General features: G+C 42.1%; 46 protein-coding genes, 2 tRNA genes, 2 rRNA genes and 2 riboswitches (2 of these 52 running past the window's edge). Of the genes, 47 read left to right on the plus strand and 3 right to left on the minus strand.

The window, feature by feature from the left end:
• The 8 genes from M1J35_RS04130 to tsaD all read left to right on the plus strand — a co-directional run.
• Nucleotides 1-869: ribosomal RNA gene (locus M1J35_RS04130) — 23S ribosomal RNA — on the plus strand (it extends 2,066 nt beyond the left edge of the window).
• Between the two features lie 103 nt (nt 870-972).
• Nucleotides 973-1,089 (plus strand): 5S ribosomal RNA (gene rrf / locus M1J35_RS04135).
• A gap of 79 nt (nt 1,090-1,168) precedes the next feature.
• Nucleotides 1,169-1,242 (plus strand) — tRNA-Met (locus tag M1J35_RS04140).
• Nucleotides 1,243-1,360: 118 nt separating this feature from the next.
• Nucleotides 1,361-1,437 (plus strand) — tRNA-Asp (locus M1J35_RS04145).
• A gap of 167 nt (nt 1,438-1,604) precedes the next feature.
• Nucleotides 1,605-2,060 carry a tRNA (adenosine(37)-N6)-threonylcarbamoyltransferase complex ATPase subunit type 1 TsaE gene (gene tsaE / locus M1J35_RS04150; protein WP_229597239.1) on the plus strand — a complete coding sequence of 152 codons (456 nt, stop codon included), beginning with the start codon at nt 1,605-1,607 and terminating at the stop codon, nt 2,058-2,060.
• Nucleotides 2,057-2,755: a tRNA (adenosine(37)-N6)-threonylcarbamoyltransferase complex dimerization subunit type 1 TsaB gene (gene tsaB / locus M1J35_RS04155; RefSeq protein WP_254652800.1), complete on the plus strand. Its 699-nt coding sequence runs from the start codon at nt 2,057-2,059 to the stop codon at nt 2,753-2,755. The genes tsaE and tsaB overlap by 4 nt, the downstream gene beginning before the upstream one ends.
• The gene (gene rimI, locus M1J35_RS04160) at nt 2,756-3,214 is read left to right on the plus strand and encodes a ribosomal protein S18-alanine N-acetyltransferase (protein ID WP_254652801.1); all 459 of its coding nucleotides are present in this window, start codon (nt 2,756-2,758) and stop codon (nt 3,212-3,214) included.
• Nucleotides 3,211-4,227 (plus strand): tRNA (adenosine(37)-N6)-threonylcarbamoyltransferase complex transferase subunit TsaD, encoded by a 1,017-nt coding sequence (gene tsaD, locus M1J35_RS04165; RefSeq protein WP_224521601.1) that lies wholly within the window; start codon nt 3,211-3,213, stop codon nt 4,225-4,227. The genes rimI and tsaD overlap by 4 nt, the downstream gene beginning before the upstream one ends.
• A gap of 349 nt (nt 4,228-4,576) precedes the next feature.
• Here tsaD and M1J35_RS04170 read toward each other — a convergent pair whose 3' ends face one another.
• Nucleotides 4,577-6,517 (minus strand): ABC-F family ATP-binding cassette domain-containing protein, encoded by a 1,941-nt coding sequence (locus tag M1J35_RS04170; protein WP_254652802.1) that lies wholly within the window; start codon nt 6,515-6,517, stop codon nt 4,577-4,579.
• Nucleotides 6,518-6,707: 190 nt separating this feature from the next.
• Here M1J35_RS04170 and M1J35_RS04175 point away from each other — a divergent pair, with 190 nt between their 5' ends.
• The 3 genes from M1J35_RS04175 to tatC are packed head-to-tail and all read left to right on the plus strand — an operon-like array spanning nt 6,708 to nt 8,393.
• Nucleotides 6,708-7,385, plus strand: coding sequence for a redox-sensing transcriptional repressor Rex (locus M1J35_RS04175; protein ID WP_034766052.1), 678 nt, complete (start codon nt 6,708-6,710; stop codon nt 7,383-7,385).
• Nucleotides 7,386-7,439: 54 nt separating this feature from the next.
• Complete coding sequence (locus M1J35_RS04180) at nt 7,440-7,610, plus strand: twin-arginine translocase TatA/TatE family subunit (protein ID WP_034766054.1); 171 nt, start codon at nt 7,440-7,442, stop codon at nt 7,608-7,610.
• A 15-nt stretch (nt 7,611-7,625) separates the two neighbouring features.
• Entirely contained in the window at nt 7,626-8,393 is a 768-nt protein-coding gene (tatC, locus tag M1J35_RS04185; RefSeq protein WP_061810879.1) for a twin-arginine translocase subunit TatC, read from the plus strand.
• A 15-nt stretch (nt 8,394-8,408) separates the two neighbouring features.
• Here the strand turns inward: tatC and M1J35_RS04190 are convergent, their stop codons facing one another.
• Complete coding sequence (locus tag M1J35_RS04190) at nt 8,409-8,618, minus strand: YdiK family protein (RefSeq protein WP_034766057.1); 210 nt, start codon at nt 8,616-8,618, stop codon at nt 8,409-8,411.
• Nucleotides 8,615-9,358: a CPBP family intramembrane glutamic endopeptidase gene (locus M1J35_RS04195; RefSeq protein WP_034766059.1), complete on the minus strand. Its 744-nt coding sequence runs from the start codon at nt 9,356-9,358 to the stop codon at nt 8,615-8,617. The genes M1J35_RS04190 and M1J35_RS04195 overlap by 4 nt, the downstream gene beginning before the upstream one ends.
• Before the next feature lie 289 nt (nt 9,359-9,647).
• Between M1J35_RS04195 and groES the strand changes: the two genes are divergently transcribed.
• The 36 genes from groES to ptsG form a co-directional block, all read left to right on the plus strand.
• Nucleotides 9,648-9,935: a co-chaperone GroES gene (gene groES, locus M1J35_RS04200; protein WP_034766060.1), complete on the plus strand. Its 288-nt coding sequence runs from the start codon at nt 9,648-9,650 to the stop codon at nt 9,933-9,935.
• A gap of 55 nt (nt 9,936-9,990) precedes the next feature.
• The gene (groL, locus tag M1J35_RS04205) at nt 9,991-11,625 is read left to right on the plus strand and encodes a chaperonin GroEL (protein ID WP_034766062.1); all 1,635 of its coding nucleotides are present in this window, start codon (nt 9,991-9,993) and stop codon (nt 11,623-11,625) included.
• Nucleotides 11,626-11,832: 207 nt separating this feature from the next.
• Nucleotides 11,833-11,985: a hypothetical protein gene (locus tag M1J35_RS04210; RefSeq protein ID WP_224521598.1), complete on the plus strand. Its 153-nt coding sequence runs from the start codon at nt 11,833-11,835 to the stop codon at nt 11,983-11,985.
• A 64-nt stretch (nt 11,986-12,049) separates the two neighbouring features.
• Nucleotides 12,050-13,237, plus strand: a complete 1,188-nt coding sequence (locus M1J35_RS04215) for an alanyl-tRNA editing protein (protein ID WP_254652803.1) — start codon at nt 12,050-12,052, stop codon at nt 13,235-13,237.
• Nucleotides 13,238-13,822: 585 nt separating this feature from the next.
• Nucleotides 13,823-15,142 carry a vWA domain-containing protein gene (locus M1J35_RS04220; protein ID WP_254652804.1) on the plus strand — a complete coding sequence of 440 codons (1,320 nt, stop codon included), beginning with the start codon at nt 13,823-13,825 and terminating at the stop codon, nt 15,140-15,142.
• Between the two features lie 18 nt (nt 15,143-15,160).
• On the plus strand, nt 15,161-15,859 hold the full coding sequence (locus M1J35_RS04225) for a hypothetical protein (protein WP_254652805.1): 699 nt from the start codon (nt 15,161-15,163) through the stop codon (nt 15,857-15,859).
• Between the two features lie 15 nt (nt 15,860-15,874).
• Nucleotides 15,875-16,672 carry a Flp pilus assembly protein CpaB gene (locus tag M1J35_RS04230; RefSeq protein ID WP_254652806.1) on the plus strand — a complete coding sequence of 266 codons (798 nt, stop codon included), beginning with the start codon at nt 15,875-15,877 and terminating at the stop codon, nt 16,670-16,672.
• 77 nt (nt 16,673-16,749) lie between these two features.
• Nucleotides 16,750-17,877: a CpaE/TadZ family protein gene (locus M1J35_RS04235; protein WP_254652807.1), complete on the plus strand. Its 1,128-nt coding sequence runs from the start codon at nt 16,750-16,752 to the stop codon at nt 17,875-17,877.
• A 4-nt stretch (nt 17,878-17,881) separates the two neighbouring features.
• Nucleotides 17,882-19,210 carry a TadA family conjugal transfer-associated ATPase gene (locus tag M1J35_RS04240; protein WP_254652808.1) on the plus strand — a complete coding sequence of 443 codons (1,329 nt, stop codon included), beginning with the start codon at nt 17,882-17,884 and terminating at the stop codon, nt 19,208-19,210.
• Nucleotides 19,207-20,139: a type II secretion system F family protein gene (locus M1J35_RS04245; RefSeq protein WP_254652809.1), complete on the plus strand. Its 933-nt coding sequence runs from the start codon at nt 19,207-19,209 to the stop codon at nt 20,137-20,139. Before M1J35_RS04240 ends, M1J35_RS04245 begins: the two co-directional genes overlap by 4 nt.
• Nucleotides 20,140-20,142: 3 nt before the next feature.
• Nucleotides 20,143-21,081 carry a type II secretion system F family protein gene (locus tag M1J35_RS04250; RefSeq protein ID WP_254652810.1) on the plus strand — a complete coding sequence of 313 codons (939 nt, stop codon included), beginning with the start codon at nt 20,143-20,145 and terminating at the stop codon, nt 21,079-21,081.
• 39 nt (nt 21,082-21,120) lie between these two features.
• Complete coding sequence (locus tag M1J35_RS04255; protein WP_098351036.1) at nt 21,121-21,339, plus strand: hypothetical protein; 219 nt, start codon at nt 21,121-21,123, stop codon at nt 21,337-21,339.
• 21 nt (nt 21,340-21,360) lie between these two features.
• Entirely contained in the window at nt 21,361-21,750 is a 390-nt protein-coding gene (locus M1J35_RS04260) for a TadE/TadG family type IV pilus assembly protein (protein ID WP_098351037.1), read from the plus strand.
• Nucleotides 21,743-22,468 carry a pilus assembly protein TadG-related protein gene (locus tag M1J35_RS04265; RefSeq protein ID WP_254652811.1) on the plus strand — a complete coding sequence of 242 codons (726 nt, stop codon included), beginning with the start codon at nt 21,743-21,745 and terminating at the stop codon, nt 22,466-22,468. Before M1J35_RS04260 ends, M1J35_RS04265 begins: the two co-directional genes overlap by 8 nt.
• 38 nt (nt 22,469-22,506) lie before the next feature.
• On the plus strand, nt 22,507-22,689 hold the full coding sequence (locus M1J35_RS04270; protein WP_254652812.1) for a hypothetical protein: 183 nt from the start codon (nt 22,507-22,509) through the stop codon (nt 22,687-22,689).
• 257 nt (nt 22,690-22,946) lie between these two features.
• Entirely contained in the window at nt 22,947-24,245 is a 1,299-nt protein-coding gene (locus M1J35_RS04275; RefSeq protein ID WP_254652813.1) for a phage tail tape measure protein, read from the plus strand.
• A 9-nt stretch (nt 24,246-24,254) separates the two neighbouring features.
• On the plus strand, nt 24,255-24,536 hold the full coding sequence (locus M1J35_RS04280; protein WP_254652814.1) for a hypothetical protein: 282 nt from the start codon (nt 24,255-24,257) through the stop codon (nt 24,534-24,536).
• 97 nt (nt 24,537-24,633) lie between these two features.
• Nucleotides 24,634-25,047 (plus strand): hypothetical protein, encoded by a 414-nt coding sequence (locus M1J35_RS04285; protein ID WP_254652815.1) that lies wholly within the window; start codon nt 24,634-24,636, stop codon nt 25,045-25,047.
• A 1,038-nt stretch (nt 25,048-26,085) separates the two neighbouring features.
• Entirely contained in the window at nt 26,086-26,208 is a 123-nt protein-coding gene (locus M1J35_RS22670; RefSeq protein WP_256503954.1) for a hypothetical protein, read from the plus strand.
• Between the two features lie 211 nt (nt 26,209-26,419).
• A complete protein-coding gene (locus M1J35_RS04290; RefSeq protein ID WP_254652816.1) occupies nt 26,420-26,866 on the plus strand; it encodes a hypothetical protein in 447 nt (148 codons plus the stop codon).
• A gap of 115 nt (nt 26,867-26,981) precedes the next feature.
• Nucleotides 26,982-27,731 carry a hypothetical protein gene (locus M1J35_RS04295; protein WP_254652817.1) on the plus strand — a complete coding sequence of 250 codons (750 nt, stop codon included), beginning with the start codon at nt 26,982-26,984 and terminating at the stop codon, nt 27,729-27,731.
• Nucleotides 27,732-28,407: 676 nt separating this feature from the next.
• Entirely contained in the window at nt 28,408-29,016 is a 609-nt protein-coding gene (locus tag M1J35_RS04300) for a hypothetical protein (protein WP_254652818.1), read from the plus strand.
• Nucleotides 29,017-29,073: 57 nt separating this feature from the next.
• Nucleotides 29,074-29,664, plus strand: coding sequence for a hypothetical protein (locus tag M1J35_RS04305; protein WP_254652819.1), 591 nt, complete (start codon nt 29,074-29,076; stop codon nt 29,662-29,664).
• Nucleotides 29,665-29,752: 88 nt separating this feature from the next.
• A complete protein-coding gene (locus M1J35_RS04310) occupies nt 29,753-30,559 on the plus strand; it encodes a hypothetical protein (protein ID WP_254652820.1) in 807 nt (268 codons plus the stop codon).
• Nucleotides 30,560-30,571: 12 nt separating this feature from the next.
• Nucleotides 30,572-31,369 carry a hypothetical protein gene (locus tag M1J35_RS04315; protein ID WP_254652821.1) on the plus strand — a complete coding sequence of 266 codons (798 nt, stop codon included), beginning with the start codon at nt 30,572-30,574 and terminating at the stop codon, nt 31,367-31,369.
• Between the two features lie 179 nt (nt 31,370-31,548).
• Entirely contained in the window at nt 31,549-32,934 is a 1,386-nt protein-coding gene (locus M1J35_RS04320) for a vWA domain-containing protein (RefSeq protein WP_254652822.1), read from the plus strand.
• 765 nt (nt 32,935-33,699) lie between these two features.
• A complete protein-coding gene (locus tag M1J35_RS04325; RefSeq protein ID WP_254652823.1) occupies nt 33,700-33,858 on the plus strand; it encodes a hypothetical protein in 159 nt (52 codons plus the stop codon).
• A 181-nt stretch (nt 33,859-34,039) separates the two neighbouring features.
• The gene (locus tag M1J35_RS04330; protein ID WP_254652824.1) at nt 34,040-35,509 is read left to right on the plus strand and encodes a nicotinate phosphoribosyltransferase; all 1,470 of its coding nucleotides are present in this window, start codon (nt 34,040-34,042) and stop codon (nt 35,507-35,509) included.
• Between the two features lie 71 nt (nt 35,510-35,580).
• Entirely contained in the window at nt 35,581-36,408 is an 828-nt protein-coding gene (gene nadE, locus M1J35_RS04335; protein WP_254652825.1) for an ammonia-dependent NAD(+) synthetase, read from the plus strand.
• A 227-nt stretch (nt 36,409-36,635) separates the two neighbouring features.
• Entirely contained in the window at nt 36,636-37,592 is a 957-nt protein-coding gene (locus M1J35_RS04340; protein WP_034766072.1) for an AAA family ATPase, read from the plus strand.
• A 60-nt stretch (nt 37,593-37,652) separates the two neighbouring features.
• Nucleotides 37,653-38,810 carry a DUF58 domain-containing protein gene (locus tag M1J35_RS04345; protein WP_254652826.1) on the plus strand — a complete coding sequence of 386 codons (1,158 nt, stop codon included), beginning with the start codon at nt 37,653-37,655 and terminating at the stop codon, nt 38,808-38,810.
• The gene (locus M1J35_RS04350; protein WP_254652827.1) at nt 38,807-41,011 is read left to right on the plus strand and encodes a DUF4129 domain-containing transglutaminase family protein; all 2,205 of its coding nucleotides are present in this window, start codon (nt 38,807-38,809) and stop codon (nt 41,009-41,011) included. The genes M1J35_RS04345 and M1J35_RS04350 overlap by 4 nt, the downstream gene beginning before the upstream one ends.
• 39 nt (nt 41,012-41,050) lie before the next feature.
• A riboswitch (purine riboswitch) is annotated at nt 41,051-41,152 on the plus strand.
• 129 nt (nt 41,153-41,281) lie between these two features.
• Nucleotides 41,282-42,835, plus strand: a complete 1,554-nt coding sequence (gene guaA / locus M1J35_RS04355; protein WP_034766078.1) for a glutamine-hydrolyzing GMP synthase — start codon at nt 41,282-41,284, stop codon at nt 42,833-42,835.
• 170 nt (nt 42,836-43,005) lie between these two features.
• Nucleotides 43,006-43,107: riboswitch (purine riboswitch) on the plus strand.
• A gap of 109 nt (nt 43,108-43,216) precedes the next feature.
• Nucleotides 43,217-44,551: an NCS2 family permease gene (locus tag M1J35_RS04360; protein WP_034766080.1), complete on the plus strand. Its 1,335-nt coding sequence runs from the start codon at nt 43,217-43,219 to the stop codon at nt 44,549-44,551.
• A 216-nt stretch (nt 44,552-44,767) separates the two neighbouring features.
• On the plus strand, nt 44,768-45,610 hold the full coding sequence (glcT, locus tag M1J35_RS04365) for a glucose PTS transporter transcription antiterminator GlcT (protein ID WP_098438403.1): 843 nt from the start codon (nt 44,768-44,770) through the stop codon (nt 45,608-45,610).
• Between the two features lie 183 nt (nt 45,611-45,793).
• Nucleotides 45,794-47,500, plus strand: partial view of a glucose-specific PTS transporter subunit IIBC gene (gene ptsG / locus M1J35_RS04370; RefSeq protein ID WP_224521591.1) — the 5' portion only. 363 nt of this gene lie beyond the right edge of the window; 1,707 of the gene's 2,070 nt are visible here — the first part of the coding sequence; it begins with the start codon at nt 45,794-45,796; the stop codon falls past the right edge of the window.

Here is a 47,500-nt window from a genome sequence, read left to right on the forward strand (position 1 = left end):
AGATGCAGGTTACCCGCGACAGGACGGAAAGACCCCGTGGAGCTTTACTGTAGCCTGATATTGAATTTTGGTACAGCTTGTACAGGATAGGTAGGAGCCTTGGAAACCGGAGCGCCAGCTTCGGTGGAGGCATCGGTGGGATACTACCCTGGCTGTATTGAAATTCTAACCCGCGCCCCTTATCGGGGTGGGAGACAGTGTCAGGTGGGCAGTTTGACTGGGGCGGTCGCCTCCTAAAGAGTAACGGAGGCGCCCAAAGGTTCCCTCAGAATGGTTGGAAATCATTCGCAGAGTGTAAAGGCACAAGGGAGCTTGACTGCGAGACCTACAAGTCGAGCAGGGACGAAAGTCGGGCTTAGTGATCCGGTGGTTCCGCATGGAAGGGCCATCGCTCAACGGATAAAAGCTACCCCGGGGATAACAGGCTTATCTCCCCCAAGAGTCCACATCGACGGGGAGGTTTGGCACCTCGATGTCGGCTCATCGCATCCTGGGGCTGTAGTCGGTCCCAAGGGTTGGGCTGTTCGCCCATTAAAGCGGTACGCGAGCTGGGTTCAGAACGTCGTGAGACAGTTCGGTCCCTATCCGTCGTGGGCGCAGGAAATTTGAGAGGAGCTGTCCTTAGTACGAGAGGACCGGGATGGACGCACCGCTGGTGTACCAGTTGTCTTGCCAAAGGCATCGCTGGGTAGCTATGTGCGGAAGGGATAAGTGCTGAAAGCATCTAAGCATGAAGCCCCCCTCGAGATGAGATTTCCCATCACGTAAGTGAGTAAGATCCCTAGAAGATGACTAGGTAGATAGGTCAGAGATGGAAGCATGGCGACATGTGGAGTTGACTGATACTAATCGATCGAGGACTTAACCACAAAGAGTCATTATTTTAATGAACAACAATTGGTCGATATTCGGCTTTCTTGACATCAATCCTTTATCTAGTTTTGAAGGAACAATCCTTCAATTGAATATTCGTCTGGTGATAATGGCGAAGAGGTCACACCCGTTCCCATGCCGAACACGGAAGTTAAGCTCTTCAGCGCCGATGGTAGTTGGGGGATCTCCCCCTGTGAGAGTAGGACGTCGCCAGGCGAAACAATTCTTTTTTGTACAATCACTTTATTTGTGAAGGTGCATATAGTAGTATAGAAGATAGTAACATTTTTATCGTCGCGGGGTGGAGCAGTTCGGTAGCTCGTCGGGCTCATAACCCGAAGGTCGCAGGTTCAAATCCTGTCCCCGCAATACCATTTTTGACTTGTTTTATCAAAGGTTATCGCTAATCTTTCATGAGTCACGCATGGATAGTTATTTTCACTATCGTGAAGGTAATGAAAGTTATTTTGCTTACGCAAAAAACTCTGGTCCGGTAGTTCAGTTGGTTAGAATGCCTGCCTGTCACGCAGGAGGTCGCGGGTTCGAGTCCCGTCCGGACCGCCATTTTTGTTCATTCAAACGAAACGTTGTTTCGTTTTTTTTATTGTCTTTTTTCAGAACCTTTACTCTCATACCCCAAAAAGGGTAAACTACATATATACATTCTCCCTTAGGGTAACAAACGATCCTAAGGTTTTTTTATACTCTAAATGATGATTGAGGAGATTAACATGAATCAGTTTGAGATTATGACAAACAGTCCGGAGGAAACAGGCCAATTTGCAGAAAAGCTTGCAGGACTATTAAAGCCTGGTGCTGTGTTGACGCTGGAAGGTGATCTTGGGGCAGGGAAGACAACGTTTACGAAAGGACTTGCCAAGGGTCTTGGTGTCACTAAAACCGTGAACAGTCCCACTTTTACCATTATTAAAGAATATAAGGGGCGCCTGCCTCTTTATCATATGGATGTATACAGGCTGGACGATTCCTTTGAAGATTTGGGATTTGATGAATATTTTGAAGGAGAAGGTGTGACCGTCATAGAGTGGGCTCACTTAATAAAGGATCAGCTTCCAAAAGAATTATTAAGCTTGTCGATTTACCGGGAAGGCGACTCCAAGAGAAGGATTGTGTTGAAGCCGCATGGAAATCGTTATAGTGAATTGTGTAAGGAGATTGTGTCATGACGATATTATCAATAGATACCTCCAATTATCCGTTTGGGGTTGCCTTGATTGAAGAGGATAAAGTAATTGGGGAATACATCACGTATATGAAAAAGAACCACTCTGTGAGAGCCATGCCGGCTGTCGAACGGTTGTTAAAAGACTGTGGGGTAGAGGCAAAGGAATTAACGAAGATTGTTGTGGCGAATGGACCCGGTTCCTATACGGGTGTAAGAATCGGGGTCACATTGGCCAAGACCCTGGCATGGTCATTGAATATCCCTCTTGTCCCTGTATCGAGCCTGGCTACTTTGGCTTCATCCGGACGATATTTTCAAGGGTTTATCGTTCCGTTGTTTGATGCCAGAAGAGGACAGGTATACACAGGACTCTATGAGTTTCAGGGAGATCGATTAGTTTGCGTGGAAGAAGATCGCAACATGATGCTTGACGAATGGGCGACAAAGTTAAAAGAATTAGATAAAGAGTTGTTATTTGTCGGGAATGATGTCTCCATCCATAAGGGCATGATTAAGGAAGTACTTGGAGATCAAGCAAGAATCGCACCATTTGTCAGTCATAATCCCCGCCCTTCTGAACTGGCTTATATTGGACTGGGTTTAAAAGAAATGACGGCACATGAAGTGCTTCCCAACTATATACGGATGGCGGAAGCAGAAGTGAAGTGGCTGGAGGCCCAAAATAAATCTGAATAGATGATAAAGGATCGTTACAATATGGATATACGATTTATGACAGTCGATGATTTAAACGAGGTAATGGAAATTGAAAATCAATCTTTTAGCATTCCCTGGAGCCGGGACGCTTTCTTGAATGAAATTGAGCATAACCACCTGTCCACCTACCTCGTTGCAGAAGATGGAGAGAAGCTTGCGGGTTACTGCGGCGTGTGGCTGGTCGTGGATGAGGCCCATATCACAAATGTAGCCGTGCTCCCTGATTACCGGGGACGTGGTTTGGGGGAAGGTCTTATGCGCAAGATCATGGATATAGCGGTTGAATTTGGCGCTCGCGTAATGACACTCGAAGTCAGGGTTTCAAACATGCCTGCGCAGCACTTATATCGTAAGCTCGGTTTCAAAGACGGTGGGATTCGTAAGAGGTACTACTCGGACAATCAAGAGGATGCTTTAGTAATGTGGGTGAATTTATGAAAAAAGATATAGTAGTATTGGGAATTGAAACAAGTTGTGATGAGACAGCTGTGGCGATTATACGTAATGGAACAGAGATTGTGACGAATATTGTTTCGTCTCAAATTGAAAGTCATAAGCGATTCGGTGGAGTGGTACCTGAGATTGCATCGCGTCATCATGTGGAGCAGGTTACGTATGTACTGGAGGAAGCGCTAGATCAAGCCGGGATGACGATGGAGGATATAGATTGTGTCGCTGTGACGGAAGGACCTGGTTTGGTAGGCGCACTATTAATCGGTGTCAACGCGGCCAAGGCTCTCGCTTTTGCCCACGATAAACCGTTGGTGGGGGTCCATCACATTGCAGGGCATATCTATGCCAATCGCTTAGTGAAAGAGATGAGGTTTCCTCTTCTTTCCCTGGTTGTTTCCGGAGGACATACGGAGCTTGTACTCATGAAAGATCACGGGTCCTTTGAGGTCATCGGAGAAACACGCGATGATGCTGCCGGAGAAGCGTACGACAAGGTAGCGCGGACATTGGGCCTTCCATATCCAGGTGGTCCTCATATTGACAGGCTGGCACATGTTGGGGAAGCAAGTCTTGAGCTGCCACGGGCATGGCTGGAAGAAGGATCTTATGATTTCAGCTTCAGTGGTTTGAAGTCATCGGTTATCAACACGCTTCACAATGCCAAACAAAAGGGCATGACCATTCATCCACAGGATTTGGCCGCGAGCTTTCAAGCAAGTGTCATTGATGTGTTAGTAACGAAAACGGTTAAGGCTGTGAAGGAGTATGAAGTGGAGCAAGTATTACTTGCTGGCGGAGTTGCGGCCAATAAAGGCTTGCGTGCTGCCCTTCAAGAAGCATTTGAGGGAATGGAAGCGGAATTGGTCATTCCTCCCCTATCTCTTTGTACAGATAATGCTGCTATGATTGCAGCCGCAGGAACAGTGTTATTCCAACAAGGAAAAAGGGGAAGCATGGATATGAATGCTCATCCAGGACTTGATATCGAGAATTTCTAAAAGGGAAAGCTTGAACGAAACATCGTTCAAGCTTTTTTTATTGTTTGTTGATATCCTGTGAGTAATGCACAGAATTAGTCAGGGGGGAAGGATTTTAAAGGAACGAACATACGTTTTATCAACAGGTTGTGGACAAATTGTTAGTAACTACTTATTTAGTGTGTATACATTGTGAAAAACATGAGTAATACAGAACCTAAATAATGGTAAATGCTGTGGATAACTCAGGCTGTTTTTGTGGATATTGTGGAAAACTCTTTTGAGTAACGTTTTATAAGTGTTGTAACTGTGGATAATAATGTGGAATAAGAAAGGATTGGGGAGTGATAGTTATCCCCAATCCTGTGGATTACTGCTCTTCTTGAAGGAGTTCTTCCAGTTCTGTCCATTCTTCCAATAAAGAATCAAGCTCTTCTTTCGCTTTTGTTAGTGATTCATTAATCTCCTGTACTTTCTCGTGATCTTGAAAGATGTCAGGGTCGCAGAGGAGATCTTCTTTTTCCTGTATGTTTATTTCAAGTACTTCCATGAGGCCTTCGATTTCTTCGACTCTGCGCTTTCGTTGACGTTCGAGCTTTTTCGCTTCTTTATCAATCTTGTGAGATCGTTTTTGAGTGGGCTCTTGTAATTGTTCACCCTGTTCCGTGCGTTCAAGTGCCGCCAATTCTTCCTGCTGCTGTAATTTTTCTACATAATAATCGTAATCGCCAAGATACTCCGTCGAGCCTTTTTTGGATAATTCAACGACCTTTGTGGCAATTCGGTTGATGAAATACCGGTCGTGTGACACAAAGAGGATGGTTCCGGGATAATCAATCAGGGCATTTTCCAACACTTCTTTGCTATCCAGATCAAGATGGTTAGTCGGCTCATCCAGAATCAGGACGTTTCCTTTTTCCATCATCAGCTTGGAGAGGGCTAACCGTGCTTTTTCTCCACCGCTTAGGGTAGAAACGGTCTTTAGGACATCTTCCCCTGAAAAGAGGAAGTTACCGAGGACCGTCCGGATTTCTTTCTCCATCTTCATCGGATATTCGTCCCATAGTTCATTTAATACGGTCTTGTTCGATGATAGTTCGGCTTGTTCCTGGTCATAGTAACTGATGGAAACATTGGATCCGAATTTAAATGTGCCGTCCAGTGGCTGAAGTTTATTCACCAATGTTTTTAAAAGCGTCGATTTCCCGATTCCGTTCGGTCCAACCAGGGCGATACTGTCCCCTTTTTTGACAGAGAAATCGATATGGGAGGAAATCGTCTCGTTTTTCCCGTAGCCAATGGTAAGGTCCTGGACGTGCAGGACGTCATTCCCGCTTGGCCGGTCAATTTGAAACGCGAAGCTGGCAGACTTCTCATCGCCGAGTGGTCGATCCATCCGATCCATGCGCTCCAGCTTCTTTCGCCGGCTCTGTGCCATTTTCGTGGTAGACGCCCTTGCGATATTCCGTTGGATGAAGTCTTCGAGCTTTGCGACTTCCTGCTGTTGACGCTCGAACATTTTGAGATCTTTCTCATAGTCTTCTGCTTTTTGTTCAAGATATCTGCTGTAGTTCCCGGGGTATTTCTTACTCCTGTTCCGGGAAATTTCATACACTTGATTGACGACGCTGTCTAAAAAGTAGCGATCATGGGAAACGATCAGGACGGCTCCTTCATAGCTTTGAAGATACGTTTCAAGCCATGATAAAGTTTCAATATCCAAGTGGTTGGTCGGCTCATCGAGGATAAGGATGTCAGGCTTGGTCAGAAGAAGCTTACCAAGGGCAAGACGGGTTTTCTGACCACCGCTCAGTGTGGATATCTTGGTTTCGTAATCAAAATCGGCAAAGTTCAATCCGTGAAGGACGGAACGGATATCCGCTTCATACTGATAGCCGCCGGAGTCCTTGAAGAGAACCTGGAGTTGATCGTATTCCTTCAATACCCGTTGATAGACCTCCTCTTGTTCATATACCGAGGGATCGGCCATTTGCTGCTCCAAAAATCGCAATTTTTTTTCCTGCTGTTTCAATTCCTCAAAGACAGTCAGCATCTCAGACCAGATGGAAAGATCCGATTCGAGACCCGTATTTTGGGCAAGATACCCGATGGAGACGCCTTTTGGCTTTGTGATCTCCCCGGAATCGTAGGAAAGGTGTCCTGCTATTATTTTTAGAAGAGTCGACTTCCCCGCACCATTACGGCCGACAAGGGCAACACGATCTCTAGTCTGTATTTCAAGTTTAATATTTGATAGGATATTATCTGCACCGAAGTTTTTTGTTAATTGATTCACTTGTAAAAGAATCATGACGTTTCACCTCTATTTCATAGTGCTAGTGTACCGTATTTGAGAGGGGAACGGCAATAAAACACCTATTAATCTTCGTACACTTAGGATAAAATATAGTGTATGATGGGTAGGAGAGTTTATTAAATCTGTATGCTTTCTATTTTGGAAGCGGTATCAGAGGTTTTGAATAGATGTGGGGGAATACAATATGAACCAGGATACAACGAAAATTCCACAGGCAACGGCCAAGCGCCTTCCGCTATATTATCGATTTATCAAGAATCTGTACTCATCAGGTAAGCAGAGGGTTTCATCGAAGGAATTAAGTGAAGCGGTGAAAGTTGATTCTGCTACGATCCGCAGGGACTTTTCTTATTTTGGTGCATTGGGTAAAAAGGGATACGGCTATAATGTCAATTATCTGTTATCCTTCTTCCGTAAGACACTGGATCAGGATGCCCTTACGAAGGTTGTGCTGATCGGGGTGGGGAATCTTGGTACAGCGTTTCTTCATTATAATTTCATCAAGAATAATAACACGAAGATCGAAATGGCTTTTGAGGTGGATGAAAAGAAGGTCGGGACTCAAATCAGTGATGTACCCGTTTTTCATTTAGATGATTTAGAAGAGAAGCTTGTGGGGCATGATATTGAAGTAGCGATTCTGACGGTGCCGGCATCTTCTGCTCAGAATATCACAGACCGATTGGTTTCTTCGAATATAAAGGGGATACTGAATTTTACCCCGGCTAGATTGACGGTGCCCGACCATATCCGTGTCCATCATATCGACTTGGCGGTGGAGCTTCAGTCACTCGTATACTTCTTGAAGCATTACTCGGAGGATGACACGGAAATGTCACAAGATGGAATCATAACAGAATAGAAAATTCTTCATATTTACGTTATGATAGAATGGTAAAAGAGGAGGTGTCTCATTATGCCAGGTCCAGGTAGCCTCGTATTAATAGCAGTCGTTGCTTTACTTATTTTTGGCCCTAAGAAACTTCCGGAATTAGGAAAAGCGGCAGGAAATACATTGCGTGAATTTAAAAATGCAACAAAAGGCTTAGCAGATGATGAAGACGAAAAAAATAATAGTGCTAAGTAGAGTAGGATGAACGCCATGAGTCAAAGAGACATGACAGTTTATGAACATATAGGAGAATTGCAAAAACGACTCATGTTTGTAGTCGTTTTCTTCTTGTTAGCAGTTGTTGTAAGCTTCTTTCTTGCAGAACCGCTGATCAGGTACTTACAGCATGCCGATGAAGCGAAAGAATTAACCATGAACGCCTTTCGTATCACAGATCCTCTCAAGATTTATATGGAAATGATCATGTTCATTGCTTTGATCATGACATCCCCTATCATTCTCTTTCAAGTCTGGTCTTTTGTGAGCCCTGGTTTATATGAAAGAGAGAGAAAAGTGACGCTGAGTTACATTCCAGTTTCCCTTATCCTTTTCTTAGGTGGATTGTCATTTTCTTATTTTATTTTGTTTCCATATATCGTGAAATTCATGATGGGTTTATCAACGAACCTAAATATAGAACAAGTGATAGGAATAAACGAATACTTTCATTTCTTATTCCAGATTACGATTCCTTTCGGTTTTCTTTTTCAGTTACCCGTAGCCATGCTATTTCTTACACGGTTAGGAATCATCACGCCGATGATGATGGGGAAGATGAGGAAAGCTGCCTACTTTATCTTATTGGTCATCGCGGCCCTTATCACGCCTCCCGACATTGTGTCCCATCTAATGGTGACGGTACCGCTCTTCATACTATATGAAGTCAGCATCTGGATCTCCAAGATCGGATACAAAAAAGTATTGGAGGCGGAGCAGAAGCTTGAAATGGAACAGTTTGAAGACAAAAATAAGGATTGATCATTTGATCAATCCTTATTTTTTGTGCTTTATTTGTTTTTTGATTTTGAAATGCAGCATGACCATCCGTAACCCGGAACCGAAGTCCAGGGTCGCAAGAAAGATCAGCATATACGTGAAAAATCCCCAACCTTCATCATTCTGTACATTTTGTACAGCAAAGTATGTGAAGAGCACACCGAGAAGGAGATAGATCACTCCCGAGAATAATGGTGACCTCCTCATAGAAATAATCCTCCAATAAATCCTTGTATTTTTTCAGCTTCATTCATCATTTTTTCGATATCGTCCTTATAGATAGATTGCATTAGAACGACCGTTGTATTCATGGCCACGTGAGCAAATATTGGCACAAGGATCCGCTTCGTTTTTACATAAAGAAAGGCAAAGGTGAATCCCATTGCTGAATACAGGATCACATGCTCAGGCTCGAAATGGGCAAGAGCGAAAATGACCGAGCTGATTAGAGCGGCAAAGAAGAAATGCATCTTCTCGTAAAGCACGCCGAAAATGATCTTCCTGAATACGATCTCTTCCAGAATGGGTCCGATGATGGCCGCGACCAGCATGGATAACGGCACTTTTTCAATGATGCCGATGATCATCTGAGTATTTTCAGACCCCATCTGAATTCCTAATGCATATTCGACTTGTATCGCAACCGATTGAGCGATGAATGCCATGAAGATTCCGAGTACCGCCCAAACAATCGAACGGCCGGCGCCCATGGGAGCACTCCGTTCGAGACGGGTGCTTGTTTCGCTTTTCCTGAGAATGCCTCCCACAATGAGAAGGGTCAGCGTAAAGCTGATGACAAGCCAATATCCAGGGACAAGGCTTCGTACCGTCTCATCGGGTTTACCGAGGACGTCGACACCGATCTTATATAAAAGGGGTACCCCGACAATGCTTGAAAGCTGCATGACGATATAGGCTATTAAAATAAATCCGAAATGTTTTTTCAACGTTTGATCTCCTTTAGCACCTGTAAGATAACGGTCATGTTACTCCTGTACAATTCTACTAAGAAAAGCGGAACTGTTCAAATCTAAGGGTTTCTTTCAGCCTGGAATATATGGGGAAAGGAGGGCATAGGATAGGAGGGTGTGAAAAAAAGAGAAAAATGACGAAAAAAATTTTAGGCAGGACTCTTGCAAAATGAAAACGAATTAATTAATATAATAGTTGTGTTAGCACTCACAGTGAGCGAGTGCTAATAAATATCATTTACATATTTCAAGGAGGTTGTTTCACTTGTTAAAACCACTAGGTGATCGCGTCGTTATCGAGCTAGTTGAGTCAGAAGAAAAAACAGCAAGCGGTATTGTGCTACCGGATTCCGCAAAGGAAAAGCCACAAGAAGGTAAAGTGATGGCTGTAGGTACTGGTCGCATTCTTGACAACGGTGAGCGCGTTGCTCTTGAGGTAGCTGTCGGCGATCGAATCATTTTCTCTAAATATGCTGGTACAGAAGTGAAATACCAAGGCACAGAATACCTGATCCTTCGTGATAGCGATATTCTGGCTGTAGTTGGCGAATAATTTAAATTCCGTAATAGTAAACCATACATTATTTAAATAAGAGGAGGACTTTATAATGGCTAAAGATATTAAATTCAGCGAAGAAGCACGCCGTTCCATGCTTCGCGGTGTCGATCAATTAGCGAATGCAGTAAAAGTAACTCTTGGACCAAAAGGACGTAACGTGGTACTTGAGAAGAAATTCGGTTCACCACTTATCACAAATGACGGTGTAACCATTGCGAAAGAAATCGAACTAGAAGATGCATTCGAAAACATGGGTGCAAAACTGGTTGCTGAAGTAGCAAGCAAAACAAACGAAATCGCCGGTGACGGTACAACGACTGCAACGGTCCTTGCTCAAGCAATGATCCGTGAAGGTCTTAAAAACGTAACAGCTGGTGCTAACCCTGTTGGCGTTCGCAAAGGAATCGAAAAAGCGGTTCAAGCGGCTATCGAAGAATTAAAAGTGATTTCTAAGCCGATCGAAGGCAAAGATTCCATCGCTCAAGTTGCGGCTATCTCTGCAGCTGACGAAGAAGTCGGTCAACTGATCGCAGAAGCAATGGAGCGCGTTGGAAACGACGGCGTTATCACAATTGAAGAATCTAAAGGGTTCACTACTGAACTTGACGTAGTAGAAGGAATGCAGTTCGACCGCGGATATGCATCTCCATACATGGTCACTGATTCAGATAAAATGGAAGCTGTCTTAGAAAATCCATACATCCTGATCACTGACAAGAAAATCGGAAACATCCAGGAAGTACTTCCTGTTCTTGAGCAAGTTGTACAACAAGGTAAGCCACTATTAATGGTAGCAGAAGATGTTGAAGGTGAAGCTCTTGCAACACTTGTTGTGAACAAACTTCGCGGAACATTCAACGCTGTAGCTGTTAAAGCTCCTGGCTTCGGTGACCGTCGTAAAGCGATGCTTGAAGACTTAGCGGTTCTAACTGGTGGAGAAGTAATCACAGAAGATTTAGGCTTAGACCTTAAATCTGCCAACATCACTCAACTTGGCCGCGCGGCGAAAGTAGTCGTAACGAAAGAAAACACGACTGTCGTAGAAGGCTCTGGAGACCCAGAAAAAATCGCAGCTCGCGTAAACCAAATCCGTGCTCAATTAGAAGAGTCCACTTCTGAGTTCGATAAAGAAAAATTACAAGAGCGCCTTGCTAAGCTTGCAGGTGGAGTAGCAGTAGTCAAAGTTGGAGCTGCAACTGAAACTGAGCTTAAAGAACGTAAACTACGCATCGAAGACGCCCTGAACTCTACTCGTGCAGCAGTAGAAGAAGGTATCGTATCCGGTGGTGGTACAGCACTCGTGAACGTATACAACAAAGTAGCATCAATCGAAGCGGATGCAGATGTAGCAACTGGTATTAACATCGTGCTGCGTGCTCTTGAAGAGCCGATCCGTCAAATCGCTCACAACGCTGGACTCGAAGGTTCTATCATCGTAGAACGTCTGAAGAAGGAAGAAGTAGGTGTCGGATTCAACGCAGCTACTGGTGAGTGGGTCAACATGATCGAAAAAGGTATCGTAGATCCAACCAAAGTAACTCGTTCTGCGCTTCAAAACGCAGCGTCTGTTGCAGCAATGTTCCTGACTACTGAAGCAGTAGTAGCGGACATTCCTGAAGAAGGCGGCGGCATGCCGGATATGAGCGGCATGGGCGGCATGGGTGGAATGGGCGGCATGATGTAATTCATCATCGCCCATTTCCTGGAGCTATCCAGATAAAAGTGGTCATTCCTTATGGAGTGACCACTTTTTTTACGTCCTAAGAGAGTTAAAGAGTTTACAAAATCACCATATAGGTAAAAAGTATGATAAAAACACATCCATACCGAAACGATTTACGTATACTGCGTGTGACTTCTACTTTTTAACTAAACCAAAGCAGGTGATAACATGAACTATACAACGATGGATCTCAGGACGCTGGTAGAACGGATCATTGAAGGGGACGAGCGGGCTAAAGAAGAATTTGAAAGACGATGGGAAATTCCATGGGAACAAGTCGGGACAGTACCAATATCGATCGAGAAGAAGCCAAGGGACTGACGTGGTTCCATCCATCCTTCTTATGATAAAGTATGGATAGAACATTTCAGAAAGAGGGTTACCGATGACAGTCAAACAATACTATCAAGATGCCTATATGAAAAGCTTTCACACATCCATTCAGGATCAGCAACAGGATGAGTCAGGCTGGTACGTCGTATTAGAGCAAACGGCTTTTTATCCGACAGGTGGCGGTCAGCCCCATGATACGGGAACGTTAAAGGATAAGAGGGTTATCAACGTTGAAGAGGTGAACGGAGAAATCCGTCATTACATAGAAGAACCGTTTGAAGACATTTCAGAAGTTATCGAAGGGCAGATCGATTGGGAACGCCGATTCGATCATATGCAGCAACACGCCGGTCAGCATATCCTGTCGGCCGCATTTGCAGAAGCACTGCAATATGAGACGATCAGCTTTCATCTCGGGAAAGAGTTCCTCACCATTGACTTAAACGTCAGTGACATCAGCAACTCAGATGCTTCGAAAGCAGAGGAGCTAGCCAACCGGATCATAAGGGAAGCACGTCCGATCGAGACGAAGTGGGTGACGGAAGCGGAACTGTCCGACTATCCGCTACGGAAACAGCCATCCGTCACAGATGAAATCCGCCTCGTCATCATCCCGGACTTCGACTATAACGGTTGCGGCGGAACCCACCCACGTTCCACGAGCGAAGTCGGAGCCATCAAGATCCTTGATTGGGAAAAGCACAAAGGCCATATCCGCCTGCAATTTATCTGCGGTGACAGGGTCCTCCATCAACTGCACCGGAAGCATGGACTGCTGAAAGAGCTCACAAGTGTACTCCAGGCACCTGAAGAAACGATGGTACCGACAGCCGAGCAGCTGATCGCCAAACAGAAAGAACAGGAAAAAGCACTCGATGGATTGAAAGAAGTCCTGCTTACATATGAAGCGGAAGGATTACTCGGAATCCCAGAAGATGACTATACGCTCATTCAAAAAGCTTACAGTGACCGGCCGATCCAGGAACTTCAGAAAATCGCCCAGCATATCGTCTCTAAGAGAGAGGATGCGATTGTGATGCTGGTCGTGCATAATGATCAAAAGCTTCAGCTCGTAGCGGCGAAGGGGTCGTTACCAACCATTAACCTAAGAGAAGTAGCACAAAAAGTATTCCCGCTCATCAATGGAAAAGGCGGCGGGAAAGAATCGTTTGTTCAAGGCGGTGGAGAAGCGGTTATCACTAAGGAAGAACTCCTTGATCAACTGGCGAACAAATTATAAAGAATAGGAAGAGCCATCCGGCACGACTGGATGGCTTTTTTCAATTATATGGAGGTATTTATCTATATTTGGAAAATTCGTTCAATATAAAAATGACAGGAAGCAGTCACACTTCATTCACAAATGATTCCAATTACCTACCAATTTTAATACTTGTAATAAAACACCTAAAAATTACCACTATAAAATTCAAATACCCTGTTGATAAAAGCGAAGTAAACCTTTCGTAGCTATACAAAATACCTATTTTTACCTTTGGGAAATTTTATAAAATGGTCCAATAATAACAGACAAGATTCGACAAAGACTTTGTCGGATTGACGTTCGCGATGACCAATGATAATTATTATATAGAAAAAAAGTATCAGGATTTTACATTAAAAAGTTTTTAAACATGAAATTCGTGGTAAATAAGAGTTGAGTTAATTCCAAAATATTGAAAAGTGATACATAAGTATCATTTATGGGTGGATTTGACATCTTCTTCAATTTTTATTCGTATATAGGTCTATTGAAAAGGGATTAACTTGATACAAAAATATAATGAAGTTTAGATCATCGACAACAAAGGGGAGAAGCAATCACATGAGGAGACTACTTGTATTATTCTTCAGCTGTTCACTTATTGGTCTAGTGGGGTGTTCAGGAGAAGAAACAACTAAGAAAGACCTTAAAGAAACATCCTCAGAAGAGGTGAACAAGGAAAAAGAAAAAGAAGCGGTGAATTTCCCGGAGGCCCCAACTGAACCTGAAGAAATCGTCAAGCAACCATACGGAGAGAAGATGCAGGACGTTGTGACAAAGGTGGAAAATGGGGCTGAAGCGGACATTGACAAAGTGGAAGATATCATGGAAGACTTCCCTGCTGAGGGGCTTAGTGTAGAGGAAACGTTTAACGGGGTGGTCAATTGGTTTGCCCTGGATTATTCGGATTCCTATCAGACCTTGAAAAATTACGAGCCGGATTTCGGTAAATATGATATTGAAGAAAAGAATCAAAAACGAAAGAATGTCGTCATACTCATTGACTCAAGCGGAAGTATGGCCGCAGAGGTAAGTGGCGGTCAGAAAATGGAACTGGCTAAAGAGGCTGTCAGTAAATTTGCGGCCGGTTTTCCAGAAGACGCTACGATTTCTCTTAGAGTCTATGGGCATAAAGGAACGGGATCAGAAGAAGATAAAAAACTATCATGCTCCAGTGATGAACTTGTTTACGAACCCAATACATATGATCAGTCATCTTTTGAGAAGGCATTGACTCAGTTTAAGCCGAGCGGATGGACACCGTTGGGAGCTTCGTTAAAGTCTTCCTACGAGGACCTTAAACAACAAGCGGGAGATGACACAGAGAACATAGTGTATGTTGTCAGTGACGGGGTCGAAACCTGTGACGGCAATCCGGTTGAAGAAGCGCGCCAATTGGCGGACTCGAATTTGAACATCAAAGTCAATATCATTGGTTTTGATGTCGATGATAAAGGACAAGAACAGTTAAAGTCAGCAGCAGAGGCTGGTAAGGGGCAATACTTTACTGTGGCCAATAAAGTAGAACTCGAGAATTCGCTACAGGAATTGCTGGATAATGCCGTCCAACAAATAGAAGATAATTTCTCTAAAGCAAGTAATGGAATCGAAATTAATAATAGGTCCGTCGAGCTTCAACAACAGGTAGATGACCTGGGAAGAACATTTGATAAGCTTTCTTCAGAAGAACGAACGATTTTTAATAAGGCCATATTATCACTTCAAAAACAGGAGAAAATAGACCGTGATAAAGCGATGGAAATAGAAGATTTAGCTGACGAGAGACTTCAAACTATGGAGGATTTTGCGGAGAAGCTCGAGAATGAGGCGAGAGAGAAAGTGAAAAATAAGAGGGAGAGCTTATTCAAGGCGATGGAATAAAGAGGGAAAGAGGAATGAATGATGTTTATTGTAGTTGATGAATCACTAGGGTTGCCCAAAAATCTATTAACGGAAGTTCATATCCGGCCAACAACTCTCAAAAAAGGAATTTCGTTGTCTTATGCATTAGAAAAAGGAAAGAAAAGTTGGGGGTTTGGTAAACTCCCTTTAACAATGACTACAACAGATGAGATGCTGGAAGAAGTATACGGTTGGTCCATGCAGGATCGGGAAGTTCTATATATTTATGATGAACATACCACACCTGCTGCTTGGGTAAAGAGATTGCAAAACTGGTTCTACCCCAACCAGCACATCTATTTGGTGAATGGTTCCGTTAATCGGGGGTTAGCCCTTCATTTACTTTCAAATAGACCGGAAATACCATCTCTATTAGAAGGAACCCGCACGGAATATGTGATCACCTCCAGTTCTAAGTATCTTGATGGACGGACTTATTTAAAGATGGGGAAAAAGAAACCTAAAAAATATTATCTAATAAAGAATAGGGTTATCGAATCCACTGCTTCTACCGTCGATGAACTTGTAGAAGATATCATGCGAAAACATTCCTCGCAAAACTGGATCATTACATCCAATGGGGAATTCAATCAAAAAGAATTAAAAGGAGAGTACTTTCAGCTTGAGGAAGATGCCCTCCCAATAAGTAGTCATAACATTTATTTATATCCGCTTCAACAAGAAAATATAGAATAATGGAGTGAACAGTCGATGATCGACTCAAAAAGAAAAGCTATCATATTTTTGACATTATCATTTATATTGGCGGTTGTTGCAGCGGGGGTCATCCTCGTTCAAATCAGCCAGGCACAGGAAAGACTTGGAGAAACGGTCAAGGTGGCCGCTGCTGCGGGTGAAATCAAATCTTATCATGAGATCAAATCGTCAGATATTAAATGGATAGAACTACCGAAGAACAGTGCCTATCAATCTTTTATTACAGATGAAAAAAAATTAAAGAATGTTATTTCACTAGTAGATATTAAAGAAGATGATATTCTTACCGGGACTCTCATAAGGGAGAAGGTTAATATTCCTGCTGATGAGCGGGTGGTTTGGCTGAATGCAACAGAGATCGTTTTGATTGATCAAGGTGTTGTGGAAGGAGATCAGGTAGACATCATTGTGTCGAGAGAAATTGATAAGAAATTAGAAACAAAACGATTGTTAAGCAATGTACCAGTCGTACAAATTGAAACCCCTGATGATAAACCCGAAGAAGGTCCAGCTCAAAGAGTAAAGATCTCATTATCCGTAGAGGAAGCGGAAAAGCTCATTCACTACCAGAATTTCGCTAAACAAATCAGGGTGCTTCGAGTCAACCAAGTCGCTGATGATAAAGAGACTACCCAAGGTGTAAGTACTGAAGCAAAAAAAGAAACTGAGGTTAAGAAAGAAGAAAAACCGAAGGAGCAGCAAAAAGAAACCCAAGCAAAAGATGCCAAAAAGGAAGATTCTAAAAGTACAACTCCTGCTGCTGAACAAAAGAAACAGAATAATGGTCAGTGATATGTCTAACTTCTAACTGACTTTATGGCTGAAAAGCAGCTTAATGAAAATATGTGGATCTGGAAGGATGCGACATTGTGAGTAAATTTAATGCCATATTAATTACACAGGATCAAGATTGGAGTGAACGTTTTAAAGGGATTGAGGAAAAGCATCAATTAGAACTGACCGTTACTCCAGAATGGAAAAAAACAATAGGGAACCAACAGCATTACCATTACTATTTTGTGGATGTAGATTCCATTGAATATCCGAATCAGCTACAGTTTACAACTTCCAGTTTCGTGATTGGTCTATCACGAACAGCGGATTTTGATCAAACGAGAGAGTGGTTGATTGCAGGGGCAAAGGATCTGGTGGTTTTCCCAAAGGAACAAAATAGATTAGAAGAGTTAATCCGTGAGAGCAAAGAGCAGATCAAATTTCACAGAGAGACAGAAATCGGATACGGTACGGGAGAGGTTCACGCCTTCTACAGTGCAAAAGGGGGAAGTGGAAAGACGCTATTGGCTGCAATGATGGCTCAGTCATTGAGTGTCCATCATAGCCAAAAGGTGCTATTAGTGGATTTGAACGCACAATTTGGGGCCATCGACAGTTTGTTTGGGTTGCAACCCCCACGTTCTTACTACGACCTAATTCCTGTTATGGATGAAATGGAAATGAGGCATCTGCAGAACATAGCTAGTGTGGAAGAAGAGAATGGTGTCACAATCATTACCGGGCCATCCAACCCGGCTAAAGCCGAAGAAATATCGGATGAATTAATTTCTAAGATAATCAGAGTGGCGAGGTCCCACTATGACTATATTATTCTCGATTTACCTTCTACCATTAATTCCATTACCTTCACAGGATTAAGTGAGGCCACAAAGGTGCACTATATATTGACGCCCGACAGCTTAGGGATGAGATGTTTCAAATATGCAGATGAATTGTTCGAACGCTTTCAAATTGGAATGAACGGTACTCTCTCCATCTTACTGAATAGGTCTCATTCAAAATCTGAACTTCACAAAAAAGATATAGAGAAAATTATAGCCAAGGATGTTAATGGAACAATCTCTTCTGATTATTTCGGAATCCAACCTTATATGAATATGGGTGTAAGTTTCTTCAAGAAAAAGAAAGATAAAGGGGATTCCAAAGCGTCAAAAGATATGAAGAAATATGTCGAAGAAACTATAAATCAAGAAATGAGGTGATGAAATGTCCTGGGTTGAAAAGGCTGCATCTCAACGACCCACAAATACCCAGTGGAATGTGGGGCAAAGTCAAGTCGATGTCTGGGTTAGGCACTATAAAAACAGATTAATCAAAGAAGCAAATTTAGAGAACATCACAACGATGAACCCGGTCGAGCGAAAGAAGACCATCGAGCGGCTCGTCAAGCAAATGATCAATGAAGAGAAGGTTATTATCCCTAATGACCAAACCGAAGAAATTGTTCAGCAGATCATTAACGAATCCGTAGGGTACGGGCCTCTTGAAGAACTATTACGCGATGAATCCATAACAGAAATAATGGTGAATGGTCCATTTGAGGTATTTATCGAAAGAAGAGGTAAGCTCGAAGAAACGAGTATCAGGTTTAAAGATGATGAGCACGTCCGTCATATCATCGACCGAATCATCGCTCCTCTCGGAAGAAGGATTGACGAGAGTTCGCCGATGGTGGATGCCAGGCTCCAAGACGGAAGTCGTGTAAATGCGGTCATCCCCCCGATCAGTATCGACGGGGCATCCATTTCCATCCGGAAATTCAAGAAAGATCCTTTTACACTGGAAGATCTTCAATCCTTCGGCAGTTTTTCAAACGATATGGGTGAATTTCTTCGGGCAGCAGTAAAAGCTAAAACCAATATCCTTGTTTCCGGGGGAACAGGAAGTGGGAAGACTACTTTGTTGAATGTGTTATCCGACTCTATCCCATATGGCGAGAGGGTCGTCACTATTGAGGATATGGCCGAACTTCGTTTTAGCTATGATAACTTAGTGAGATTGGAAGCACGTCCTCCGAATATGGAGGGTAAAGGAGAAATCACAATTCGGCATCTTGTGAAAAATGCTTTAAGGATGAGGCCCGACAGGATCATCGTCGGGGAGGTTCGTGGCTCAGAAGCAATTGACATGTTACAAGCGATGAATACTGGGCATGAAGGGTCTCTAACAACGGTGCATGCCAACACACCAAAAGATGCATTGGGACGATTGGAAGCTATGGTCATCATGTCTGGTCTTCCTTTGACAGTTGATGTCATTCGCGGTTACTTTGTCGGTGCGCTTGATTTGATTGTGCAAACATCGCGTTTCTCGGATGGGAAGAGAAGAATTGTGAACATCTCAGAACTGGTTGAAGAAGATGGAGAAATTATTGCAAAAGACATCTTTAGATTCAATCGAACAGCAACAAGAGCTGATGGCACAATTGAAGGTGAATTTGTAGCAACGGGATATATACCAAACATTTATAAACGATTCGTTTCATACGGTGTAGATTTTGATAAATCCCTCTTAACAGAAGGTGCTCTTACATGAACATGGCATGGATCACCTTAACAGCCAGCATGTTCACCTTCGCCATATCTGTCTTCTATTTCATCTCTCATAGAAGCATGAAGGATACAAGGAAGAGAGTAGATTCATGGTTCGAGAGTGAAGAACTCAATGAAAGACGGAGCTTCGTCTTCCTCATTGGTGATAAATTCGATGGTTCTGAGCTATCCGAAGAGCTGGAGAAGAAGCTCGTGCAGGGAAGTATCCCTCTGAAGCCTTCTGAGTATATGGGGCTTTATCTCTTAGCAATCGGTGCTTTGACCCTATTAAACTATTTTCTATTTGGTTTATACCTATTGATGGCCTTGCTGTTTTCTTATCTCATGGTCTTATTTGGATCCAAACTTCTCCTCAACTCGAGGAAAAATAAAAGAACAGAGACCTTTAATAAACAGCTGCCTGAAATTTGCCGGATGATGAGTAACGGTATAAAGGCAGGGCAGACCATACCTCAAGCCATTGAAATGGTGAGCAGGGATATTAAAGAACCAAGCGCTGCGGAGTTCCGAAAAATGGATCATCAGCTAAAGCTGGGAGACAGCCTGGAACTGGTCATGAATGAATTTCGGGAACGGATCGCAAGTAATGACATTAATATATTTGTCAGCACGATTCTGATCCAACAGAGAGTAGGGGGGAATCTTGCAGAAGTTCTTTCAACTATGGCGGAGACGTTGGAAGAAAGAAGCAGGGTTCACAAAGAAATTGCCACTGTTACAGCTGAAAGTAAGTCGATTGCTTATATTCTGGTGGTAATGCCATTTTTGATGGCTTTAATGATGAATCTTTTTATTAAGGGATTTTTAAATGTACTTTTTACCCCATTTGGATTACTGCTCTTTGCCATCTTTACCGTAATTGTTATGTTTGCTTTCGTATTAATAAAACGTCTGACGCATATAAGGGTGTAGAAAATGAGACTAGTTGGATTTTTTTCAATCGTGATGATTTCATTGATTTTAATCATGCTTTTTATAGGATTTGTTTATTTATTCCTTTATATCGCTAAGAGGGAAAACCTCCTATTGGAACAAGGGTATAACCCAAAGAAGAAAAGGAAAAAAGTTTCTTTAAGACAGCGAATCATGGTTCCGATTATTAAGTGGGGCATCAAGGCGGGCCCAATCGGAATAAAGTATCCTTTCTTTGCCAACGTAGAGAAGCATGACAAAATGCTGAAAGAAGCAGGAAATCCCCTGGGCATGGACCTTCAATCGTTTTATGGGGTTCGTTTCGTTTTAGCCCTTATAGGGTTGGGTTTTGGAAGTCTTTACAGTTTTATCGGAATGCCTTTCGCTCTCCAGATTTTACTTCTTTCAGTTCTGGGGGGATTTGCTGGCCCAAGTGCCTGGTTATATTTCAAAGCGAAATACAGACAGGAGACCATCAGTGTGATGATGCCGGATTTTCTCGATACGGTGAGTGTGACACTTCAAGCCGGAGTGAGTCTGGACGGAGCACTAAAGCAGGTTACCAAGCAGTTTGAAGGTCCATTAAGTGAAGAAATCGACCGTTTCAACAAAGAAATAGAACTTGGTGTTCCGCGCCTTTCAGCGTACGAACATATTACAGAACGAAATTCTTCTAAAGAATTACACACTTTAGTCAATGCTTTGATTCAAGGATCATCTTTAGGAGTGCCGGTTTCGAGGACATTCAAGTTGCAGGCAGACGATTTAAGGGCTAACAGAGGATTCATTGCCAAAGAAAAAGCGGCAAAAGCAAGTCCTCAGATTACCCTGGTTACAACATTCTTTGTAGCCCCTGCAGTTTTTGGATTAATCATCGGATTGTTGGTACTGAACATCATCTACAATCCACAGGCTTTTGGTTTGGAGTCTTTCCTTCAATAGAAGGATCTATATTATTTAAAACACTTAGGAGGAAACAACATGCTAACAAAAATGTGGTTAAAAGCAAACGCAACTTATTCTCGTTATGTAGACAATGAAAAAGGAGCCCAGGCCTTAGAGTGGGTTGCACTCGGATTGGTGGTACTTGCAGTAATGGGAGCCATTGCATCAGGGGTAGGCGATAATACGTCAATCGGCAGAACGATTGTGAGTAAGCTTGAAGAGATGATTAACAAAATTGGCGGCGGTGGTAGCTGATCGTCATTGGAGTGGAAAATCGTGAAGAAGCTTTTTAAGAAGCATGTCAAAAATGAAAAAGGTTCACAGGCTATAGAATTTCTAGCCATGTTCCCTTTGGTGATCTTAGGAATGTTAATCATATGGCAGGTTGCCCTTATTGCTTATTCCATTGTAGTGGCAGAAAGTGCTGCAAGGGATGGTGCAAGGGCAGCCGCGATCCATGATGAAGATTGGGAGCAGGTTGCCCGTAAATCAGCTTTTGGAATTCATGTGGAGAATGTGACAGGGGGACCTGGTGATGAGGAAGCAAGGGTCGAAGTAATGGTGAAAGCACCCGTGATATCCCTACCCCTAATTCATGAAATGGAGTTCGATTTTACGGCAGATGCTGTAATGCCAATGGAAGAAAAGGCTGATTCAGATGACTAAATGTAAAGAGTATATAACAAATGAAAGAGGCAGCGGCATGCTGGTACTGATTATCGGCATGCTCATTGCCGCTATCTTCATTGCCTTTATTTTCTTTGACTTTTCCAATGTATTCATTAACAAACGTGTAACCCAAACCGGGGCAGATGCAGCAGCCCTTGCAGCTGTAAAAGAGTCAGGGAAAACCCTAAAAGAAGACCTCCGGGATGAAACACAGGATAAATTGGATGACTTAAAAGAATCGTTTGAAGATTTTCTTGAACAGGCAGAGGATGAAGGTTCCGAAGACGAAGAGGAACCAAAGGATCTACCTTCTCCTGATGAATTACTAGATGATTTCATCAGTCAGGTCGAGGCAGAGTTAGGCCGCCCAATGCCAAACGATATTAAAGAGTGGCTTAAGGATTCCAGTGTAGAAGTGGATGCCAACTCCGCTTTAAAATTCTTTTTTGAAGAAGATGAAGTCAGTGAGATCGCTTGTAAATCGGTAAGAGATAATATTAGTGGTGCAAGAGAAGCGGCAGAACGATATGCAAAAGAGAATCAGAACGACCGTTTAGTCGATATTCGGTTTATCCCGGAAGATTTTCGAATTTATGTCGAGACGGATCGCAAAGGACAATATGTGACGGTATCGGATGATATGCTAAGTCCTGTAAAATCCGAATCATCTGCTCGAATAGGAAGTCCGAAAGGCTTTACGGTTTCATGTGATTAGAAAAGTAGGTTTGAGAGATGAAAGTACTAAGCATCATTATGTTTGTATTATTGCTGTGTATATTTGGTTTAAGCTTTTTTGCAGGTCATGACTCACTGCAGCCTTACTTGATGATATTAGTGTGGATCAGAAGGGTGTTGCTTGGTGTGGTCATGGTATTGGGTGGAATTAGTATGTACAAACTTTTGAATACCCCTCGAAAGCAGAAAAAGGGGTACTAGTGTAAAGGCGATGGTGATGATCCATCGCCTTTACACTAGTACAGGGGGATATAGGAGAATATTCACAAAATAGAAATTCTATCTAAAGCATCAGAATCTCTTTCTCTGTAAAAAACGTAAATAATATAGACAGTTACTCGTTCAAGGGATGAATTATGTACAAGGTGAAGGATATTCTTGAAGCTTAAACAGAAGTGGAAAGCATACTATAGATTCAGGTTTAATTCGGTAATACTCAAAGAACTGGAGGGAGTAAGGTGCAACACAAACAGATGGGGAAAAACTTGCTTTTGTTCCTACTCGTATCATTCATATTGTTCATATTTGTTCAGCCGGCTTTCGCAGATGTTGGGGAAGTGGATATGGATCAGAACAGTGTAAGTAAGACTGAAGCAGGAGATAGTGAAAGCGGTGAAACGATCGATGGTGAGACAGACTTACCTTGGTGGAAGAGAGCATTGGAATTTGGAGAAAACGTCATTGAGGACGTTGGAGATGGCGTCAGAGATTTCGGTGACTGGGCATCGAATGAATGGAATCAATTCAAGGAAGACTGGCCGGATCGGTGGGATAAAATCAAAGGGGGATTCGAAAACGCCTGGGATGCCACCTCAGATTGGTTTAGTGACCGTGCCGACGATGTAGGTGACTTCTTCGGGGCAGTCGGTGACTGGTTTGCTGAAAACGAATGGGCCCAAACTGTACTCGCTGCAGTCATAGCAACAGGAGCAATAATAGGAGCAATTGCTCTTGTGGCCACCCCTCCTGGATGGATTATGATGGCAGTAATAGGTGCAGGAGCACTTGCTGGTGGATTCTTATATCAAGGGGCAGCCGCAAATGCAGGTGCGGAGTATAGCTTCTTTGGTGCTCTGAGTTGGGCGTTTGCCGGGGGAATCGCTGGAGGAATTGCGCAAGGTACAGGGACCTTGCCTTTCTTACTAAGGCTAGCGGGAAGTAGTGCTAGGGCATTTCCGGGGGCGGCGGTTAGGTATTTTAGTGGATCTGGATTGTTGACTAATATGGGTGTGGGTTCATTGGTCTCCGGGGGGTTCTCGTTCGGGAAGATGATTTTAACTGGAGAAGGTACTATTGGTGACGTTTTAATAGACGCTGCATTCGGTGGGATGGCTGCTGGGATACTAGGGCCATTAGGAGGGCAGATCGCCAATGCTTGGAGGTCGAAAAATATTTATGAAATATTAAAGTATGGTGTCATTACAAGTGGATATGCTGGTGTTGATAATTTTATCGTAGAAGGAATTAAAGGCTCTTGGGATACCACAAACATCTTAATAGGTATGGCCGCAGGTGCAGGGATGTATGGGATTTTCGGTAATGTTAGCAAGTACTTAATAAAATATGGAACAACACCAAGCACCTCTGAATCAGATCAGCTAATGGATCAAATAAGTGAGGAAATACTTAATAAAAGCTTTGAAGAGCCATATAAAGGTTTTTTAGAGGATAATATTGAGGCACCGAAAGATACTACGCCCAAAGATGCTACTCCGAAAAATAAGAGTACACCTGAAATAAAACCTTTGAATAATTAGGAGGATACAATGAAAAAAGAATTAAGTAAAAAAGGGAAAATAAGTTTAGCTCTCTCTTTTTGTACATTTTTTGTAGGGTTGTCATATATGTATTTTATTATGGACGGTCGAACAAAATTAAATGCACAGGACACACAGTTCCTAACTATTGTTGTTGTATTCTTAAGCATTTTTTTGATAATTACCATAGCAGACAGAGTAAAGATGCATGGGGGTAACTTTTCTTGGAAAAAGTTTGGGATAATCCTTATAATAGTTATTCTATTCGGCTTATGGAGAATAGCAGTCTAAGAACATACGAAATTAAAAGCTTGAAAGCTTCTTTCAAGCTTTTTTTACAAATACAACATTCCATTTTTAGGGATTTTAGCGAAGGGAGATCATCGCAATGAATATAAATAATGCAAAAAAAAGAGTGAAAACGATGGGAATTGTAGCTGCAGTGATTATGGGGATTCAATTATTATTCCTATTAGCGATGGTGACGCTAGGGCAGTCGTTTTTACCAGGGTTAGATTTATGGAGTATTATAGACGTCTTTATCGGTTGTGCATTGGTCATTTGGTTATTAGTGAAAAAAAGTCGGACAGCCGCAGTAGGCTTACTGGTTCTTTATATTATTGCTCAGATCATGATGGTATTCACGATGCAGAATACAACAGTAGGTTTTTGGATTGGACGTTTAACGATGGTAGCGATCATTTTAACCATTTATGGTCGCGGTGTGCAAGGGGCTTTCGCATATCATCGATTGAAAAAGCAGGAGGAAGAACAGAAAGCATCAGAGCGAGTTGCTTATTAATTTTTTTATGAACTAAAATCCAAGCATTTAATATTCTCTCAGAAGATGTTTCAATGAACACTATTTTGTAATAGGGAAAAAATAAGAAAGGGAGCGAAAGAATTGAAGAAAAAAACCTAATGCTCGTCTGCCTTTTGTTATGGAGAGTGTTCGCATCTATATTTTAATTGGAAATGTAAATGAGAACTTATTCTTTTTCTTAGCTTGCTTATCACACAGCGGTAATGCGAGACAGAATTGTGACGGGGGACTGACCCCATTTTTTAGACGTGGTATTCGGTCGAGATATAAGAAAGCCATATGTATGTAGGGAATTCAGCGGAAAAATTGGAAGCAAAATCAGCGGATTTGAAGATATACTGACGTCAGGAATGGGTGGTATTTTTGGATAAAAAGAACAACCTTTCTTTTAAAGAAAGCAGAATCATACATGTAACGGTCTCTATTATAATTGTTACTTTCTTATTTAGTGCTCTACCAGAATGGTATACTCCACAATTCATAATGAATAGTGTTGTGTCTAGCATATTAGTCATTATTATTGTGGTTTCTTGGAGAGTAGTGGAACTTAAAGTGAGGTATTTCTCTATTCAAAGCTATTGTTTGATTTTTAGTCTTTCCTTTTTTGTTTGCCCAGCCTCTTATTAAATACTTCTGGCAAGAAGTGAATGCCGTATGGTTTTTCTTATTAGGGATTTGGGTAGCAGGCTTTATCATTACACATATCTTAAAGGAAAATATTTTTCAAGCCTTTTCAAAAACCTTCGAAAATAGATTTAGCATAGTTTTTCATATTGTTGTTTTTATCTGTATAACTGTTGGTCCAATGTGTATCATTATCGGAAATGCAAATGATTTTAATAAGAACATTTCATATGGGTTGGTACTATACTTTTTATCTGCCCTATTACAAATTACACTCCCTGCGTTTTTAAAGCACCCAAAAGGTCATGAGAATTTGGGGTCAGCTCCCCTGCATACTAATGCGTTAGTATGCAGGGGAGCTGACCCCATTTTTCTTCCTCTTAAGATTCTCTCTTGTACCATTTAATGCCGAGTAAAGAACTCTTTATGAAAGCACCAGACCCATGGAGGATTATGCTTGCTCTGGCACTATCTTCAGCCAAACAATCCACTAGCGATTTTAAAGACCAGTTTTAATTTTACATTGAAAAGCAAAGAAGATTAAGAATAATTCTCCACAAAAAAGTTTTAAAAACCGACACAGTGGTAAATAAGATGAGAGTAATTCCAAAATATTGAAATTATACTTGGCTGAGGATATGAAAATGTTATGTGAAAGTGTTTTAATTTTAAATGCTCCAGAAACTTATAGAGGTATCAGGAAAATTCAAGAACAGGATATCTAAGTATGGGGGAATCAGTTATGTTTCTTATGTATTGTTTATTTACGGTCATGCTGTTTTCCTTCTCTACGTTCATATATTATACAGGGATTTTTATTGAGGGCATGATAAAGCCGAGTGTGAATAAAGGAAAATATAAGAATAATCAAAAGTCCACAACCGTCTATTATCGATCAAGTCTTCTTTATTTGATTCTCATTGAGTATGGTTTGTTGATTTTATTAAGTTATTTGGTCTTCCCCCAATTCCCCAACCTATTGTTCATTGAATTTCTTGTGATGACTTTTTTAGTGTTGCTTTATTTTATCAATAGAATAATTGGTAAAACATTATCTCCCGAAAAGGTAAGAGACCAGTTTACCTCTTCCTTTTCGGGTGAGTCTACATATGGTCCAGAACTTGATGGCGGTGGGGATTGTGGCGGGGATGGGGGAGGAGCAGGGGCAGACTGAAGCTGCAGTATTAAATTAGTATTCTTTAAAGGTAGAATATGCAGTGTTGGCATCCTGTCCTGATAAGCATTAACTGGGCAATACTGATTGATTATAAAAATAGGAGCTGCTAGTCATGCACAGAGCAACAATCATCTTGATCGCGATTCTTTTTATTTTCCCTCTCACTTCCTGCTCCCAGAAAGAAACCAATCACTTTGATAAACAAAAAGTAGCTGACGTTGTAATAGCAGAATTAGAATCAAACTTTGATTACACATTCAAAGTTAACCATATCGAGTATGACCCACTACGTCATACGTACATGATTGACGCATCTATTACCGAAAAGCCTGACATGTCATTTTCTTCCGATATAACTGATCGTGAACTTGAAGAGAGTGATGTCAGCAAGATCAATGGATACGTGGTTGATATGTTTTATCAAGAAGAGCTGGAAGGAGAGGTAGAGAAAGCTGTCAGAAAAGCCCTGCCCAACTATCAAGTGGCAAAGAGCAGTTATTTAACGCCTCCAGAAATCCATCTGGAAGATAAAAAGTTTATACATATGAGCTTCTCAAATTTCACTCGACAGTACCAAGATGAAGTTTTTTATACCTTCTACTTGTTAAGCAATGAAGACTTCTCCCAGGATTATTTTGAAAATAATCAGCAAGCATTGCGTGCATTGTTCTCAGAATTAAAGAATGAACATTATAAGCTCGTAAAGTTCACCATCGTATTTCCAAATGATACGTATATTGAGACAGAAAGGCTGCATATAGAGGATTTGGAAAAGCAATCTTTACATGAGCAATTTGCTATTAAGAAAGACCCTTCTATTCCGGGCTTTGATTATAAAAAGTGGAAACAAAATCTTCAATAGAGGTAGAAGCTTTACACTTAAAATCATTCATCCAGAGATAGGAGGGGACCTATGGAAAAAACTCTCGGTAATCGTGATCATTCTCCTCTTTCTCATTTCTGCTTGTTCGTCAGGAGAGAAGAGCCAACCACTATCCTCTAATGATGTAAAAGAGTTGGTCACTACTATACTGCAAAACAGGTTTGAGACAGATTTTACTGCGAAGATCATCAGTCATGATCCCTAACTTTTATGAAATGGAAACCTATATGGACCGTATGCCTGACATGACATTTTTCTTCACCATAAATGAAAAGGATCTAAATGAGGATAATCCTGGGTAGTGAAATAGATAACATTTATAGAGTCGTTGTTCATTCGTTATATAAAAACGAATTAAAGAAGCTGGTTAGCCAGAATGATAGGACTCTGAAAAGCTTCCATCGTTTCATATCTTGGCCCCTCTCTTAAGAAGTGGATCAAACAGATAGAAAATTTCTAATTCCAATCTTAGGATTGATTCTTGTATCAATGTTCGGGGTGTCCATTGATCTGTCTACAGAAGGTGGAAAAAACACAAGTGAAAAAGCCATTTTGGCTGGAATCAGTTTTGCTATGTTTATGTTGATTTGGAGAGTACTTGGTTCAATTTTTCAGTCGTGAAAATCGATATCACTCAGCGAAGGAGCCACCACATATGACAGAGAATGTTTCCGCTTTATACCTATTACCATGGTGTACAGGTTTGTTTGCAGTGTTGGTGCCTGAGTACTCAACCATGACGTTGGCAGTCGTCATTATTTTATATCTCCCCCTTTTATGGATATTGCAGCTTCATAAAAGGCGAATCAAATCAAAGAAGAAAACGACTAAAATTTCGACCAAAAAAGTGATTCCAAATAAAAAGAAGAAAAGAGTCTATTCTGCTATTGGCGGGTATTACGCATTCACTCTTTTTTCTCTTTACTTAACATTTCTACTCATTCGAGTACTTGAATTGTATTTGGTGAAAATCCTGTGGATCGCGATTTGGATTTTAGTCGCCTATTTTGTAAATAAACATAGGACATTCATTTCTGAAGAGGTTTTAGGAGAGAACAGTAAATATAAAATCGTCTCTTTTGTATACGCAATGAGTTTAGCCGTCATTCTCCTTGCAGGAGGGGGAGGATTTTTTAAGGCGGCGGAATATTTTTCATTTGTCTTTGGCAATAAAGCCACGCTCTACTATTTTTCTTCCATTTTATATCTTTCCGGGCTTTGGTTTAGTATTTTTATTCATAGTAATCGGAGGGAGTTTCAATGAGAATCTGTTTTTTAGGACAATGTTGGGATATAGAAAAAATTTTTGAAGAATGGATGGGTGAAAACAGTGACTTTCAAAAAGAAGGTGCCTCTGAAAGAAAGTAGGATTGACATAATAGCTTTCCTTCTGATTATGATGGGAGCTCTATGCAGTGTACTACCTGACGGATCTTGGTTTTTATTTGGCTTAAACATGACTATTGCTATCATTGCTTGTATCACTTCTTTTATTTTGTGGAGATTTAATCGAAATGACAGCGTAAGGTATTTCTCCTTGAACGCTTATGTACTGCTGGTAGCGTTGGCGATTTATTTTGCCATCTCTTTATTTAGGGTGTTTACCGGAACCATTGTCTTTTGGGCGGGTATGCTGGTCATTATCGTTATGGCATCGGTCCCTTATCTTTTTGCTGAGAATATCGCTTCCGGAGTAAAGAATCCAACACGAACAGCTTTGGGGCGAGTATATATGGTGACGGTTCCTCTCATCATTACGTTTAGTTCCATTTTATTCACTAATGTGAGGGCCAGTGATAAACCGAGTGCTGTGCCAATAGCCATTTTCCTTTATGTTGGGGCCTTATTTTTCCTGTTTATTGCTCCTATCCTTCTAATTACTCCTGAGAGGATGGAGGAATTAGAGAAGTGAATTAAAGAAATGCAGTGAAAGAAAAGTTCTTATTTTATTAGCAAGAGCTACGCTACCCAAAAATCTGAGTTGCGGAAGGTGGTTTAGAATGAATGCAGAGATCCTCTTATCAAAAGGAACTAAACATAAAAAAATATTTGAAACCGTCCTTATTAATCCATTCGGTTACATGGTCAGTGGGACATATTATTATTTATCAATCTATAAAAGAAAGAATAAAGTTAAGGGATACTCAGTGATCTCAGAAGATGATCCTGTAGAAAACGATGCTCTTGAAGCATTTGAGATTCTTGTTTTATATACAGCTTATGCAAACAACTATTTCTCGATTGGAGAAAAAAGAGGGCAATTAAGCACGGATTATTTCTTTAAGCCGGTAAGTGTAATTAATGATTATTTAATTAATAATGAAAATAACATATTGGCAAAAGGGAAAAATATCTTATTGGAATATGGTAATCTTCAGGAAGATTTAAAGAAAAGAGTTATTGATTTTTCAAATGATTACGACCATCGTATATTAAAGGAAAATATTATAACAGATCAAGATTATGAAAATTTAATAGAAATTCTTATACATGTCGATAGAGTCCAATATTTCCAATCTAAAACATTACTAGAAAACTTCGAGGGCCTAAAACGAATGTTGGATGAGATGAAAGAGACAAATATATTTGGGAAACTCCCAAAAGAGAATAGAGATTTTTTAGAGGAGTTTTTAAAAGGCAAGAAAGAAGTTGAACAATCATTAAAAGAGTTTGATCAAGATAGACAAGCAGATATTCTGACTGATAATCACGATATGAATGAAATAAAAAAGACATATTATAAAAATGGAATTGAAAAATTGCAACGCTATAAACAAGACCTACGTTATCCAAAACAAGGTGAATGAGGATTGATACTAATGAATATACCAGTATTAAAAAGAAATGCGAATAAACACAAGAAATTATTCGAAAATAAGGTAATGATAAATCCATATGGCTATGAAGTTAACGGTGTGAGTTACTATTTAGCGATTTATAAAAGAGGAGAAAAGCATAGGGGATATACCGTTATTGCTGAAGAGGAATACTCTGAAGCCGATGCACTTCTAGCCTTTGAAAAGTTAATCTTGTTTACCGCGTACGTTAATAAATTTTTTGAACTTGAAAAGTTGAAGATGAGACTTTCACCTGAGACCTTTTCCAATATAAGTAATGTGTTGAATCAATATGTTGATAAGAACGATTACTTAAAGAAAGGAAAAGAAGTGATTGACCAACTAAATGATATGTTAGTAGAACTTCAAGAAAGATTAAAAGCATATACGCATTATTACGATAATCATATTTTGGTTCATCATACACTCGACGACCAAGAGATTCAGACAGTATTAGAAGCATCAGCACACTTAAACCGGCTGCAATACAAACAGGGAAGGGTGCTAATTGATTCTTTTAAATTTATTAAAGAAACGTATAAAGAAATGAAGAAATTAAACCTCTTTAAATTGCTCAACGAGTATGATCGGACAGTATTGAAGGAGCTTGCTCGTGGAGTAAGGAAAACAAAGAAAAGTATTAAGGATTTTACATATGAGAAAGAAATAGCACATCTTCCAGTGGAACAACAGATAGAGTTAATCGTAAAGAGCATAGAAAAGGCTGGGCAGGAAAAACTACCGCGTTATAAACAAGACTTGCGATATCCAAGAACCTAAGTACGTATAACCGCCATACATGTTTAGGTGGAATCATGGGCGTGTACACTTGGTTACGATGCAAAGGTGAATGAAGTTAAGAACAAATAATAAAATTTGGTGTCAGTACCCTGCGGAATTTAAAGTACATTAGTGTACTTATTTAATTTCATAACAAACTTGATAAAGGAGAAATACTCTTGAGTAAAAACCTTTTTATTACGATTTTGGTTATATGCTTATCCTTTGCTATTGCAGGTTGTCAATCAGATGATGATAAATCTGATGGTAGCAAAGAAGCAGAAATGAAAAACGAAAGTTCTAAAGTAAATGAACAAGAAAAAGATGAGAAAAATCAGCTTTCCAATTATCCAGAGCTTTTCTCGGTGCCAGATGCTCCTAAAACAATGGAAGAAGTAATTGATTATCCTGCCGGACCATATGCAAATGCAAAGTTTGAGAAGAATAACGAAGAGATCGTTAAAGAGATAAATCAGCTACCTGCAATTAAAGGTTCTGCTGATGGAGAGTTTCTTGAGGCGTACTGGAATCAACTTCTTTCACTCTTCGCTGTAGATTATAAAGATCCACAAATCATGTTGGAAAAATTAAAAGTGAAGTCATTTGGGAGTCCCGAATTAGAAGATCCACGATATCAATTTAAAGATAATTTAAATGTGGAGATAATCCTTGACGCAAGCGGCAGTATGAAGGCGCAGGTAAAGGAACGTACGAAGATGGAATTGGCTAAAGAAGCAATCGATACTTTTGCATCTTCACTTCCTAAAGAAAGTAAAGTGGCACTTAGAGTATATGGTCATAAAGGGACAGGCAGTGATAAGGATAAAGAAATGTCCTGTAAAGCAAATGAAAAAGTTTATGATTTTCAAAGCTATGACACAAGTAAACTAAACCAATCTTTAAATGGTGTTGAAGCAAAAGGTTGGACCCCGGTAGCCGCTTCTTTAAGAGAAGCTCATAAGGATTTATCTCAATTTCCTGCAGAGCAAAACACAAATATCATTTTCCTGGTCAGTGACGGAATTGAGACATGTGATGGTAACCCCGTTGAGGTAGCAAAGTCTTTAAAAGACTCTTCTGTAAAACCAATTGTCAATATTATTGGATTTGATGTTGATGCAGAAGGCCAAAAACAACTTCAGGATGTCGCAGAGAATGCCTCTGGTTCATACGCAAATGTTTACGATTTAGATGAATTGAACTCGGAGTTTAATCGCGCAGAAGAAATAGCGAAACAGTGGGAAAGTTGGAAGAGTAAAGCGCTAAATAATAATGATCTAGAACAGTATCTGAATACTAGTGAAATATCTGAATTTACCTATGATTGGTCGTATAAACGTATTAAAGAAAACAATAATCTCTTAGGAGTCATTCTCTATCTTAAAGATAAGGGTGAATTAACAGATGAAGCATACTCATATTTGTCTGATAAAGCCAAAAGAAGACAAAAGGATGTGTTCAAGTATTCAAAAGACATTAAAAGTGAACTCCATAAAGTAAATGATGCAAGTTATGAAGAAACGAAAAGTTTGATAAATGAAAAGTTTAATAAAAATAAAGATTAGGTAGTAATTAGAAAATTTGGGGTCAGTTCACCTGCATTGTAATGCGTGATTTTGACGGGGGACTGACACCGGTTTTTTTTTAGGGAGGAACCTATGAACGATCTAAGTCGAAAAGGTAAAATCAGCTTTATGATAGGTATTTCAACAATGATAGCTTTAATCATGTATATTTTTTTAGTAATGGACGGAAGATCTTAACTAAATAATCAAGATGCATGGTTCTTTTGGATCATGATAACCATTATGTTTGTCTCGGTAGTGATAGTAATTGCAGACAGAGTAAAATCAAAAGGCGGACAGTTCTCTTTCAAGAAGTTCGGGATCATCCTTCTCATTGTGATTCTCTTTGGCCTCTGGAGATTAAAAGTTTAACAGGTTAATAGCTTATTCAAGCTTGAAAGCACATTTCAAGCTTTTTATTGATGGTTTTTCTTTATATATCTTAATAATAGATACCCCTCTGTGGCTTCCAAATAGTTCTTCCCCCAACTCCCACTAGAAAATAGGATGCCTACAAGCCCCTCAACCATTAAATTTCCACCAACAAGTTTCAAAACCCACCCCTGTGGTAAATAAGATATGAGTTATTACCAAAATATTGAAACGCGATACATAAGTCTCATTTCCGGTTGTTTTTGATATAACATTCAATTTTGAACCGTGTATAGGTCTATTGAAAAGGAATGTAGAGATGAACCTACTATATACTCATCGCTCAAAGGAGAGAAGCTTCAATAACAGGTGGATGATGGTGACCAGAATCTCATGATAACGGCCGTAGTTTTAGCCGTTATTTCAGTGTTTGGCCTGTCCATTGATATGTCGACAGATGGAGGGAAGAATACGAGCAAGAAAGCGATTATGGCCGGGGTTAGTTTTGCGATGTTCATGTTGGTGTGGCGAGTTCTTGCTTCGTTATTTTAAGATGGTGCTTTTAGGGATAGTAGGCATTGCGCTTTTTGTAAATCTCTCTCATTTATTATTTGAACATTTAATCAAACGTTTGTTTAAATCCACAACCTAAACTAATCATTCGATATCCCGCCCAATATTGGTTAAAATAGATAAGACCTACAATTGGCTATAGCTTAAAGGAGAGAAATACATGACGAACTATGCAGATGATAGTTTAGCGTTGCATACAGATTTGTATCAGATAAATATGACGAAGGCTTACTGGGATGATGATTTCCATAATCGAAAGGCTGTTTTTGAAGTGTTCTTTCGAAAGCTGCCTTTTGGCAATGGATATGCGGTATTTGCCGGGCTCGAACGGATCATTGAATATGTGAAAAAGTTTCATTTCTCGGAGAGTGATATCGAGTATTTACGGGAGTTGGGATATGAGGAGGCTTTTCTCGAGTATTTGGCGGAGCTTCGTTTCACCGGGACGATCCGTTCCATGCAGGAAGGGGAGGTTGCGTTCGGGAATGTCCCCCTTGTTCGGGTGGAGGCGCCGCTTGCTCAGGCGCAGTTACTGGAGACGGCAATCTTGAATATCGTGAACTACCAGACGTTGATTGCGACGAAGGCGAACCGGATCAAGCAGGTGGTACAGGATGAGGTGGTGATGGAGTTCGGGACGAGACGTGCCCATGAGCTGGATGCAGCGATTTGGGGAACACGGGCTGCGTATATCGGCGGCTTTGATGCGACGAGTAATGTACGGGCAGGGAAGTTATTCGGTATGCCGGTTTCGGGAACTCACGCCCATGCTATGGTGCAAGCCTACCGCGATGAATATCAGGCCTTTCATAAGTATGCAGAGAGCCATAAGGATTGTGTGTTCTTAGTCGATACGTATGACACGTTGAAGTCCGGTGTGCCGACGGCGATTAAAGTAGCGAAGGAGCTGGGCGATAAGATCAACTTTGAGGGGATCCGCCTTGATAGCGGGGACATGGCGTACCAATCGAAGATCGCTCGCAAGATGCTTGATGATGCAGGCTTTACGGATACGAAGATCATCGCATCCAATGACCTGGACGAGTATACGATCCTGAACTTGAAGGCGCAAGGGGCACAGATTGATGTATGGGGTGTCGGGACGAAGCTGATCACAGCGTACGATCAGCCTGCTTTAGGTGCCGTGTATAAACTTGTGTCCATTGAAAATGAGTCAGGTGAAATGGAAGACACGATCAAGATCTCGAGCAATGCCGAGAAAGTTTCAACTCCAGGGATGAAAAGGGTTTATCGCATCGTCAATACGGTTAATCATAAATCAGAGGGCGAATATATTGCCCTGGAGCATGAGCACCCTGAAAGTCAGGAACGGTTGAAAATGTTCCACCCTGTTCATACGTATATCAGTAAGTTCGTCACGAATTTCGAAGCGAGGGAACTTCATGTGGAGGTATTCAAGGACGGTGAGCTTGTGTATGATACGCCTCCATTATCAGAAATGAGAAGTTTCGTAAATGAAAATCTTGAATTGTTATGGGATGAGTATAAGCGTTCCATGAATCCTGAAGAGTACCCTGTGGATTTAAGTGAAGAGTGTTGGAACAATAAGATGGATCTGATTCATCGTGTAAAAGCTGAAGTGAAAGAAAAACAAAGCGGAAATTGGTGAGATTCCCTTTGTTTGGGCATGATAAAAAGATATAATATGATGTAATAAAACCTAACATGGAGTGTGAAGACATGGATTCTCTTCAAAAACAAATCGTAGAAGAAATGATGGTCTCCCCGGAAATCAATCCCCAGGAAGAAATCCGTCGCAGTGTCGACTTTATGAAGGCTTACTTGAAGAAGCATTCATTTATGAAAAGTTTGGTCCTCGGAATTTCAGGAGGTCAGGATTCTACTTTATTAGGGAAACTGGCACAGATGGCCATTGATGAAATGAATCAGGAATCCGGTTCGTCGGATTATGCTTTTTATGCTGTCAGGCTTCCTTACGGGGAACAGGGAGATGCCCAGGATGCCATTGATGCCGTGGAATTCATCAACCCGACCGTGTCGATGACGGTCAATGTCCAACCGGCAGTCGATGCAAGCGTCGAAACGTTGAAGAAAAACGGGATCGAGCTTTCAGACTTTGTCAAAGGGAACGAAAAGGCCCGTGAACGGATGAAGGTGCAATTTGCCATAGCCGCCATGAAGAATGGCGTGGTGCTCGGTACGGATCACTCTGCTGAAGCAGTCACAGGCTTCTACACGAAATACGGCGATGGAGCGGCAGATCTCGTCCCCCTTTTTCGCCTGAACAAGCGTCAAGGGAGAGCGCTTTTGATCGAGCTCGGCTGTCCTGAACACTTATACAATAAGAAGCCGACAGCGGACCTGGAAGAAGATCGTCCGTCGCTTCCGGACGAAGAAGCCCTTGGCGTCACGTACGATCAGCTGGACGATTACCTGGAAGGGAAAGAAGTCCCCGCTGAAGCCAAGAAAACCATTGAAGGTCACTACCTGAAAACACAGCATAAACGTCATCTGCCGGTCACGGTTTTTGATGATTTTTGGAAATAGTCAAGTGGAAAAGCCGATTCTCGTATAATGGAGAATCGGCTTTTTAAATTGAATGGCAGCAAGATGTCTCTATAAAAACTGGAACTGTCCATCCCCTCGAAGACCCTCATATCCTACCAATTCCCTAAAAATTATCTACCAATTTCCCAATTTATAGAGGATTTTCGACTTTTTAAACGAAAGTAGTAATAGTTAAAGAAGAGTTTGAATCATTCAGGAGGGGTACGATGTCACATGAAACAGTGAATCCAAAGTTACAAAGTATCATTGATAATATAGAGAAAGTCATGATCGGGAAGAGGAAAGTAGCGGAACTGAGCATCGTTTCCCTGCTTGCCGGGGGGCATGTTCTGCTTGAAGATGTTCCGGGTGTAGGGAAGACGATGATGGTTCGTGCATTGGCGAAATCCGTTGGGGCGAGCTTTAAACGGATTCAGTTCACACCGGACTTACTGCCGTCTGATGTGATCGGGGTATCGATTTATAACCCGAAAGAGATGGAATTTAATTTCAGACCTGGACCGATCATGGGGAACATCATTCTTGCGGATGAAATCAACCGGACATCACCGAAGACACAGTCCGCTTTACTTGAAGGGATGGAAGAAAGCAGCGTGACGATTGACGGGATGACCCGGAAGCTTGATAAGCCGTTCTTCGTTATGGCGACCCAGAATCCGATTGAATATGAAGGGACGTATCCGCTGCCGGAAGCTCAGCTTGACCGATTCCTTCTGAAGATGAAAATGGGTTATCCGGAACCAGAGGAGGAGATGGAAGTCCTTCACCGCGCTCAGAGGACTCCGCCGATCGATGAATTGGAGCCTGTTATGACCCTTGAGGAATTGAGGTATATCCAAGGGGATGTCAAGGAAGTATTGGTGGATGACACCATTAAGAAATACATTGTGGAGATTGCGAACCGTACGAGGATCCATGCGAATGTGTATCTGGGTGCGAGCCCCCGTGGATCGATTGCCCTGATGAAGGCTTGTCAGGCCTATGCCTACTTAAGAGGCAGGGATTATGTAGTTCCCGACGATGTTCAATTCCTGGCGCCTTTCGTGTTTTCTCACCGGATCATTATGAAGTCGGAAGCGAGATACGAAGGGATCACCCCTGAAGAAGTTGTGGAGAGAGTCATGGCGCGAATACCGGTCCCGGTACAAAGGCTTGTGAGATAGATGAAGACGAAACTTCAATTTCTTAAACCGCTGGGGAAGTTTCTGCTCCTGCTTATTCTGATGGGTGTGACTTTTTCGTATGCGATGTTTCAAGGTGGGTTTGTAAGCTGGTTTCTGTTCTATAGTTTCTTGCCGTTCTCCCTTTATTCGGTTTTTGTGTTCTTATATCCGTTATCAGAGTTTTATGTGGAGCGGAGTTTTGAATCTGCTGAGTACAAGGCCGGGGATGAATTGAAGGTGACCATCACCCTCACCCGAAAGTTGCCATTTCCTCTGTTTTATTTGGTGTTGGAAGATGTGGTGACTGATTCTGTCTTTCATCAGTCCGGTTTTCAGAAGGCGAAAGCAATGATCCATCCCGGCTTCAGAAGACGGATCAAGCTGACGTATTACATTGATGAGCTTCCCCGTGGAGAACACATCTTTTCTAATGTCAGGTTCAAAACAGGTGATTTTTTTGGTGTTTTTGAAAAGGAAGCCACGGTGGATTGTGTGGACAGGCTCCTCGTGTACCCGTCGATCGTCGATGTCCCTTATCGACCATTGGAGAATCGATATGACCAGGGGATGACGACTTCAAGTGTTAAGATCCAAAAAGATACGACGATGGCGACGGGTATCCGTGAGTATCAACCGGGAGACCGCTTCTCATGGATTCATTGGAAGACCTTTGCGAGGACCAATGAGCTGATGACGAAGGAGTTTGAGGAGCGCCAATCCCATGACGTCCTCATTGTCCTCGACAGGGAGTCTTCGCAAGCGTTTGAAGCGATGGTGACCTTTACGGCATCGATAGTCAGGTCCATCGTCAAAAAAGGGGCTCAGGTCGGCCTTGTGTCAATTGGTGGAGATCATGTTTCATTTCCCATCCGGGGGGGAGATGAGCACTTGAGTCAGCTGAATTATCACTTGGCGAAAGTGAGGCAGGACAGCCCGTTTGCTCTGGGGAAAGTCCTGCAGGGGGCGGGATTGAACTATTCTCAATCAGCGGCGGTGCTATTTGTGACCTCGTCCGTCTCGAAAAAAATGATTATGAGCGTGAACGAATATGCGAAGCGGAACAGCTCTGTCGTCATCTTTTTGGTGAAGAGGGCAGGGGATTCGTACACCGCAGAAGAGAAATCGTTGAGAGCCTATGCCTCCTCCCGCGGCATTCGTTTGCAGGTATGCTTTGAAGGCGACTTCTCGTCAGCATTTCTGGAGGTGAAACGGGCATGAGGCAAGAAACAGCAAGCTCCTTTTTCAAGATTGTGACGTATTTCTTTGGATTCCTCCTTTTATGGGAGTGGCTAAAGCCACTTAAAGTTGTGACGGACACGGCGAGTCTGACCTATTTCATTGTCTTTATCGCCTTGGCACTAGCCCTGTCATATTTCCGGATTCATTATGCTATCACCGCATGTGTGAAAATCCTTTTTATTCTGTACAGTCTGCATGGGTTGTATTACAGGGGCTCTTTCTTCTCTCCCAAGTGGTTCAAGGAGTTCAGTCATGATTTATGGGAGAATCTCGGGTTGACCCTCGGGCGTGAATGGCCAAGTTTGTCTTTTGAGTATAGAAGCTTGTTATTCTTTGTGCTTCTGTGGCTGATGACGTACTTGATTCATTACTGGATATCTGTCCGGAAAACAATCCTTTTGTTTTATGTAATGACGGTCACTTATGTGTGTTTGATTGATACTTTTACGGTATATGAAGGGGATAGCTCGATTATACGCGTCGTCATTTTCGGCTTTCTTCTCATGGGATTATTGGCCCTTGAAAGGCTGGTGCAAAAAGAAAAGCTCCTTGGTTCCAAGATGAGCCGCCATCGCTGGATCGTTCCTCTGACGGTGATGCTTACGATCAGTTCGGTTGTTGCGTTTGCAGCACCTAAAGCCGACCCGATCTGGCCTGATCCTGTCCCGTATCTTCAATCCTTTTCTGAGGGTGCTGGTGGAAGTGGTGTCAACAAGATTGGCTACGATACAGATGATACGAAGCTTGGGGGTCCCTTTGTCGGTGATCCCACGGTCATTTTCAATGCAGAGGTGACGCGGGAGCATTACTGGAAAATTGAATCGAAGGATTTATATACGGGGAAAGGATGGGAACAGTCCATTCCTGACGATCAAAAGGAACCACTCACGTTTGATTCGGGGAAAAAGGTTCCGATCCCTTCACCGGATTCCGATGAAGAGCGGGACCTGGAAAGTGAGAAGGTCATGGTCGAGCGTACCTATTCCCATGTCGCTTATCCTTACGGGGTAGAAACGATCAACGGGAATGAAAATGGATATTTCAGCTTCAATCCCATAGATGAAAAAGTGACGAGTTATATAGAATCCGATGAAACCGTTAAACTTGAAAAGTATGAGCTGTCCTACCGCTCTCCATTCTATTCCCAGAAAAAGATGAAGGCGGCCAATGAAGAGCAGGAGATCATGCAGGTACCTGAGTTTGTCGACCGCTACACCCAGCTGCCTGATACGACTCCTCAGCGTGTCAAAGACCTGGCCGTTGAAATTACGTCGGAAGCAGATAATTGGTATGACAAAGTAAGGGCGATCGAGCAATATTTTTCAAAGGAAGCGTATGTATACGATCAGTTCGATGTACCGGTTCCTGAAGAGGGACAGGATTACGTGGATCAGTTCCTGTTTGAAACGCAGCGCGGATACTGCGATAACTTTTCTACTTCCATGGTGGTGCTGGTCCGCTCGCTCGGGATCCCGGCGAGATGGGCTAAAGGCTATACAGAAGGGGAATACAGCAGGCAGGTGGATTCGACCTACAAACTTTACGAAGTATCGAACAATAATGCCCATTCATGGGTAGAGGTATTCTTCCCGGAAGTGGGCTGGGTTCCGTTTGAGCCTACTGTCGGTTTCAGCAACAATGTTTCTTACCAGTATGACCTTGATATACCCGATTCTGATAATAGTGAAGTCCCTGTTCCGGAGAAAAAGGAAGCACCGAAACAACCCCTGCAGCCTGATGAAGATACCGCATCTTCCGGTAATGGTTTTTCATTATCGAAGCTTTGGGATGACATCACGTCGTTCATTGCGGACAATTGGGGCAAGATCGTGATGGGAACCATTCTGCTGATCATCATTGCCATTGCATTATACCTTGTGAGAAGACGCTGGATGCCATATGTCCTGATTTTTTACTACCGCAGGAAGTCATCGGATAATGTATTCTCGGAAGCTTATCTGTCCCTCATGAAGCAATTGGAAAGATACGGATTGAAAATGGATGACGGTCAGACATTACGGGGGTATTCGAGATACATCGATCAGTTCTTCGGTACCCGTGAAATGACCAGTTTGACCAATAATTATGAACGGATATTATACGGTCAGAGTCCTACATCAGAAGATTGGGCGAAGATGAGGGAATTATGGGAAAATTTAATTAAAAGGACAACCGGTTGACCAGGTTGATCACAAAGTATAAAATGATGTCAAATTCAAATAGCGTTCGTTAGCATCCTTCGTATATCCTCGATAATACGGTTCGAAAGTATCTACCCGGTCACCTTAAATGACTGGACTATGAAGGCAGTGTTCTTAGTTGACATCCGTGTATTCAAAAAACTAGAATTCTGCCTTTTTTTAAGGCGGAGTCTAGTTTTTTTTATATTTTTTTTGGAATGCTAACAACAATAGATGGTAGTAGGTAAATAAATTGAAGAGGTGAACTGAATGCTTGGTAAAGAAGAATTGCACAATCAGGAAATGATCGTCGTTTTGGACTTTGGAAGTCAATATAATCAGTTAATCACGCGAAGAATTCGTGAGTTTGGTGTTTACAGTGAGCTCCATCCGCATACAGTTACCCTTGAGGAAATCCAGGAAATGAATCCGACTGGGATCATCTTCTCCGGCGGTCCGAACAGTGTGTACGGTGAGGATTCATTCCGTTGCGATGAGCGCATCTTTGATCTTGATATTCCGATTCTCGGAATTTGTTACGGTATGCAGTTGATGACGATGCACTTTGGCGGAAAGGTAGAACGCGCGAAGCACCGTGAGTACGGGAAGGCAGCCATCAATATCGAGAAGCAGTCCAAGATATTCTCGAATCTTCCCGAAGAGCAAGTCGTATGGATGAGTCACGGGGATCTTGTTGTCGAAGCTCCTGCAGGATTCGATGTGAACGCAACAAATCCATCTTGCCCGATCGCTTCTATGAGTAATGAGGAAAAAGGGTTATATGCGGTACAATTCCACCCTGAAGTACGACACTCAGAACACGGAAACGAAATGCTGAAAAACTTCGTGTTTGAAGTGTGTGGATGCACAGGCGACTGGTCCATGGAGAACTTCATTGAAATGGAAATGGACAAGATCCGCCAAACAGTCGGTGATAAAAAAGTCCTTTGCGCTCTAAGTGGAGGAGTCGATTCTTCCGTTGTGGCTGTATTGATCCACAAAGCCATCGGCGACCAATTGACATGTATCTTCGTCGATCACGGACTCCTTCGTAAAGGCGAGGCTGACAGTGTCATGAAGACATTCGCTGACGGCTTTAATATGAACGTGATTAAAGTAGATGCCCAGGATCGTTTCTTGAATAAACTAAAAGGTGTATCCGATCCTGAGCAAAAACGTAAAATCATCGGAAATGAATTCATTTACGTATTCGATGATGAAGCGACAAAGCTTAAAGGTATCGAATACCTTGCACAAGGTACGTTATATACCGACATCATTGAGAGTGGTACGGCGACTGCGCAAACCATCAAGTCCCACCACAACGTCGGCGGACTTCCTGAAGATATGCAGTTCACCCTGATCGAGCCTCTGAACACATTATTCAAGGATGAGGTGCGTGCATTAGGTTCCGAGCTCGGCATTCCGGATGAAATTGTGTGGCGCCAACCATTCCCGGGACCTGGTCTTGGTATCCGTGTGCTTGGTGAAATTTCTGAACAGAAGCTTGAAATCGTCCGTGAGTCTGATTACATTCTTCGTGATGAAATCAAGAAAGCCGGACTTGATCGTGACATCTGGCAATATTTCACCGTTCTTCCTGACATCCGAAGTGTCGGTGTCATGGGTGACGCCAGAACCTATGACTACACAATCGGAATCCGTGCTGTCACGTCCATTGACGGTATGACCTCGGATTGGGCACGTATTCCATGGGATGTATTAGAGAAAATTTCCACACGCATCGTGAACGAAGTCGATCATATTAACCGCGTGGTGTATGATGTGACGAGTAAGCCACCTGCAACGATTGAGTGGGAGTAATGGTATAGATAGTTGTAAAGCTGACAGGTTTCTTCCGTTTCGACAAAGACGGAGGATGCCTGTCGTTTTTTGTATTAAACGAACATTGTATCGGAAAATATATAATAATGTTCGTATTTTGTATTGACGGACTGAAATCCCGTTGGTACAATAGTACTGTAATCATAAAAAACATAATAAAAGTATTACGTCGTATAATTTCGGGAATAAGGCCCGAGCGTTTCTACCAAGCTACCGTAAATGGCTTGACTACGAGGTGATGGATGAAAAGGACCGTACGTTGGTTCCTTCTTGATCTTGATCTTAACAGTCAAAGCCTTGAACTCTGGTAGTTCGAGGTTTTTTTATTTTCTACGGCGACTCTATAGGAGGAGTACAAGCATGAGGAATTTCTTTCAGTTTGACCAGTTAGGAACGAATTATAAAAGGGAGATCATCGGGGGATTGACCACCTTCCTATCGATGGCTTATATCTTAATCGTCAACCCGCTTACGTTGACCCTTCAATCCGTGCCGGATCTTCCGGATAGCATGAGAATGGATTATGGTGCAGTGTTCGTAGCGACAGCATTGGCCGCGGCCATCGGGTCGTTGATCATGGGGCTCATCGCCAAGTATCCGATTGCATTGGCACCGGGAATGGGCTTGAATGCCTTCTTCGCATACACTGTCGTATTAACAATGGGAGTACCTTGGCAATCGGCTTTGACGGGCGTCTTGATTTCAGGACTTATTTTCATCGCCTTGACACTCTCTGGCATCCGGGAAAAAATCATTAACTCGATTCCAGCAGAATTAAAATACGCTGTTGGAGCCGGAATCGGTTTATTCATTACCTTCATCGGTTTTCAAAATGCAGGCATCATCGTAAATAACGATGCCGTATTAGTCGGTCTGGGTGATTTGACAAAGGGAACTACGTTACTTGCCATCTTCGGAATTGTCATCACGGTCATTTTAATGACAAGAGGCGTCAAAGGCGGAATTTTCATTGGGATGGTCGTAACGGCCATCGTGGGAATGATCGCAGGACTGATTGATACACCGGAAAGAGTAGTGGATGCGGCACCAAGTCTTGCACCAACATTCGGAGCGGCACTTGAACCTTTATTTAATGATGCAGGCAGTATTTTTACCATCCAGATGCTTGTAGTCATCCTGACGTTCCTATTCGTCGACTTCTTTGATACAGCCGGTACACTGGTAGCGGTGGCCAACCAGGCTGGACTTATGAAGGACAATAAATTACCACGAGCCGGTAAAGCGTTGTTCGCTGATTCTTGTGCAACAGTAGTAGGAGCGATCCTGGGCACATCTACAACCACGTCTTACATTGAATCATCTGCAGGGGTTGCAGCAGGAGCAAGAACTGGATTCGCATCTGTTGTAACGGCTATCCTATTCCTGCTCTCGATTTTCTTCTTCCCGTTACTGGCGGTCATCACATCAGCGGTGACGGCACCGGCCCTGATCATTGTCGGGGTACTGATGGTTTCGTCACTAGGTGAAATCGACTGGAAGAAATTCGAGGTAGCTGTACCGGCATTCCTGACCATCGTTGCCATGCCGCTTACGTACAGCATAGCAACGGGTATCGCCATCGGATTCATTTTCTATCCGATTACGATGATCATGAAAGGTCGCGGAAAAGAAATCCATCCAATCATGTATTTCCTGTTTGTGATCTTTGTACTGTACTTTATCTTCCTCGTATAAAAATAGACAACCATCATCAGAAGCTGATCGCTTGCAGATCAGCTTCTTTTTGGTTTTTATCGGAGAAAGTGTAGAAAATAAATAAAGGGAATAGCAACAATGGTAGAGAAAGTAGTACTAAGGTAAGAAGTATCAATTGAAAAAAGGGTTAGTTTTCGTTAAAATCATGGAATCGGGTAGTGTCGAAAATGGTCGAATATATAGGGAGAATTGAGTATGTCTACTTTAAATGTAAAAAAAGTCTTAAATAACAACGTATTGATTGCCGTTCACGAGAGCTACGGAGAAGTCGTGCTGATCGGGAAGGGGATAGGGTTCAACCGGAAAAAGGGTGATCCGATTCAAAATGATATTGCCGAAAAGATGTTTGTCCTAAAAGGGGAAAAAGAACAGGAGCAATACAAAAACCTTCTTCCTTTTTTAAATGAGGATATGTCAAACGTCATTATCTCTGCCATCGAATTGATCAGGAAAAGAACCAATTCATTCCTTAACGAGCATATCCATATCGCCCTTACAGACCATATTCTATTTGCCATTAACCGATTGATGAGAGGGATGGAGATTCGGAATCCGTTCCTGGTGGAGACAAGAACGCTGTATCCATTTGAATATGAAATAGCGAAAGAAGTCGTAGGCATGATCAATGATATGACTGATGTTCATCTTCCTGAAGGGGAAGTGGGGTTCATTGCCCTTCATATACACAGTGCCATGATGAACAAGGATCTTTCCGAGGTGAATCAGCATTCCCAGTTGATCAGTCGTTTGATAGGGATGATCGAACAACAGCTGGACGTTGAAATCAATAAAGAAAGCGTCGATTATATGAGGCTCATACGTCATATTCGCTATACGATCGAGAGGGTTCTCAGGGGAGAAAGAGTAGAAGAACCAGAAAAAATTGCAAAACTGTTGAAAGAAGAATACCCTGTCTGCTATAATCTATCTTGGAAGCTGATTAAGATGATGCAGCAAACATTGCAGAAACCCGTGTACGATGCCGAGGCAGTATACCTCACAATGCATCTGCAGCGGATTCAAAATAAAGTGAATTAACGTACTTATCTTTTCTTACGTGTTACTGATTCGATCAGGCATGAGTAAAGAAGATAATTGAAACGTGTATTTTGGGGTAGTCTATCCATATACGTTCATTATCCTCTTTTCTCATGCCTTTTTTGTTTGGTTAGGCGCAATCATCTAATTAGTCGAAAATGAATATAAAGGGAGGAAACTCACATGTTTAAAAAGGCTTTTGGTGTACTACAAAAAGTCGGTAAAGCATTAATGCTTCCAGTTGCGATCTTACCAGCAGCCGGACTTTTACTAGCGTTTGGTAATGCTCTTCAAAATCCAACGCTTCTAGACATTGCCCCATTCCTTAATAACGGCGGCGTTGAAACCGTTGCCAGCGTAATGGAACAAGCGGGTGGAATTATCTTCGGAAACCTGGCATTGCTCTTCGCAGTCGGAGTTGCCATCGGTCTTGCCGGTGGAGAAGGGGTAGCCGGTCTAGCGGCTATCGTTGGTTTCTTGATTATGAACGTAACAATGGGAACGGTTGAAGGATTAGGTATTGGTGACGTTACAGGTGACGGTGTCGATCCTGCATTTGCACTGGTCCTCGGTATCCCAACCCTACAAACAGGTGTATTCGGCGGTATCATCGTCGGGATCCTGGCAGCGTCCATGTACAACCGTTTCTACCAAATTGAACTTCCTTCATATTTAGGGTTCTTCGCAGGTAAACGATTTGTTCCAATTGCCACAGCAGCATCTTCCGTGGTATTAGGATTATTAATGTTATTAATTTGGCCACCGATCCAAGATGGTCTTAACACATTCTCTAACTTTATGCTCGGTGAAAACAGAGCACTTGCAGCATTTGTATTCGGTGTAATTGAACGTTCACTTATTCCATTCGGATTGCACCACATTTTCTATGCTCCATTCTGGTTCGAATTCGGTTCTTACACATCAGCAGCTGGTGATGTTGTACGTGGGGACCAGGCAATCTTTATGAAACAAATTCAAGATGGTGTACAAGACCTTACGGCAGGTACATTCATGACAGGTAAATTCCCGTTCATGATGTTCGGACTTCCAGCAGCGGCATTGGCGATCTACCATGAAGCGAAGCCGGAACGTAAAGCTGTTGTAGGTGGGATCATGGCATCCGCTGCCTTGACTTCATTCTTGACAGGTATCACAGAACCAATCGAATTCTCATTCTTATTCGTAGCACCAGTACTATTTGGAATACACTGTATCTTTGCAGGTTTATCATTCTTAACGATGCATCTGTTAAATGTAAAGATTGGTATGACATTCTCGGGTGGTTTAATTGACTACATTCTATTCGGATTGATTAACCCACAAACGAATGCCTGGATCGTCATCCCGGTAGGTATCGTGTTTGCATTCATCTACTACTTCGGATTCCGTTTCGCTATCCGCAAGTTCAATCTTATGACTCCTGGTCGTGAAGACGTGGATGAAGATGAAGATGACGCTCCTGCAAGCTCAGCTGGTGATCTTCCATACAACATCCTTGACGCAATGGGTGGACAAGAGAACATCGCTCACTTAGATGCATGTATCACTCGTCTGCGTGTATCCGTCAATGACGTGAAACAAGTAGATAAAAACCGTCTGAAAAAATTAGGTGCTTCAGGTGTACTTGAAGTGGGAGATAATATTCAAGCGATCTTCGGACCGAAATCAGATACGATCAAATCACAAATGCAAGACATCATCCGTGGGAAAGCTCCACGCAGAGTAGAAACAAATGCAAACGAAGAAGTAGAGCAACAAATTGAAGAAGTGAACCCGGAAGCTCTTCAAACAGAACGCGACAACGAAAAGTTCGTAGCTCCGATCACAGGTGAGATCAAAGACATCACAGAAGTTCCTGACCAAGTATTCTCAGGTAAAATGATGGGTGAC

It is taken from the genome of Rossellomorea sp. KS-H15a, from assembly GCF_024195245.1.
Lineage (GTDB): Bacteria > Bacillota > Bacilli > Bacillales > Bacillaceae_B > Rossellomorea > Rossellomorea vietnamensis.

What these genes read in the sequence shown, in the direction of transcription:
- tsaE (WP_229597239.1), top strand. Translation starts at nt 1,605, where the DNA reads ATGAATCAGTTTGAGATTATGACAAACAGTCCGGAGGAAACAGGCCAA.
- tsaB (WP_254652800.1), top strand. Translation starts at nt 2,057, where the DNA reads ATGACGATATTATCAATAGATACCTCCAATTATCCGTTTGGGGTTGCC.
- rimI (WP_254652801.1), top strand. Translation starts at nt 2,756, where the DNA reads ATGATAAAGGATCGTTACAATATGGATATACGATTTATGACAGTCGAT.
- tsaD (WP_224521601.1), top strand. Translation starts at nt 3,211, where the DNA reads ATGAAAAAAGATATAGTAGTATTGGGAATTGAAACAAGTTGTGATGAG.
- M1J35_RS04170 (WP_254652802.1), bottom strand. Translation starts at nt 6,517, where the DNA reads ATGATTCTTTTACAAGTGAATCAATTAACAAAAAACTTCGGTGCAGAT.
- M1J35_RS04175 (WP_034766052.1), top strand. Translation starts at nt 6,708, where the DNA reads ATGAACCAGGATACAACGAAAATTCCACAGGCAACGGCCAAGCGCCTT.
- M1J35_RS04180 (WP_034766054.1), top strand. Translation starts at nt 7,440, where the DNA reads ATGCCAGGTCCAGGTAGCCTCGTATTAATAGCAGTCGTTGCTTTACTT.
- tatC (WP_061810879.1), top strand. Translation starts at nt 7,626, where the DNA reads ATGAGTCAAAGAGACATGACAGTTTATGAACATATAGGAGAATTGCAA.
- M1J35_RS04190 (WP_034766057.1), bottom strand. Translation starts at nt 8,618, where the DNA reads ATGAGGAGGTCACCATTATTCTCGGGAGTGATCTATCTCCTTCTCGGT.
- groL (WP_034766062.1), top strand. Translation starts at nt 9,991, where the DNA reads ATGGCTAAAGATATTAAATTCAGCGAAGAAGCACGCCGTTCCATGCTT.
- M1J35_RS04210 (WP_224521598.1), top strand. Translation starts at nt 11,833, where the DNA reads ATGAACTATACAACGATGGATCTCAGGACGCTGGTAGAACGGATCATT.
- M1J35_RS04215 (WP_254652803.1), top strand. Translation starts at nt 12,050, where the DNA reads ATGACAGTCAAACAATACTATCAAGATGCCTATATGAAAAGCTTTCAC.
- M1J35_RS04220 (WP_254652804.1), top strand. Translation starts at nt 13,823, where the DNA reads ATGAGGAGACTACTTGTATTATTCTTCAGCTGTTCACTTATTGGTCTA.
- M1J35_RS04225 (WP_254652805.1), top strand. Translation starts at nt 15,161, where the DNA reads ATGATGTTTATTGTAGTTGATGAATCACTAGGGTTGCCCAAAAATCTA.
- M1J35_RS04230 (WP_254652806.1), top strand. Translation starts at nt 15,875, where the DNA reads ATGATCGACTCAAAAAGAAAAGCTATCATATTTTTGACATTATCATTT.
- M1J35_RS04240 (WP_254652808.1), top strand. Translation starts at nt 17,882, where the DNA reads ATGTCCTGGGTTGAAAAGGCTGCATCTCAACGACCCACAAATACCCAG.
- M1J35_RS04245 (WP_254652809.1), top strand. Translation starts at nt 19,207, where the DNA reads ATGAACATGGCATGGATCACCTTAACAGCCAGCATGTTCACCTTCGCC.
- M1J35_RS04250 (WP_254652810.1), top strand. Translation starts at nt 20,143, where the DNA reads ATGAGACTAGTTGGATTTTTTTCAATCGTGATGATTTCATTGATTTTA.
- M1J35_RS04255 (WP_098351036.1), top strand. Translation starts at nt 21,121, where the DNA reads ATGCTAACAAAAATGTGGTTAAAAGCAAACGCAACTTATTCTCGTTAT.
- M1J35_RS04265 (WP_254652811.1), top strand. Translation starts at nt 21,743, where the DNA reads ATGACTAAATGTAAAGAGTATATAACAAATGAAAGAGGCAGCGGCATG.
- M1J35_RS04270 (WP_254652812.1), top strand. Translation starts at nt 22,507, where the DNA reads ATGTTTGTATTATTGCTGTGTATATTTGGTTTAAGCTTTTTTGCAGGT.
- M1J35_RS04280 (WP_254652814.1), top strand. Translation starts at nt 24,255, where the DNA reads ATGAAAAAAGAATTAAGTAAAAAAGGGAAAATAAGTTTAGCTCTCTCT.
- M1J35_RS04285 (WP_254652815.1), top strand. Translation starts at nt 24,634, where the DNA reads ATGAATATAAATAATGCAAAAAAAAGAGTGAAAACGATGGGAATTGTA.
- M1J35_RS04290 (WP_254652816.1), top strand. Translation starts at nt 26,420, where the DNA reads ATGGGGGAATCAGTTATGTTTCTTATGTATTGTTTATTTACGGTCATG.
- M1J35_RS04295 (WP_254652817.1), top strand. Translation starts at nt 26,982, where the DNA reads ATGCACAGAGCAACAATCATCTTGATCGCGATTCTTTTTATTTTCCCT.
- M1J35_RS04300 (WP_254652818.1), top strand. Translation starts at nt 28,408, where the DNA reads ATGACAGAGAATGTTTCCGCTTTATACCTATTACCATGGTGTACAGGT.
- M1J35_RS04310 (WP_254652820.1), top strand. Translation starts at nt 29,753, where the DNA reads ATGAATGCAGAGATCCTCTTATCAAAAGGAACTAAACATAAAAAAATA.
- M1J35_RS04315 (WP_254652821.1), top strand. Translation starts at nt 30,572, where the DNA reads ATGAATATACCAGTATTAAAAAGAAATGCGAATAAACACAAGAAATTA.
- M1J35_RS04325 (WP_254652823.1), top strand. Translation starts at nt 33,700, where the DNA reads ATGATAACGGCCGTAGTTTTAGCCGTTATTTCAGTGTTTGGCCTGTCC.
- M1J35_RS04330 (WP_254652824.1), top strand. Translation starts at nt 34,040, where the DNA reads ATGACGAACTATGCAGATGATAGTTTAGCGTTGCATACAGATTTGTAT.
- nadE (WP_254652825.1), top strand. Translation starts at nt 35,581, where the DNA reads ATGGATTCTCTTCAAAAACAAATCGTAGAAGAAATGATGGTCTCCCCG.
- M1J35_RS04340 (WP_034766072.1), top strand. Translation starts at nt 36,636, where the DNA reads ATGTCACATGAAACAGTGAATCCAAAGTTACAAAGTATCATTGATAAT.
- M1J35_RS04345 (WP_254652826.1), top strand. Translation starts at nt 37,653, where the DNA reads ATGGGTGTGACTTTTTCGTATGCGATGTTTCAAGGTGGGTTTGTAAGC.
- M1J35_RS04350 (WP_254652827.1), top strand. Translation starts at nt 38,807, where the DNA reads ATGAGGCAAGAAACAGCAAGCTCCTTTTTCAAGATTGTGACGTATTTC.
- guaA (WP_034766078.1), top strand. Translation starts at nt 41,282, where the DNA reads ATGCTTGGTAAAGAAGAATTGCACAATCAGGAAATGATCGTCGTTTTG.
- M1J35_RS04360 (WP_034766080.1), top strand. Translation starts at nt 43,217, where the DNA reads ATGAGGAATTTCTTTCAGTTTGACCAGTTAGGAACGAATTATAAAAGG.
- glcT (WP_098438403.1), top strand. Translation starts at nt 44,768, where the DNA reads ATGTCTACTTTAAATGTAAAAAAAGTCTTAAATAACAACGTATTGATT.